The 57,671-nt window shown below is 43.4% G+C and carries 54 protein-coding genes, 1 tRNA gene, 1 pseudogene and 2 riboswitches (2 of these 58 cut by a window edge); of the genes and pseudogenes, 35 read left to right on the forward strand and 21 right to left on the reverse strand.

Annotation, left to right across the window (positions count from 1 at the left end):
- Positions 1-941: the 3' portion of a magnesium-protoporphyrin IX monomethyl ester (oxidative) cyclase gene (acsF, locus tag B1A85_RS20215; RefSeq protein WP_104548533.1), read on the forward strand. Its footprint begins 139 nt before the window's first position; the window shows 941 of its 1,080 coding nt (coding positions 140-1,080); its start codon lies beyond the left edge, outside the window; the stop codon is at positions 939-941.
- A gap of 82 nt (positions 942-1,023) precedes the next feature.
- Entirely contained in the window at positions 1,024-1,713 is a 690-nt protein-coding gene (locus B1A85_RS20220) for a hypothetical protein (RefSeq protein WP_104548534.1), read from the forward strand.
- Between the two features lie 209 nt (positions 1,714-1,922).
- Here the strand turns inward: B1A85_RS20220 and B1A85_RS20225 are convergent, their stop codons facing one another.
- Entirely contained in the window at positions 1,923-3,386 is a 1,464-nt protein-coding gene (locus B1A85_RS20225; protein ID WP_168192447.1) for a sulfatase, read from the reverse strand.
- Between the two features lie 305 nt (positions 3,387-3,691).
- On the opposite strand from B1A85_RS20225, the gene groES reads away from it, so the two are divergent.
- From groES to B1A85_RS20240, 3 genes are all read left to right on the forward strand, one after another.
- On the forward strand, positions 3,692-4,003 hold the full coding sequence (gene groES / locus B1A85_RS20230) for a co-chaperone GroES (RefSeq protein ID WP_104548536.1): 312 nt from the start codon (positions 3,692-3,694) through the stop codon (positions 4,001-4,003).
- An 82-nt stretch (positions 4,004-4,085) separates the two neighbouring features.
- On the forward strand, positions 4,086-5,726 hold the full coding sequence (gene groL / locus B1A85_RS20235; protein ID WP_104548537.1) for a chaperonin GroEL: 1,641 nt from the start codon (positions 4,086-4,088) through the stop codon (positions 5,724-5,726).
- A 485-nt stretch (positions 5,727-6,211) separates the two neighbouring features.
- On the forward strand, positions 6,212-6,997 hold the full coding sequence (locus B1A85_RS20240; RefSeq protein ID WP_104548538.1) for a class I SAM-dependent methyltransferase: 786 nt from the start codon (positions 6,212-6,214) through the stop codon (positions 6,995-6,997).
- A 48-nt stretch (positions 6,998-7,045) separates the two neighbouring features.
- Here the strand turns inward: B1A85_RS20240 and B1A85_RS20245 are convergent, their stop codons facing one another.
- Both B1A85_RS20245 and B1A85_RS20250 read right to left on the reverse strand, forming a co-directional pair.
- Positions 7,046-7,666, reverse strand: a complete 621-nt coding sequence (locus B1A85_RS20245; RefSeq protein WP_104548539.1) for a hypothetical protein — start codon at positions 7,664-7,666, stop codon at positions 7,046-7,048.
- Between the two features lie 124 nt (positions 7,667-7,790).
- Positions 7,791-9,104 (reverse strand): cytochrome P450, encoded by a 1,314-nt coding sequence (locus B1A85_RS20250; protein ID WP_104548540.1) that lies wholly within the window; start codon positions 9,102-9,104, stop codon positions 7,791-7,793.
- A 457-nt stretch (positions 9,105-9,561) separates the two neighbouring features.
- On the opposite strand from B1A85_RS20250, the gene B1A85_RS24920 reads away from it, so the two are divergent.
- Positions 9,562-9,951: a calcium-binding protein gene (locus B1A85_RS24920; RefSeq protein ID WP_246841484.1), complete on the forward strand. Its 390-nt coding sequence runs from the start codon at positions 9,562-9,564 to the stop codon at positions 9,949-9,951.
- A 76-nt stretch (positions 9,952-10,027) separates the two neighbouring features.
- Positions 10,028-10,645 (forward strand): calcium-binding protein, encoded by a 618-nt coding sequence (locus B1A85_RS26325; protein ID WP_371681697.1) that lies wholly within the window; start codon positions 10,028-10,030, stop codon positions 10,643-10,645.
- Between the two features lie 98 nt (positions 10,646-10,743).
- Here B1A85_RS26325 and ilvD read toward each other — a convergent pair whose 3' ends face one another.
- Both ilvD and B1A85_RS20265 read right to left on the reverse strand, forming a co-directional pair.
- Positions 10,744-12,426 (reverse strand): dihydroxy-acid dehydratase, encoded by a 1,683-nt coding sequence (gene ilvD / locus B1A85_RS20260; RefSeq protein WP_104548541.1) that lies wholly within the window; start codon positions 12,424-12,426, stop codon positions 10,744-10,746.
- A gap of 194 nt (positions 12,427-12,620) precedes the next feature.
- Entirely contained in the window at positions 12,621-13,040 is a 420-nt protein-coding gene (locus tag B1A85_RS20265; RefSeq protein WP_104548542.1) for a pentapeptide repeat-containing protein, read from the reverse strand.
- A gap of 156 nt (positions 13,041-13,196) precedes the next feature.
- On the opposite strand from B1A85_RS20265, the gene B1A85_RS20270 reads away from it, so the two are divergent.
- Complete coding sequence (locus B1A85_RS20270; protein WP_104548543.1) at positions 13,197-13,562, forward strand: VOC family protein; 366 nt, start codon at positions 13,197-13,199, stop codon at positions 13,560-13,562.
- Positions 13,563-13,598: 36 nt separating this feature from the next.
- The gene (locus B1A85_RS20275; RefSeq protein ID WP_104548593.1) at positions 13,599-14,879 is read left to right on the forward strand and encodes a recombinase family protein; all 1,281 of its coding nucleotides are present in this window, start codon (positions 13,599-13,601) and stop codon (positions 14,877-14,879) included.
- Here B1A85_RS20275 and B1A85_RS20280 read toward each other — a convergent pair.
- Positions 14,876-16,202, reverse strand: a pseudogene (locus tag B1A85_RS20280) (ABC transporter ATP-binding protein); the annotation flags it as partial. The gene B1A85_RS20275 and the pseudogene B1A85_RS20280 sit on opposite strands and share 4 nt — an antisense overlap.
- Before the next feature lie 1,067 nt (positions 16,203-17,269).
- Between B1A85_RS20280 and B1A85_RS20285 the strand changes: the two are divergent.
- A complete protein-coding gene (locus tag B1A85_RS20285; protein ID WP_104548544.1) occupies positions 17,270-18,877 on the forward strand; it encodes a glycosyltransferase family 39 protein in 1,608 nt (535 codons plus the stop codon).
- An 87-nt stretch (positions 18,878-18,964) separates the two neighbouring features.
- On the opposite strand, the gene B1A85_RS20290 is transcribed toward B1A85_RS20285, so the two are convergent.
- A complete protein-coding gene (locus B1A85_RS20290; protein ID WP_104548545.1) occupies positions 18,965-19,360 on the reverse strand; it encodes a hypothetical protein in 396 nt (131 codons plus the stop codon).
- Between the two features lie 443 nt (positions 19,361-19,803).
- Between B1A85_RS20290 and B1A85_RS20295 the strand changes: the two genes are divergently transcribed.
- The gene (locus B1A85_RS20295) at positions 19,804-21,777 is read left to right on the forward strand and encodes a chloride channel protein (RefSeq protein WP_246841487.1); all 1,974 of its coding nucleotides are present in this window, start codon (positions 19,804-19,806) and stop codon (positions 21,775-21,777) included.
- 93 nt (positions 21,778-21,870) lie between these two features.
- Here the strand turns inward: B1A85_RS20295 and B1A85_RS20300 are convergent, their stop codons facing one another.
- Positions 21,871-22,278, reverse strand: coding sequence for an AbrB family transcriptional regulator (locus B1A85_RS20300; protein WP_104548547.1), 408 nt, complete (start codon positions 22,276-22,278; stop codon positions 21,871-21,873).
- A gap of 868 nt (positions 22,279-23,146) precedes the next feature.
- Here B1A85_RS20300 and B1A85_RS20305 point away from each other — a divergent pair.
- The 4 genes from B1A85_RS20305 to B1A85_RS20320 all read left to right on the forward strand — a co-directional run bounded on the left by B1A85_RS20305 (position 23,147) and on the right by B1A85_RS20320 (position 27,979).
- On the forward strand, positions 23,147-23,590 hold the full coding sequence (locus B1A85_RS20305; protein WP_104548548.1) for an Rrf2 family transcriptional regulator: 444 nt from the start codon (positions 23,147-23,149) through the stop codon (positions 23,588-23,590).
- A 98-nt stretch (positions 23,591-23,688) separates the two neighbouring features.
- The gene (gene cbiB / locus B1A85_RS20310; RefSeq protein WP_246841488.1) at positions 23,689-24,693 is read left to right on the forward strand and encodes an adenosylcobinamide-phosphate synthase CbiB; all 1,005 of its coding nucleotides are present in this window, start codon (positions 23,689-23,691) and stop codon (positions 24,691-24,693) included.
- A gap of 87 nt (positions 24,694-24,780) precedes the next feature.
- A complete protein-coding gene (pyrR, locus tag B1A85_RS20315) occupies positions 24,781-25,317 on the forward strand; it encodes a bifunctional pyr operon transcriptional regulator/uracil phosphoribosyltransferase PyrR (protein WP_104548549.1) in 537 nt (178 codons plus the stop codon).
- A 382-nt stretch (positions 25,318-25,699) separates the two neighbouring features.
- A complete protein-coding gene (locus B1A85_RS20320; RefSeq protein ID WP_104548550.1) occupies positions 25,700-27,979 on the forward strand; it encodes a PAS domain S-box protein in 2,280 nt (759 codons plus the stop codon).
- A gap of 22 nt (positions 27,980-28,001) precedes the next feature.
- On the opposite strand, the gene fni is transcribed toward B1A85_RS20320, so the two are convergent.
- The 4 genes from fni to B1A85_RS20340 all read right to left on the reverse strand — a co-directional run bounded on the left by fni (position 28,002) and on the right by B1A85_RS20340 (position 31,717).
- Positions 28,002-29,048, reverse strand: a complete 1,047-nt coding sequence (gene fni / locus B1A85_RS20325) for a type 2 isopentenyl-diphosphate Delta-isomerase (protein WP_104548551.1) — start codon at positions 29,046-29,048, stop codon at positions 28,002-28,004.
- A gap of 289 nt (positions 29,049-29,337) precedes the next feature.
- Entirely contained in the window at positions 29,338-29,889 is a 552-nt protein-coding gene (gene cysC, locus B1A85_RS20330) for an adenylyl-sulfate kinase (RefSeq protein ID WP_104548552.1), read from the reverse strand.
- Positions 29,890-30,405: 516 nt separating this feature from the next.
- Positions 30,406-30,903, reverse strand: coding sequence for a DUF4385 domain-containing protein (locus B1A85_RS20335; protein WP_104548553.1), 498 nt, complete (start codon positions 30,901-30,903; stop codon positions 30,406-30,408).
- Positions 30,904-30,931: 28 nt separating this feature from the next.
- Positions 30,932-31,717 (reverse strand): ion transporter, encoded by a 786-nt coding sequence (locus B1A85_RS20340; RefSeq protein ID WP_104548554.1) that lies wholly within the window; start codon positions 31,715-31,717, stop codon positions 30,932-30,934.
- Positions 31,718-31,883: 166 nt separating this feature from the next.
- Here B1A85_RS20340 and B1A85_RS20345 point away from each other — a divergent pair, with 166 nt between their 5' ends.
- Positions 31,884-32,312: a nucleoside deaminase gene (locus B1A85_RS20345; protein WP_104548555.1), complete on the forward strand. Its 429-nt coding sequence runs from the start codon at positions 31,884-31,886 to the stop codon at positions 32,310-32,312.
- A gap of 148 nt (positions 32,313-32,460) precedes the next feature.
- Here B1A85_RS20345 and B1A85_RS20350 read toward each other — a convergent pair whose 3' ends face one another.
- Together B1A85_RS20350 and B1A85_RS20355 are read right to left on the reverse strand one after the other, a co-directional pair.
- Entirely contained in the window at positions 32,461-33,117 is a 657-nt protein-coding gene (locus B1A85_RS20350; RefSeq protein WP_104548556.1) for a response regulator transcription factor, read from the reverse strand.
- Positions 33,114-34,319, reverse strand: coding sequence for a sensor histidine kinase (locus tag B1A85_RS20355; RefSeq protein ID WP_104548557.1), 1,206 nt, complete (start codon positions 34,317-34,319; stop codon positions 33,114-33,116). Before B1A85_RS20355 ends, B1A85_RS20350 begins: the two co-directional genes overlap by 4 nt.
- A 216-nt stretch (positions 34,320-34,535) precedes the next feature.
- Between B1A85_RS20355 and B1A85_RS20360 the strand changes: the two genes are divergently transcribed.
- The 5 genes from B1A85_RS20360 (at position 34,536) to B1A85_RS20380 (ending at position 37,929) form a co-directional block, all read left to right on the forward strand.
- Positions 34,536-35,012 (forward strand): P pilus assembly/Cpx signaling pathway, periplasmic inhibitor/zinc-resistance associated protein, encoded by a 477-nt coding sequence (locus B1A85_RS20360; RefSeq protein ID WP_104548558.1) that lies wholly within the window; start codon positions 34,536-34,538, stop codon positions 35,010-35,012.
- 83 nt (positions 35,013-35,095) lie between these two features.
- Positions 35,096-35,319: riboswitch (cobalamin riboswitch) on the forward strand.
- 38 nt (positions 35,320-35,357) lie between these two features.
- Complete coding sequence (locus B1A85_RS20365) at positions 35,358-36,356, forward strand: sirohydrochlorin chelatase (RefSeq protein ID WP_104548559.1); 999 nt, start codon at positions 35,358-35,360, stop codon at positions 36,354-36,356.
- A gap of 70 nt (positions 36,357-36,426) precedes the next feature.
- The gene (sipA, locus tag B1A85_RS20370) at positions 36,427-36,738 is read left to right on the forward strand and encodes a regulatory protein SipA (RefSeq protein ID WP_104548560.1); all 312 of its coding nucleotides are present in this window, start codon (positions 36,427-36,429) and stop codon (positions 36,736-36,738) included.
- A 38-nt stretch (positions 36,739-36,776) separates the two neighbouring features.
- Positions 36,777-37,331: a peroxiredoxin gene (locus tag B1A85_RS20375; RefSeq protein WP_104548561.1), complete on the forward strand. Its 555-nt coding sequence runs from the start codon at positions 36,777-36,779 to the stop codon at positions 37,329-37,331.
- A gap of 109 nt (positions 37,332-37,440) precedes the next feature.
- Entirely contained in the window at positions 37,441-37,929 is a 489-nt protein-coding gene (locus B1A85_RS20380; RefSeq protein ID WP_104548562.1) for a hypothetical protein, read from the forward strand.
- A 265-nt stretch (positions 37,930-38,194) separates the two neighbouring features.
- On the opposite strand, the gene B1A85_RS20385 is transcribed toward B1A85_RS20380, so the two are convergent.
- Together B1A85_RS20385 and B1A85_RS24925 are read right to left on the reverse strand one after the other, a co-directional pair.
- A complete protein-coding gene (locus B1A85_RS20385; protein ID WP_210404617.1) occupies positions 38,195-38,614 on the reverse strand; it encodes a hypothetical protein in 420 nt (139 codons plus the stop codon).
- 481 nt (positions 38,615-39,095) lie between these two features.
- Positions 39,096-39,242, reverse strand: a complete 147-nt coding sequence (locus tag B1A85_RS24925; protein WP_210404618.1) for a hypothetical protein — start codon at positions 39,240-39,242, stop codon at positions 39,096-39,098.
- Positions 39,243-39,289: 47 nt separating this feature from the next.
- On the opposite strand from B1A85_RS24925, the gene B1A85_RS25715 reads away from it, so the two are divergent.
- The 8 genes from B1A85_RS25715 to B1A85_RS20415 all read left to right on the forward strand — a co-directional run bounded on the left by B1A85_RS25715 (position 39,290) and on the right by B1A85_RS20415 (position 45,819).
- Positions 39,290-39,439, forward strand: coding sequence for a DUF5996 family protein (locus tag B1A85_RS25715; RefSeq protein WP_256387484.1), 150 nt, complete (start codon positions 39,290-39,292; stop codon positions 39,437-39,439).
- 54 nt (positions 39,440-39,493) lie between these two features.
- Positions 39,494-39,709, forward strand: a complete 216-nt coding sequence (locus B1A85_RS26330) for a DUF5996 family protein (RefSeq protein ID WP_371681695.1) — start codon at positions 39,494-39,496, stop codon at positions 39,707-39,709.
- Positions 39,645-39,902, forward strand: coding sequence for a DUF5996 family protein (locus B1A85_RS25720; protein ID WP_210404619.1), 258 nt, complete (start codon positions 39,645-39,647; stop codon positions 39,900-39,902). The genes B1A85_RS26330 and B1A85_RS25720 overlap by 65 nt, the downstream gene beginning before the upstream one ends.
- Positions 39,903-40,114: 212 nt before the next feature.
- Complete coding sequence (locus B1A85_RS20395) at positions 40,115-40,825, forward strand: response regulator transcription factor (RefSeq protein ID WP_104548563.1); 711 nt, start codon at positions 40,115-40,117, stop codon at positions 40,823-40,825.
- A 5-nt stretch (positions 40,826-40,830) separates the two neighbouring features.
- Entirely contained in the window at positions 40,831-41,943 is a 1,113-nt protein-coding gene (locus tag B1A85_RS20400; RefSeq protein ID WP_104548564.1) for a cell wall metabolism sensor histidine kinase WalK, read from the forward strand.
- Between the two features lie 248 nt (positions 41,944-42,191).
- Positions 42,192-42,339: riboswitch (cobalamin riboswitch) on the forward strand.
- A 322-nt stretch (positions 42,340-42,661) separates the two neighbouring features.
- A complete protein-coding gene (metE, locus tag B1A85_RS20405) occupies positions 42,662-44,920 on the forward strand; it encodes a 5-methyltetrahydropteroyltriglutamate--homocysteine S-methyltransferase (protein WP_104548565.1) in 2,259 nt (752 codons plus the stop codon).
- Positions 44,904-45,362 (forward strand): hypothetical protein, encoded by a 459-nt coding sequence (locus tag B1A85_RS20410; protein WP_104548566.1) that lies wholly within the window; start codon positions 44,904-44,906, stop codon positions 45,360-45,362. Before metE ends, B1A85_RS20410 begins: the two co-directional genes overlap by 17 nt.
- A complete protein-coding gene (locus tag B1A85_RS20415) occupies positions 45,355-45,819 on the forward strand; it encodes a hypothetical protein (protein WP_104548567.1) in 465 nt (154 codons plus the stop codon). The genes B1A85_RS20410 and B1A85_RS20415 overlap by 8 nt, the downstream gene beginning before the upstream one ends.
- A 207-nt stretch (positions 45,820-46,026) precedes the next feature.
- Here B1A85_RS20415 and queC read toward each other — a convergent pair whose 3' ends face one another.
- Positions 46,027-46,713, reverse strand: coding sequence for a 7-cyano-7-deazaguanine synthase QueC (gene queC, locus B1A85_RS20420; protein WP_104548568.1), 687 nt, complete (start codon positions 46,711-46,713; stop codon positions 46,027-46,029).
- Positions 46,714-47,050: 337 nt separating this feature from the next.
- Between queC and B1A85_RS20425 the strand changes: the two genes are divergently transcribed.
- The 5 genes from B1A85_RS20425 to B1A85_RS20440 all read left to right on the forward strand — a co-directional run bounded on the left by B1A85_RS20425 (position 47,051) and on the right by B1A85_RS20440 (position 53,183).
- Entirely contained in the window at positions 47,051-48,115 is a 1,065-nt protein-coding gene (locus B1A85_RS20425) for a Gfo/Idh/MocA family protein (RefSeq protein ID WP_104548596.1), read from the forward strand.
- 249 nt (positions 48,116-48,364) lie between these two features.
- Positions 48,365-48,502 (forward strand): hypothetical protein, encoded by a 138-nt coding sequence (locus B1A85_RS24075; protein WP_168192448.1) that lies wholly within the window; start codon positions 48,365-48,367, stop codon positions 48,500-48,502.
- A 277-nt stretch (positions 48,503-48,779) separates the two neighbouring features.
- On the forward strand, positions 48,780-51,671 hold the full coding sequence (locus B1A85_RS20430) for a glycerol-3-phosphate acyltransferase (protein WP_104548569.1): 2,892 nt from the start codon (positions 48,780-48,782) through the stop codon (positions 51,669-51,671).
- Between the two features lie 24 nt (positions 51,672-51,695).
- Complete coding sequence (locus tag B1A85_RS20435) at positions 51,696-52,559, forward strand: lipid kinase (protein WP_104548570.1); 864 nt, start codon at positions 51,696-51,698, stop codon at positions 52,557-52,559.
- Positions 52,560-52,583: 24 nt separating this feature from the next.
- On the forward strand, positions 52,584-53,183 hold the full coding sequence (locus B1A85_RS20440) for an exopolysaccharide biosynthesis protein (protein WP_104548571.1): 600 nt from the start codon (positions 52,584-52,586) through the stop codon (positions 53,181-53,183).
- Between the two features lie 171 nt (positions 53,184-53,354).
- Here the strand turns inward: B1A85_RS20440 and B1A85_RS20445 are convergent, their stop codons facing one another.
- Together B1A85_RS20445 and B1A85_RS20450 are read right to left on the reverse strand one after the other, a co-directional pair.
- On the reverse strand, positions 53,355-54,062 hold the full coding sequence (locus B1A85_RS20445; protein WP_104548572.1) for a general stress protein: 708 nt from the start codon (positions 54,060-54,062) through the stop codon (positions 53,355-53,357).
- Positions 54,063-54,384: 322 nt separating this feature from the next.
- Positions 54,385-54,458: transfer RNA gene (locus B1A85_RS20450), tRNA-Val, on the reverse strand.
- 248 nt (positions 54,459-54,706) lie between these two features.
- Here B1A85_RS20450 and B1A85_RS20455 point away from each other — a divergent pair.
- The gene (locus B1A85_RS20455) at positions 54,707-55,564 is read left to right on the forward strand and encodes a sulfotransferase family 2 domain-containing protein (RefSeq protein ID WP_104548573.1); all 858 of its coding nucleotides are present in this window, start codon (positions 54,707-54,709) and stop codon (positions 55,562-55,564) included.
- A gap of 63 nt (positions 55,565-55,627) precedes the next feature.
- Here B1A85_RS20455 and B1A85_RS20460 read toward each other — a convergent pair whose 3' ends face one another.
- Both B1A85_RS20460 and B1A85_RS20465 read right to left on the reverse strand, forming a co-directional pair.
- Positions 55,628-56,056 (reverse strand): universal stress protein, encoded by a 429-nt coding sequence (locus B1A85_RS20460; protein ID WP_104548574.1) that lies wholly within the window; start codon positions 56,054-56,056, stop codon positions 55,628-55,630.
- A 154-nt stretch (positions 56,057-56,210) separates the two neighbouring features.
- On the reverse strand, positions 56,211-57,671 hold the 3' portion of the coding sequence (locus B1A85_RS20465; protein WP_104548575.1) for a sodium:alanine symporter family protein. Its footprint extends 66 nt past the window's final position; 1,461 of the gene's 1,527 nt are visible here — the last part of the coding sequence; the start codon falls outside the window, past its right edge; its stop codon occupies positions 56,211-56,213.

Genomic DNA, 57,671 nt, shown 5'->3' on the forward strand with positions numbered 1-57,671 from the left:
ACGAAGAGGAACTCAAAGCGCTTTTAGAAGAGTTCCGTACCGACTACAATCGCCATCACTTCGTTCGAGACGCGGAGTTTGAGCAATCTTGGGAGCATATCGACGGTGAAACTCGCCGCTTATTTGTCGAATTTTTAGAGCGTTCTTGCACTGCAGAGTTTTCCGGCTTTCTGTTGTACAAAGAACTCAGCCGTCGTCTCAAAGATAAGAACCCTCTCCTTGCTGAATCGTTTGCCTTGATGTCGCGCGATGAAGCACGTCATGCAGGCTTCTTAAATAAAGCGCTGTCAGACTTCAATTTGTCGCTAGATTTGGGCTTTTTGACGAAGAGTCGTAAGTATACGTTCTTCAAACCAAAGTTTATCTTCTATGCGACGTATCTATCTGAAAAAATTGGTTACTGGCGGTACATCACGATCTACCGTCACTTAGCTGCACATCCAGAAAACCGTATCTATCCAATCTTCCGCTTCTTTGAAAACTGGTGTCAAGACGAAAACCGCCATGGCGATTTCTTTGATGCACTGATGCGTAGTCAGCCCCAGTTTCTGAATGATTGGAAAGCGCGGTTGTGGTGTCGCTTCTTCTTGCTATCAGTATTTGCGACAATGTATCTCAACGATATCCAACGTGCTGGATTTTATGCCGCAATTGGTCTGAATGCACGGGATTATGACGTTTACGTCATTCAGAAAACCAACGAAACTGCAGGACGCGTATTCCCAATCATCCTAAACGTCGAGCACCCTGATTTTTATCGCCGACTCGATATCTGTGTTAAGAACAACGAGAAATTGAGTGCGATCGTCAACTCTAAAACACCTAAATTCTTACAATTTTTCCAAAAACTACCGCTATACGTTGCGAATGGCTGGCAATTCTTACGTTTGTACCTGATTAAGCCAATCGATGTAGCAACACAACAAGGTACAGTGCGTTAAAATTTTCAAGTTTTGCTCCGCTGCGGTGGTTCTGCAAAGCGCAGAGCCACTTTTTTTTGTGAACAGTTACAGACGCTAAGAAATGCGCGATCGCTTATTCATCATTTTGAGCTTTCTTTTTTACCTGCAATTATTGACTCCCGCCCACAGTCAACCACAAGTTTCTCCCTCTCCCCGTGCATCTGATTTAGATTTGAGTTCAGACATTGAAGATAGCCCAGTTTTACAGCGCTGGCGCGAGCAAGTACCAAATATATTAGAGGAAATCACGCACGATCCTAGTTTTCGCACGCGTTTCCGCTTAGGTTATGCTTTGTTTCCATCGACGCACGCCACAGGAATCACCCTCGGAGTTGAAGATGTTTTTGTTAGTAACACTCGTTTTACTATAAGTGGCGAATATCACGCAGCTTTTAATCGCGATCGCATCGCATACGGGGCAGATTTGCGCTATTACTTGCGTCCTTTGGGTAGCTACATCAACGTTGCACCAGTTATAGGGTATCGTTACTTAGAAACTGATGCTTATCTTATTGAAGGACTTAATCTTGGCGCGCGACTTCTGTTAGTTCTCTCTCGCAATGGTGCAGCAGATATCTCGCTCACTCAAAGTTGGGTAGCCCTGGGTTCGGATACTGAAGTAGCTTTAACGACACTATCTGTCGGCTATGCTGTCACGCCAAATCTACGTATTTCTACTGATTTTCAAAAACAAACATCTCATCAAAGTAACGATAGCCGCGTTGGAATTGTCTTAGAGTGGATGCCGTAAGATTACAGCAATTCTAAGTTCTAAACGGTTCAGCGAGGTGTAACGTATTGCGCTGTCATGTCGCAGATATTCATAACTCACTCAAGTTGTATTTTGTCATAGCAGGGGTCAGGGTTTTAGCCTGAGTTAGGGGAATCATTAAGGTATTGGGGGGAACTGTTAAGTCATTTATATTTACTACAGTCCCCAAGTTACCCCACTTATTCAATCTACGAATAGTGTGCTTCGACCATAGCTGCTAAGACTGCGGGGTCGAGCAGTGAATCGGCAGTTTGTTGACGCCACTTCAACAGTTCGCTTCTTAAAAAATTCTGAGTGTTTTGATAGCCCAATTTACCAGCTAAATTATTAAATTCGTATGGATCGTCGTGCAGATCGTATAACTCCTCAGCAGGTGGGTTTAAACACGTATCTAGAGCTAATCTGGCTCGATTTCTTGCAGGTAGTTGTCGTGATTCGGCGAAAGCTGGATCTCGATCGACTGTAATATAAGGGTTTTGACGATCGGGCAACAAATTGAGAATGTATTTGAAACGTTTACCTCGAATACTACGACGTGGATAAAAGTGCGTCTTCACGTGGCTCGTGTATTCTGCAAAAATAAAATTGCGCCAGCCTGCTGCGTTTTGCTGGAAAAGTGGAAACAGCGATCGCCCTGACACTTTGGGGATTTTTATTCCGACAGCCTGTAATACTGTAGGCAAGATGTCGATATTAGAAACAAAGGCAGATTCTACTAAATTAGGTGAAATTTTACCAGACCAACGTATGAGTAGCGGAATTCTCAAGCCAGCTTCATAACAGCTTCCTTTAGCCCGTACAAAGCCTGGACCGTGATCTCCCAAAAAGATAACCAATGTATTTCGGTCTAGTCCTTGCCGATTGAGCTGATTGAGCAGTAATCCAATTCCTGCATCCAAGCGAGCTACACCATTGTAATAACCTGCTGTTCTTTCGCGCATCGCTGGAGTATCGACACCTTGCCAAGCAAATGGCGGTACCTCTGTAGAACTATAAGGTTGTTCAGGATAATTTTTGAACTGAGTTTCAAAAGGAGTATGAGGGTCGCTGTAGCTGACTACTAAGAAAAATGGCTGTTGCGGTTGTTGTGCAAAAAATTCTCCTGCGCGTTGCGCTACTAATTGAATGTTGCGCGTGTTAATTTTTGTTGGTGGTATGTTAAGGTCAAAAGGAAATGAGGTCTCTGGATAAACGTGCAGCTTGCCAATAATTCCCGTACGGTACCCTGCAGCTTTCAGCAATTGAGGTAGAGTAACCACTCTAGAAGCCATGGCGTAGCCACTGTTAGGGTAAGCAAGTCCAATTTGTCCAACTGGCTCATTTGGCAATCCACCTGTTTGGTGAGGGTAAAGTCCAGTAAAGAGACTGCTACGTGAGGAACTGCAAGACGCTTGAGTAACGTAGCTATTGAGAAATTGAATACCTTCACTCGCAAGTCGATCGATATTAGGTGTTCGTGCTAGTTTATCCCCGTAACAACCTAGCGTTTGTCCTAAATCGTCAGCTGTAATCAACAAAATATTTGGTCGAGTTGCTGAATGTCCTTTTAAAGAAAAGAGCAATTCACCCAAAGCAGTAGCTGCAGCAGTCGCAACCGAGTAATTGAGAAAATTGCGGCGGGTCAGTTTGTTGTTGAGTTTAGCTTGCTGCATAAACTTATCTAGCCTCATACGTTAGAATGCACCCCGATGTACTCTAAAAAATTTATGTCCTTGCAAGAACGCTAAGGTACTCGGTGAACAGAAGTATTTCACAACCTAACCCTCCACTGTTAGGTGAAAATTACACAACGTTTAATGTAGTCAGGACAACAAAAATTCGGTTCAGTATCTATACGGAAGAGTTGACGATTTTAGAGAAGTTCGGTAAACCGTACCAATGATTTTGTTGCGATTGCGCGCGCTGTTCGCTAAATTAGCACTCAGGAGTTGAGAGTGCTAAAAGCAGAAAATTTTGTATGGCAGCAGTATCTCTAAGTGTTTCCACAGTTAAGCCTTTAGCTGACCGTGTATTTGTTAAAGTCAGCGCATCCGAAGAGAAAACCGCAGGCGGATTATACTTACCCGATACCGCCAAAGAAAAGCCACAGGTCGGAGAAGTTGTCGCGATCGGTCCTGGTAAACGCAACGACGACGGTTCGCGCCAGGAAATGGAAATCAAAGTCGGCGACAAAGTCCTTTACTCGAAGTACGCAGGTACAGACATCAAACTTGGTACGGATGAATATGTGCTGTTGTCCGAAAAAGACATCCTTGCAGTAGTTAGCTAATGGCTAATAGGTAATCGTTAAACCAATTACCAATTACCAGTTACCAATTACCAGTTACCAATTACCAACATCATAGATAACTATGGCAAAGCGCATTATTTACAACGAAAACGCTCGTCGTGCCCTGGAAAAGGGTATGGATATTTTAGCTGAATCTGTTGCTGTCACTCTAGGTCCAAAAGGACGCAACGTAGTGCTCGAGAAGAAGTTTGGCGCACCACAAATTGTCAACGACGGCGTAACAATTGCTAAAGAAATTGAATTAGAAGATCACGTAGAAAATACCGGTGTTTCGCTGATTCGCCAAGCTGCTTCTAAAACTAATGATGCTGCTGGTGACGGTACAACTACCGCAACCGTTTTGGCGCATGCCATGGTTAAAGAAGGCTTACGCAACGTCGCCGCAGGTGCTAACGCGATCGCACTCAAGCGTGGAATTGATAAAGCAACCCATTTCTTAGTAGAAAAAATTGCTGAACACGCGCGTCCAGTAGAAGATTCTAAGGCGATCGCACAAGTTGGTGCCATTAGCGCTGGTAACGACGAAGAAGTCGGTCAGATGATCGCTGATGCGATGGATAAAGTCGGTAAGGAAGGCGTCATTTCCCTCGAAGAAGGAAAGTCGATGACGACTGAACTTGAAATTACCGAAGGGATGCGCTTTGACAAAGGCTACATCTCGCCTTATTTTGCTACCGATCCGGAGCGGATGGAAGCTGTCTTTGATGAGCCTTTTCTCCTGCTGACCGATAAGAAGATTACCTTGGTACAAGATTTAGTACCAGTACTAGAGCAAGTTGCACGTTCGGGTCGTCCGTTAATTATTATCGCAGAGGACATCGAGAAAGAAGCGCTAGCCACTCTCGTTGTTAACCGCTTACGTGGCGTATTAAACGTAGCTGCGGTAAAAGCTCCTGGCTTTGGCGATCGCCGCAAAGCAATGCTCGAAGATATTGCCGTTCTCACCGGTGCTCAAGTGATTACAGAAGACGCTGGTTTGAAGCTAGAAAATACCAAGCTGGATATGCTCGGTAAAGCTCGCCGTGTCACAATTACCAAAGACAACACCACAATCGTTGCGGAAGGTAACGAGCAAGCTGTTAAGGCTCGTTGCGAGCAAATTCGTCGTCAAATGGAAGAAACCGAGTCTTCCTACGACAAAGAGAAACTACAAGAGCGACTAGCGAAACTTGCTGGTGGAGTTGCGGTTGTGAAAGTTGGTGCAGCTACCGAAACCGAAATGAAAGACCGCAAGCTGCGCCTGGAAGATGCGATCAACGCAACTAAAGCCGCTGTAGAAGAAGGTATTGTTCCTGGTGGCGGTACAACTCTAGCTCACTTAGCTCCTGAGTTGGAAACTTGGGCTAGCAGTAATCTTCAAGGCGAAGAATTAATTGGTGCAATGATTGTTTCTCGCGCCTTGTCTGCACCACTCAAGCGGATTGCAGAGAATGCTGGTCAAAATGGTGCTGTGATTGCTGAGCGCGTTAAAGAAAAAGATTTCAATGTTGGCTTCAACGCTGCAACCAATGAGTTTGTTGATATGTTTGAAGCTGGTATCGTTGACCCTGCTAAAGTAACTCGTTCGGCATTACAAAACGCTGCATCGATCGCTGGTATGGTTTTGACTACTGAGTGTATTGTCGTTGATAAGCCAGAACCAAAAGAGAATGCTGCAGCTGGTGCTGGTGCTGGTATGGGCGGCGGAGATTTTGATTACTAATTAGTAATTCTACTTACTGTGGGGCGGGAATTTTGCCTGCTCATTTATAGCAGCTGCTTCCTAAGAGAAGTGGCTGTTTTTTGTTTTTTGTAGACGCGCAGCAAGCATCATGCTGTAGGTCTCGACGATCGCAGCAATTGCTTATATTTCAAATCTTCCCCTTCGTATTTACTTAAGCAAATCATTTACGGGATCAGTAGTTAAAGAAGTCGGTTTACAAATTTGCAGCATCTACTTCTCACTCTGGCAAAAACCATTGCGGACAAAGTTAAATACAGCCTTTTTTGGAAAATTTATATATTCAAGTATCTTGTTTAGGAAATTCAATAATTCTAAAATAATCCCAAATCAGGTGTCAGAACTTCTCCCAAACTTTTTCATCAGTGACTTTGTGGTAACCTACGGCAAGCTGCCATACATCCATGTCGTATTAGAATGCGATAAAATCCAGCAGCAAATGCAGTCGCACTTCTCTACAATCAGTCATGAGCGAATCTATTTCTGATGCCGCACCGTTATACACTTTAAGTCCGCTGACGCGCTTTTCTGATAGAGCCGCTGATTATGCCAAGTATCGCCCTGGTTATCCATCTGAAGCGATTGACGTTATTCTGCAAGGATTAGAGACATCGCAAGTAATAGTAGCAGACATTGGTGCAGGAACAGGTATTTCCTCGCGATTACTAGCCCAACGAGGAGTGCAAGTTATAGCGATTGAACCAAACGCCGCGATGCGAGAAATGGCAGAGTCTCACCAACTCATGGAATTTCGTGACGGAACGGCAGAAGTGACGCATTTACCTAGTAATTTTGTCGATGTAGTCACTTGCTTTCAGGCATTTCATTGGTTTAATCCTGAGCCAAGCTTGCAAGAATTTTACCGCATTTTAAAAAAACCGACAGGACGATTAGCACTTGTCTGGAACGAGCGCGATCGCCAAGATAGTTTTACTGCGGAGTATAGCGAATTATTACGCCAAGCTTCTAGCAATCATCCTGCAGAATCGCGTTTTAAATCGGTAGAACCACTATTTATAAATCCATACTTTGTTAATATTCAACAATACGAGTTTACCTACAAGCAAGAATTAGATTTACCTGGGTTAATAGGTCGAGCTTTAAGTGTTTCTTACATACCCAATGAAGAACTAGCAAAACAGCAACTTATGGCAAGCTTAAAGCACTTATATTATCAGAGTTGCAATGAACGAGGAATAGTTCAACTAAAATACTGCACTAGCGTATATATTGCAGAACCCAAATTAAGTTAAATAAAGTACTTTTTACTAGCAAAATCATGCTGAACTAATTCTTTAAATCTACTTATCCTTTTCACGGAAAAGTACTTTTTCATCGCTTAATAGTTCCATTAATGCTTTTAAAAGTTCATTTTGTTCTTGGTGAAGTGCTTCTAATTTAGTAGAAATTTCAGTAAGTTGTTGATATTTATCTTTAACAACTAAACTACTTTGTTGTAAAGTTAATTGTTCAGTAGGCTTGTTGAGCATTAATCTTCCTAAATTATGCAATGTATGAAAAATAGAGATAGTCCCTACTTGAAGTAATTTTAATGGTGCTTGCCATAAAGATGTTACTAACCGATCGATAAGACGACCAATTGCTTTTATTAAACTCCAGGAGATCGCAACGACAAACAACAATACAATTAGACTAATAATTGGATGCTCAATCCCCCAAATAAAGATTTCTGCCAAGCGTAAAATTGTTGGATGATCTTGTAGCCAATCACTCACAGTCGAGGCGATCGCGCTTTGAATATCAACTGCTTTAATAGCTTTTCCCGTAGTTTGTGTTAGAGTTTCTTTCGCTTGTTGCGTAGCATTTTGTAGACGATCCTGCGCATTGAATAAAACATTTCTTATCTGGTCTAAACTAGTATATATTTTTTGCTGTAGTTCACTATCTACTTGTGTTGTCATATTAAAAGCACCTTAGAAGTGGAAAGATTAAACATTGAGTTAGGTAATAGGTAATGGATAGCAAATAAAAAATACTATTACCTACGACCAGTTACCAATTACCACCTTTAAGTTATACTCTTACTTAGTTTAGTTTTTGAAATTGAACGCGCAATCCATCTTTAGGACGGCTAGTAGGAAATCTGGTGTCTTCTAGATTTTGATTGGGTAACAGCTTCCATTCATAGTTACGCAGTAGATGTGCTGCAATAATTTTCATTTCCATTTTGGCGAATGCGATTCCGATACAAATTCGCGGTCCACCACCAAAACCAATTAAACTGTAGGAACGCTGTTTATGTTCTTGGCGTTGCGGACTAAAACGGTCAGGATCGAAATGCTGTGGTTTAGGGTAAATTTCTGGTAATTGGTGGGTAAGTTTAATCGAATACGATACCATCCATCCTGCTGGTACATAATAACCGTGGAACTCAAATGGCTTGACGACACCACGAAAGCCTCCTGCAACTGGAGGATGCAACCTTTCAACTTCGGCTAAAACTTGGTCAAGATAAGGCATTTTGCCTAATTGTTCTAGCGATAATTCCTGTGAAGCTAACTCAAACTGCTCATCTCTTGCACGTTGTAATACCTCTGGATGAAGCGCTAATTCTAAACACAACCACGTTAGCATTGCAGTTGTTGTTTCGTGACCCGCAAAAAGCAGTAGCATCGCTTGCGCAATTAGTTCGCGATCGCTCATTCGGCTTCCATCTTCATCACGCGCTTGTACGAGTAAACTCAGCGCATCTTTAGTCGGATTTTCCTGGCGTTCTTTCACAACTTGAGTGAGGTAATGCAAAATTTGATTACGCGCAGCGATCGCTTTGCCTAATTTTGTTCCTGGGAAACGTAGCGGATTCACAGCAAATAAGCCATCTGTCAGTGTAGTAAATAACTGACTCAACCGCGCTGCTTCTGCACCTGTATTTGTTCCTAGTAACAGTTGACTAGCTATATCAAACGTCAGGTGTTTAAATTCTTCATACCAAACCAATTCACCTTTCTGTTGCCATTTTTGGAGATATTGTTGCGTCAGGGTCTCCATTGCACCAAAATAACTGTCTAGTGCAGTACCATGCATGGCAGGCATAATTAAACGGCGATTTTTGCGGTGTTCCTCACCATCTTGTACAAACAGCGATTCTCCGAGTAAAAGTTTAAAATTATCGGGCCATCCCTCCCGCCAAGAAAAATGATCCATATGGCTAGAAAGAACAAATTCTACAGCCTCTGAACCAATCATAAACACAGCAGGTCTACCAATAATTTGAGTGCGAAAAATAGAACCATACTGGCAATAGCGCTTCTCGATAAAGTGCGGATCGAAGAGAAATGATAGCGATTCTCCAATTACAGGTAAACCCGTTTGACCAGGAGGAAGGCGATAGTTATTCATTATTATTAGCCTACAGTGTATATAGCTCAGGCTTCTCTCGCAATCAGTATGCAGCAACTGGGCTGAACATTCTGAGCTTATCGAGAGCAAAAATTTTAATTACTTGAAAGTAGCTTAGCTCAAGCTTAATATCATATACATTAAATTACATATTTAAAATAATAATTAAAGTTAAACTTTAAAAAAAGTATTTAATGATTATTTTTAGGAAAAATTAAATTCAGCTTATTAAATACTACATTGTCAATTTGTTTAAGTTTTTTTAAGTTTATTACCTCATAAATAGCTCACAATTATTAGCTACTTTAGGAATAGTTAGTTTTGATTTAACAATTGCGGGGAGCTTTAAAATCGTGTTTTTTAGAGATATTAAAGCACAAGCGAAGAGTCCGCTACCAATTAGCAAAACATAGTTGGAATGCTGGTGATATGCATAGTAACTGAGGTAGAGGGAGATATGGCAATTATTTATGGAACTATAGGCTCAGATTTAATTTATGGAACCTTAGAAAAGGATACCCTCTATGGCTGGGCAAGGGGTGGTAATGCGTTGAGTCCATCTGGTAACGACACTTTATTCGGTCTTGCTAGTAACGACATCCTTTATGGTGGTACGGGAAATGACAGTTTGTTAGGAGGTACAGGTAGTGACTCTCTCTACGGTCACACTGGTAAAGATACCTTGAAGGGTGGAGATGGCAGCGATTATCTTTACGGTGGTAATGGTTTTGACAGGCTTTATGGCAGTGGTGGTAACGATTATCTCAATGGTGGTAATGGTAAGGACAGTTTATATGGCGGGGCTGCCAACGATACTTATGTGCTAGCTGGAACTTATAGTAGGTGAAAATCTAGAAAATCTTTACTATGACGGGTTACTGGCTGTTGGCAATCAACTGAATAACCTCATATCTGGGTATTCTATTAGTAATTCAAATAACATTTTTCATGGTGGTGCGGGGGACGATACTTTAATTGGCTGGGTAGATTATAAAGGAGCTATAAGTTACGGTAACGACACTCTCATAGGTGGAACAGGTAACGATTACTTACATACACTCGATGGAAACGATCTACTCAGAGGCGGAGACGGTAACGATACTTTAAGGAGTGGTAGTGGTGATGATACTCTCTATGGTGGCGCTGGCAACGATTTACTGCAGGCTGGTGGTTACAACAGTATTCTAATAGGAGGCTGGGGTAATGACACGCTTGGTAGTGGAACTCAATTTGTCTTTAACTCTCCTTTAGAGGGAATTGATTACATCACCAACTTCGATATCAATGACAATACAGTTGTTGTCACTAAGAATTTCGGAGGCGGACTTATAGAAGGTACTACGATTACGCCAGCGCAGTTTACTATCGGTACAGCGGCTACCACAACAAGTCATCGATTTATTTACGATCAGCTTGGTACAGGTGCGCTCTACTTTGACGTAGATGGTACAGGTAAAGCTAGGCAAGTACAGTTTGCTACTCTGTCTACTGGTTTAGAATTGACTAACGACAACATTTTCGTTGAATTCGATCGCGCTTGACAAGGGACATCTGAATTTGTCGGGGTAGGTGTCGTGCCTACCCTAAACAGTATATGTTTACCCGCTTAGCATAAAACTCTGCAACTTTACAACACTTACTACAAGTCTAAATCGGTGACAGCACCAACACTGCTAGATGATACCAATTTGGCATATTTCGCTAAAACACCTTTAGTGTAGCGTGGTGGACGCGGTTGCCAATTTTGCCGGCGCGATCGCAATTCTTCATCGGATACGTGCAGTTGTAACAAGCGCTGTGGTGCATCAATCGTGATGATGTCCCCTTCTTGCACAAGTGCGATCGTACCTCCTACTGCTGCTTCTGGCGCAACGTGACCGACGACCATACCATAAGTACCGCCGGAAAACCGTCCATCGGTGATTAATCCTACCGAGTCACCTAACCCCGCACCAATAATTGCACTTGTAGGCGCTAGCATTTCGCGCATTCCAGGACCCCCTTTAGGACCTTCGTAGCGAATGACTACGACATCACCAGCAACGATTTTGCCTGCCAAAATTGCATCTAAACAAGCTTCTTCTGATTCAAAGACACGCGCTGGACCTGTAATCACGGGCTTTTTCACGCCTGTAATTTTTGCAACTGCGCCTTCTGTGGCTAAATTGCCGCGTAAAATTGCTAAGTGTCCTTGGGGATATATTGGTTTATCCCAAGGGTGAATCACAAATTGATCGGGACGTGGTTCGGCGGGAACATCAGCTAAAACTTCCGCAATCGTTTGTCCAGTAATTGTGAGTGCATCGCCGTGCAGTAAATCGTGGACGAGTAGCATTTTCATGACTTGGGGGATTCCACCCGCACGATGCAAATCTGTCGCGACAAATTGTCCGCTGGGTTTTAAGTCACACAATACCGGAACGCGAGCGCGAATTGTTTCAAAGTCATCCAATGTTAACTCTACTCCCGCCGTATGCGCGATCGCAAGTAAATGTAACACAGCATTCGTCGAACCACCCACCGCCATAATGACTGATATGGCATTTTCAAACGCTTTGCGCGTGAGAATTTGTCGAGGTAATAACTGTTTGCGAATGGCTTCTACTAATACAAAGGCAGATTTTTCGGTGCTATCAGCTTTTTCTGCATCTTCAGCTGCCATTGTCGAAGAATAGGGCAAACTCATTCCCATTGCTTCAAACGCGGAAGACATTGTGTTAGCTGTATACATTCCTCCACAGGAACCTGCGCCAGGACACGCTTTGCGCTCGACTTCTAAAAGTTCTTCGTAAGGAATTCTACCTGCGCTGTATTCTCCGACAGCTTCAAACGCACTGACAATCGTTAAATCGCGTCCATTATGATGTCCAGGCTTGATCGTACCACCATAGACAAAAATTGCGGGAATATTCATGCGGGCGATCGCAATCATTGCCCCTGGCATATTTTTATCGCAACCACCGATCGCGAGGACACCATCCATACTTTGTCCGGTACACGCAGTTTCAATCGAATCTGCAATTACTTCGCGCGACACCAAGGAATATTTCATTCCCTCGGTTCCCATCGAGATACCATCGCTGATGGTGATTGTACCGAACATTTGCGGCATTGCTCCGGCAGCGCGGATCCCTGCTTCTGCGCGTTGCGCGAGTTGATTAATTCCCATATTGCAGGGAGTGATTGTGCTGTAACTATTCGCAATTCCAACAATTGCTTTGAGAAAATCGTTATCTCCAAACCCTACCGCGCGTAGCATTGCACGATTAGGCGATCGCTGTACGCCTTGAGTAACAACGTGGCTTCTAAAATTGTCCGGCATCTTCTGATTCCTGATGAGACGCAATGAAAATTGTAGCTACCAGCAAGGGCGAATTACACGGCGACAATGAATTTTTAAGTTACTTGCTAGTATCGCTGTATGTTAGCTACTATTTCTTGATTGTCTCAAATTTTGTAACGCTTGGTAATTGGTAACTAACACAAATACTCTCATTAATAACCACTAGTTACTAATCACTCATGAACTGTACCATCTGGCATGATTGTTCCTTGTAATTTAGCTCCAGTCAGTGTCGCCCCCCAAATACTTGCCCCTTGTAAATCCGCACCACTTAAATCTGCCATCTTCAAGTCTGCCATCTTTAATTCTGCACCACTGAGGTTAGCGCCTTTGAGGTTTGCTGCAAATAAATTTGCCCCATTGAGGATAGCACCACTCAAGTTCGCTGCGCTTAAGTTTGCTTTACTCAAGGAAGCTTCTCTAAAATTAGTTCCCACTAAGTCTGCTTGACTGAGGTCAGCCTCGCTTAACGATGCTTCACGTAACGAAGCACCACTGAGATTTACTTTCACTAAACTCATACCAATCAAATTAATGCCCTTAAAATCGCGTTCTCCAGCAACGTACTGTGCGATTAACTCAGAAACATCCATGGTACCCTCTTAACTGCGTTCGCTTGTATTAAGTTTGCAACAAATAAAAAACGTAAGAAGTAAAAATAAGTACAAGTGATTCAAAATCTAAATATTGCTTTTTTTGGAACTTACAGGGATCTTGCCTGTCCCATTGAACACTAGCTACTAACTACTATGCAAATCACTCAATGTCTCCATGCAGCACTTCTCGTTACCGACTTGCAACGCGCCGAAGAGTTTTATGGCAATGTTTTGGGCTTATCTAAATCAACTGCGCGAAATCTTAATTTCCCAGGAACATGGTATCAAATCGGTGAATTTCAACTGCACCTCATTGTCGCTCCAACAGTTCCTTCACAAATTCAAAATCCCGAAAAATGGGGACGCAACCCTCATATTTCCTTTGCAGTAGACGACTTAGACATCGCCAAACAACGGCTAACAGCCCACAACTACCCCATTCAAACCAGCGCTTCCGGTAGACCTGCGCTCTTCACCAAAGATCCCGACAACAACATCATCGAACTCTCCCAAATCTAAAACTCTGGGCTCTCTGCGTCTAAAGTGGTTCGTTCAGTGAAAATCATCGCCTACACCTACAGCGACCCTCTCATAGAATCTCCACCCGATCCGGCAATTTGGGGTTGGGAAATAGACTCTATCTATCAAGATCTTGGCAAACGCACGCAACTGCAACAACTTATTAAAGACTGCCAAACAGAAGGCGCATATCTCCTCATCCGTAGAATTGAGGAACTGGGCGATTCAGTACAAGAAGTGAGCGATCGCATTACGCAACTCCAAGCACTCAGCATCAAAATTATTACCACCGAACAAACTAACCCTAGTAATCTCCAAGCCGACTTGCTCAAACTGCTGCAAGCAATGCAACGCGAACAACGCAGCCGCCGCATTCGCCAGGGACACGCCCGCAATCGCATTAGCGCCCAACCTCCACCAGGAAAAGCCCCATACGGTTATCGTCGCGGTAAAGACAAATATGCATTAGACCGCAGTGCTTCCCCCATCGTCAAAGATTTTTTTGAACACTTCTTGCTATACGGTTCCTTACGCGGTGCAGTACGCCATTTAGCCCAAAAATACGGTAAAAAAATTTCTGTCACTACCGGGCGACGTTGGTTAACTAATCCTGTATATCGCGGCGATACCGCGTATCAAAATGGTGATGTTGTTGCCAATACGCACGTGCCAATTATCTCTAGAGAAGAAGCCGCACAAGTCGATCGATTATTACGCCGCAATCGACGTTTACCACCACGTACCGCGAGTGCGCCGCGCAGTCTTGCAGGTTTAGTTATCTGTCAAGAATGTCAATCTCCAATGACAGTTGTGCGCGTCACGACGCACCAAAAAAAGAGTGAATATCTTTATTTGCGTCCGACACTTTGCCCAAAACGTCCAAAATGCCGTGCGATCGCGTATGCTGAAGTTCTGAAACGCACAATTGCTACAGTTTGTCAAGACTTGCCCCGTGCAGTTGCTGGTATGAATTTTCCGCAATTAGATGCAGTTAAGGAGTCTTTAAATAGCGCGATCGCATCCAAACAACAAATTCTTGCTCAGTTACCTAATTTAACTACCACAGGAATTTTAGATCCCGAAACCGCACAATTAAGAGACTACAAACTTCGTACTGAAATATCCGCATTACAAACCCAACTTGCCACTTTACCACCAGTCAATTTACGTTCTGTTGCGCAAGCCGTTTCAATTCCGCAATTTTGGTTAGATTTATCTGAAGCCGAACGTCGCTTTTATTTTCGCGAATTTATTCAACAAATTCAGTTAATTCGCGAAGATGAGGAATGGCATCTGCAAGTAATTTTTGTTTTTTAGTCTGACAAAACTCCAGACTGTACGCGCCACAAACCAGCATAGATACCATTGAGTGCTAATAGTTCCTCATGTGTACCCTGTTCGACAACTTCCCCTTGATCCATGACATAGATACAATCGCTGTGCCGAATTGTTGAAAGACGATGCGCGATTACCTACAGTACGCTTCGCGAACGCAATCATTGTCCTATTTTGTGTAATCACAGCTAAAGATTTTTGAATCGCTGCTTCGGTTTCATTATCCACCGCTGAGGTTGCTTCATCCAAAATCAAAATTGGCGGATCTTTGAGAATTGCGCGTGCAATTGCTAATCGCTGTCGTTGTCCGCCAGAAAGTTTTTGACCGCGTTCGCCAACAATCGTATTGTATCCTTGCGGAAGTTGCACTATAAATTCGTGTGCTTCTGCTAACTTGGCAGCATGAACGATATCATCATGAATTGCATCAAAGTTACCATAGGCAATATTTTCGGCGACTGTTCCGTGAAATAGAAACACATCCTGGCTTACCCAACCGATACAACGCCGCAAATCTATTAATTGCAACTCTCGAATATCGATACCATCAATCAAAATTTGCCCAGCTTGGATTTCATAAAAACGCAGCAACAGTTTTACCAGCGTACTTTTACCCGAACCTGTTGCACCAACGATACCAATATTCGCCCCAGCTGGAATATGCAATGAGAGGTTTTTGAGAACATGATTGCGGTCTTTGTATGCAAAAGTAATGTTATCAAGCTGCACTTCACCACGCACCGCTTTTAAAGGTAATGGATGACTACCAGTGGGAATTGCAATCGGAGTATCCAATAGCCGCATCACTCGTCGGATCGAAGCCATGGCGCGTTGATACTCGTCCATTAGTTGGCTTAAAGACACAAAAGGCCATAGCAGTAGTTGGACAATAAATACCAAAAAGCCATAAGTTCCCACTGTGATATTACCATTCGCTACGGCAACACCACCAAAAAACAGTGTGGCAATAAAACCTAAGACAACTATTAAGCGAATCAAGGGGAAAAAGCAGCACTAATGTGCGATCGCTTTTTGGTTACTGCGACGATAAGCTTCACTTTCGTCTATGACACGCGATCGCTCATAGGGTTCAGCGGTAAAGCTTTTAATCGTGGCAATTCCTGAGAGGTTATTAGTTAAACGACTGCTAATCAAACCTGCTTTTTCACGGACATCTGCATAGCGCGGTGCAAGTCGATTTTGAAATACTATGGAACCCCAAAAGATAAAAGGAATCGGTATAATTGCAAACGGAGCCACACTTGGAGCGATAATTGCAAACGAGCCGCCGAATTTAAATACTGATACTTAAATCCTGAACGCAGCTATCTATTTATAAATTTTCGTGTCATTAAATACTTTGTCGCAAACATACTGAATCATCTTAATAGTTTTCGAGACGTTAAGTCTATCCAAAAACGGCATTTTTTTATCCTAAAAAGGTAGTTGACTAACAAAATTTAACTAGTATTTTTTGTTTAGTTAAAATATTCTTTATTTATTTCCCTTGTCTTTACCACTTAACTTAATATTCGCACAAATACATCTCTGTACTATTAATCACAAAATGTGCAAATGTCAGTACTAAAAAGCTAATTAGTTTTGCTCTCAATAATTGAGTATGATGGATACTAAAATGTCCGATATAATAGCTAGAGGAGTTTTAACTTCTGAGTTTCAATGGAGAGGTAGAGAAAACGATGTTTTAATCGCATTCAACATTTCCAAACACAAGAAGAATCTCTCGTCCCTCTAGGTGTTATTCCCAAATATTTAGTAAAACTTCTACTAACTAGTTCTTCCCAGAAATACAGTTGTTAAATCCGAAAAAATATTCCTTCTTCACAGTTCCTCAAGCAACCCTTAAAAACCTGCGCTTGATGTTGAACCGCTAAAGTAAGGGTAAAAAATGCATAATTTAATGCTGAGTGACCGTTCTATTGATAAGGAAATATTATTGCTCCTTATTAGTAGCTATTTTAACAGAGGTGGATAAAGAGAGAATATTGACTACAATTATTACATCTCTTGTTTGAGCAAGATTAATAGTTTCTTGTTCGCCCTACTCTCAACGAATATCAAATTATGTTGAGCAAAAATTACTTTTCGACCTTTCTATTGCTGGTGACTTTAGCCATTTAATTTTGACCTTCATATTTATTTATTAAATATAAGGTCGTTTCTCCATGTTTAATAAAAACAAAAAAATAAAAATATAGTTGTTATATTATTTATTAATTTATTAAAATGTTATTATTTAATATAATAAAGGATACTGGAATTTAAAAATCATAGGCACTAAAAGAAATAAACTTACTATTTATCGTCATTTTAGTGAGCTTATAATTCAGAATTATCAATTATTTTAAAGTATGCGCGATCGCTTACATTGGGATTTTTCAAAATTCGATCACCGCCGCAATAGTAAGATTGATTGGTTTTGGATCTTAGCGTTATTTTTAGCTGCTGTGCTAGTTTACAGCATTAATTTAGGAGGATTACCCCTACGCGATTGGGATGAAGGAACTGTCGCCCAAGTGGCGCGTGAGATTTGGCGATCGCCCATGAATTCATGGCGGTGGTTGCATCCTACATTATGGGGCGCACCTTATTTAAATAAACCGCCGCTAGTCCATTTATTAATAGCTGGGGCGTACTCGCTGGGTGGTGTCAATGAATGGACATCGCGTTTACCGGGAGCAATGCTGAGTGCAATCTCTGTACCTCTACTATATTGCATCGGGCGGGAAATTTTTCCTAGGCGATCGCCTGCAATTTTTTCAGCATTAGTTTATCTTACACTACTACCGATGGTGCGTCATGGGCGACTCGCCATGTTAGATGGCGCGGTAGTGTGTTTTTATCTATTGATGATGCTGTGCGTGTTGCGATCGCGTCGCGATCTACGCTATTGCTTGGGGACTGGAATTGGGCTGGCGCTGATTTTTTTGACGAAAGGAATTATCGGATTATTGCTGCTGGCGATCGCGTTCTTGTTTTTGTTTTGGGATACGCCGCGACTTTTGACTAGCCTTTATCTTTGGCTTGGTATCTTTATTGGTGCTGTACCTATCGTAGGGTGGTATGCAGCGCAATGGTTTGAGTACGGTAATACTTTTACCGATACAGGCATCATGTCACAATCGCTAAGCCGAATTTGGGCAAGTGTAGAAAATCATGCTGGACCACCTTGGTATTACCTTTTAGAAATATTAAAGTACAGCTTTCCTTGGTTAATTTTTTTACCGCAAGGTTTACGCAAAGCATGGGAAAATCGCAACTGGGGTTGGGCAAAGCTGATTCTTGTTTGGAGTGGATTTTATCTTTTAGTGATTTCGGTAATGCAAACTAAGCTTCCTTGGTATGTTTTGCCAATGTATCCCGCTATTGCTTTAGCTGTGGGAGTGCAGTTAGCGGATTATTGGCATTCATCTGAAGCATCCTATCCGCGTTCAATTATTGTAGGTTTGGGAATACTCGCGCTTGTTGCAACGCTGGGAAGTTTCTACTTTAGTCCTTGGAGTTCTGCAAGAGATAGCGCAGTACAAATGATTTTAGCCGCAGTGGCAGGCACAATGATTTTGGCAAACATTTTGGCTCGGCGCGGCGATCGCCAGTTCTTAATCGTTTTAGTTTGGGGAATGTACGTTTCGCTCGTGCTATTTATGACCTCGCGTCATTGGGTTTGGGAACTTGCCGAAGCTTATCCAGTAAAACCTGTTGCGGCGATGATTCAAAATGCTACACCACCAGGACAGATTATTTATACATCTTTTCCTTACAGTCGTCCTTCACTCAATTTTTATAGCGATCGCCAAGTTATTCCTGCTGCGACTAACGAACTTCAGCGTCAGTGGCAACAAAATCCTCAATCCTATTTTCTCTTAGATATCCCAACGCTCAAAACTCTCCAACTTCCATCCGCACAGCAATTAGGAAGCAGCCAAGGTTGGACGCTAGTTACGAAGGGTAAGGAGTGAGTGAAGAGTGATTAGTGTAAGGGTGGCTAGAGGCTAGGAGAAGATCAGTTCTCGTATAAATTATTTTTCCCCTGCACCACAGCTGTCCTACGGAGAATCCTGCGGCGGATCGTCAACAATTATTTCTGGCGATGGCTCTTGAAGTGTTTCTTGCTCTGGTTTGAGTGTTTCTAGCGTGACAACACTGATACCTAAAAGAATCGCACTACCAATCGCAGCGATCGCGGCTGTCTTTTTAATAAAGCTAAAGTCACGTAGAATTCTTGCCCAAGGACGACTTTGACGGCGAAGCACGTGCGTCATCTCGACGGGGTTAGAGCTATGTGGATCGCGGACATAATGACCGCTCCAACTCACGACCAATCGTTCTTGACAGTACGGACACGTAAAAAGTCCATTACACTTTTTAATTTGTTTGAGATTGCCAGTACGCTGACAAATTGGACAGGTTACAGAGTGATGATCAAAGGTGTGAGTGTTCATAGCGCGTCAAACCAGTTCTTTTCTCGCTCTACAGCGGAGTACCCTCAAATTTCTGAGGTGTATTTCCTATAGCCCCAAATCTTAGTCTGCCCATTTTTGTGATAGATAGCCATACTCACAGTACATATATTTATGAACTTTTAAGAAGGGCTAGAAGTTCAGGCGTCTTGCCTGGGGAAGCTACGAAGCTAGCCACTGACTCGTCGCTAGCCACTATAGGTTCTTATCTATCTTTAACTTGTCACAACATTATCGAATAAACCAAGTGTGTAACTCAGCTAAAGGGAGTATAAATGAAATTTTTTGAGCAACTTCGAATTATGAAGCAAACCCTTGTCTATTCAAGCACTAACCTACTTGTCGGCAGACGAGGAGATCCATCAAAATGAAAAGTAAGAAATAAAAATTAAAGTTTTTATCACATTTCCCTACACTATCTCCTAATGACTGCCCTTTCTTCCCAATCTCCAGAGGAAGCACCAAGTTCCTCTGCTGAGTTAAGGAAGGTGATGGTGCCCGCGCTGCCAACACCTTCTATAGGTTTAACTCATTTGCTAAACCGTTTTCAGCTATCTCCGGAAAGCGTTGTGCTGCTTTTAGCTGTACTCATCGGCGGTAGCACTGGTTTAGGTGTCGTTATTTTTCATGTTTTGATCGAGCAGATCCACCGTTTCATGCTACAAGATTTGATGGGCGTGATTTCGCGATGGGGAGCTTGGACGCTAGCGTGCGTCCCCCTGTTAGGTGGGTTAGTTATTGGCTTAATGCGGGGTACCCAGCAGGATTTTGGTCCTGGGCTTTCTTCTTTGATTGCGGCAACACAAGCTAGTCACGCGCAAAACGTCACGCGTAAAGAATTACAACCAATCATTAAGATGCTCGCAGCTGCGGTATCGCTAGGAACAGGGGCTTCCTTAGGACCAGAAGGGCCTAGTGTTGAGATTGGTGCTAACTTCAGTTTACGGTTGGGTCAACTGCTGCAAATGTCGCAAGAAAGACGCCGTTTGTTGTTAGGAGCCGGTGCAGCAGCGGGGTTAGCCGCAGGATTTAATGCTCCAATTGCAGGTGTTTTTTTTGCGCTGGAAGTCGTGTTGGGAACTACGTTTGCAACTTCTGCTGTGAGTGTAGTGCTACTTGCTGCAGTCGTCGCCGCCTTAATTGCCCAAATCGGTTTAGGAGGGCAACCTGCTTTTACATTACCAGTATATGAAGTCCGCAGTCCGCTCGAATTTCCGCTTTATGTTGGTTTGGGTTTGGGTGCGAGTTTAGTTTCCATCACTTATACGCAATCTTTACAGCTATTACGCGCCTGCTTTCAAGGGCAAGTTCCTGGCTTTGCTTGGTTAGCAAAAATTCCCTTGGCAATTCATCCTGTCATTGGCGGTGCTTGTGTTGGTTTGGTTGCATTACAGTACCCGCAAGTTTTGGGGATTGGCTATGAGACTATTGAAGCAATGTTGCAAGATGTGGAGTTTTCTTTGCAACTACTTGTTGTGCTATTGGTAGTCAAATTAGTCGTCACCGCAATCAGTTTGGGAAGTGGTTTAGTTGGCGGTGTTTTCGCTCCAGCAATGTTTCTTGGTGCTTCGTTAGGGGCAGCTTATGCTAAAGTCTTGGCGATTTTTCCAGGTATCAGTCTCTATATGGCTGCGCCTCCTGCCTATGCGATGGTTGGTATGGCAGCGGTGCTGGCAGCGAGTGCGCGCGCGCCTTTGACTGCAATCTTATTATTATTTGAACTGACAAGAGATTACCGAATTGTGTTGCCGTTGATGGCCGCGGTTGGTTTGAGTGTATGGCTTGTTGAGCGCATGAAACCTACTGTCACTTCGGACGCGCATCTACAGCAGTTGAACTTGAATGTCGAAACAAATCGCGAACAAGAAGTTTTACAGCAAATCTCTGTCGCTGAGGCGATGCATCAGTCTCCGCTAATCTTAGCAGCTACGCTTTCAATCTGGGAAGCGGGCGTGTCTATGACGCGCGATCGCCGCCGCAGTGCTTTGGTTATTAATGAAGCTAATCAATTAGTTGGTATCGTCACTTTAGATGATATTTCCCGCGCAATTTCCCTGGGAAAACAGTACGGAATAAGTGCTAGTAACTCAACTTTAACGCATTCCTCAAAGCCAGATGTTAGCAAACATAATTTACCCGCATCTCAACTTATTGATATTTGCACAACTGAGCTACTTTACACTTATCCCGATGAACTTTTATCTGAAGCTTTAGCGCGGATGGCAGCGCGTGGCTTACATCAGTTACCTGTCGTTGAACGAAACAACCACGAACAGATTATTGGCTTACTAGAACGCGATCAGATTGGATTAACTTGCAACCTTGAGTTGATGCGTCAAGCATTGCAACAATTACCAAATGCACCGAAACATGATGAACTGACGCTTACTAGTTTGTAGCAGTCAGCTACCATGATTTGGAAAATTGAAGTCGCGGGAGAATAATGGTCGTTGCCTTGATTCTCCTCGCACAACCACCATTTCTCTGGTTGCTTACGAGGCAACTTCGACGTCTTCTAGTTCGCCATCTTCATCCAGCTGCTTCAACCGAATATGCTTGCGTCCTAGCGTAATTTCAAATTCATCTCCTGGCTTCAAACCCATTTGTTTTGTATAAGCAGAACCTATTAATAAGTTGCCGTTGGACTGCACGCTAATGCGATAACTGGCACTACGTCCACCACGCCCATTAGCGTGTGCTGTACTATCTAACTCAATGCCTTCTGCATCAATTAAGGCATTAAGAAATTTCATCATGTTTACGCGCTCAATGCCATTTTTCGTAACGGTGTAATAACCGCACGCTTTAGCCTTTTCTTCTTTACTTAGGTTTTCTAGCTCCTTAACTTTCTGAAGGAGTTCTTCACCGGTTAGTGGCTCGATTTTTTTCTTTTTACTCATCAACTTAGAACTACAACGAATGAACGAAGTAAATAACTGATTATAATCTTAGCTTACTAAAGCATAATAAGAGTAACGCTTCGATTTATATCAGCTTAACTAAAGTATCTTACACTGAGTTTCATCAATATTTACTGCTATCTAACCACCTTACGGTTAAGTTAATCAGTTGTAAACACTCTTTGTATTCGTGATAACTATCTCACAATTGTTGATACTTAATATATTGATGTTGTTAATAGTCCTGCCAGCTGATTAAAAATCAAGCTAACGCCCCAACTCCAAGCAAGCAAGCAGCAACCTTGGGATAGAACTTAGTAGACAAATAGCTGTAAGTTTAGGGTGCTTGTTGAACGACTCGCTAAGCGAGTTCAAGATACTCCTAAAAGTCAGAAAAGGACAACAATCGCGAGAGAAATCCATATAATAAAACTTAAAATTCTGGGGTAGAGTTTAAGATTTGAGAACTAGGGGTGATAACTTCTGCTTTATGATGTTGATATACACACAAGTTAGGGACTGACACATAAACAGTAGTCGATCGTTGAGCATAGGAATTATCCGGAAGTTGCTTGTTACCATTTCTTGCTTCTTCTTGAAGCAGGTAGAAAGCAAATGACGGCTATGTGTCTAGATGAATGAATTTGAGGAATTCAATCAAGTTGAAAAGTGTTTATTGACTTTTATGAATAAATCAGAAGCTGGAAACCGTCTGGCGGAGCATAGATAACTGACATCTGTCTAAAAGCTAAATATCTTTGATAAATGCTTTTTGCCATCTGTTATGTGGCTTTCTGAGTGAAAAAAATATTTTTTTGTCATTGAAAATAGAAGAAGATTTTGAAATGAGGTCTTACTGAAGCACAGAATGAAGCTAACAACTCGCGGACACTACAGTGTAAAAGCATTGCTCGATTTGAGCTTACAGCCAAAGAATAGACCTGCATCAGTAAAAGCGATCGCCCAGCGTCAAGATATTCCAGCACCCTACTTAGAAAAATTGCTGATCGAAATGCGTCGTGCAGGGTTAGTTGAATCGATGCGTGGCGTTCAAGGTGGATATAAACTAGCGCGATCGCCTGCACAAATATCTTTAGGGCAAATTCTAGAATCGGTTGGCGAAACTATTGAGCCTTTACCACATCACATTCCCGCACCAAATCAAGCCGAAGACTGGGTGACGTTTACATTATGGCAGCGGTTACACCAGAAAGTGAAAGAGGCACTTTACACAATCACGCTTGCAGATCTTTATTATGATGCTCGTAGTTGGCAAGCCGCGCAAGGCGAAGCAACAAGTTTTGTTGTTTAGTGAGTCGAAAACAGAGATCGGGATTCAAGAATCAGGGTTAAAACAAAAGTGTCAGCCTTTAAATTAGGTTTTGTTTGCACTCAACGTAAGCTTAAGTTTTGAAGGACAATTACGACTTTTTCAGTTTCAATTCAATTAATACGCAGTTAGTTGTTTTAATTTTTGCTGCGTTTTTAGATTACCTAATTGGCGATCCGTGGAGTTTTCCGCATCCAGTTCGCGTTATGGGTTGGGTGATATTGCAATTTAATACTATTGTGTGGAAACATTTTGAGCGCCCGCGTACGCAGCGGTTAGCAGGAATTGTTTTGGGTATCGGATTAATTAGTGGTAGTGGTTTCGTCGGATGGTCGATCGTACAAGTGACTGAGTTTATTCATCCTGGCTTTAGAATTGTTGTCGAAAGCCTTCTTTTAGCAAGTTGTTTTGCTGCGAAAAGCCTCAGACAAGCTGCACAAGAAGTTTTACAGCCACTCGGTGAGGGAAAAATTCAACAAGCGCGTGCTAGCCTTAGTAAATATGTTGGTAGAGATACCGAAAATCTCTCTGAAACAGAAATCTTGCGGGCAGTTTTAGAAACTGTAACTGAAAATGCTACCGACGGCGTGATGGCACCTTTATTTTATGCGATCGCTGGTTCTTTTATACCGTTGATTGGGAGTGTTCCGGTTGCATTAGCATACAAAGCTGCAAGTACCTTAGATTCGATGGTAGGTTATCGCGAAGCACCTTACACTTACCTTGGTTGGTTTAGCGCGCGATTAGAAGATGCCTTAACGTGGTTGCCATGTCGCCTAACTGTTCTGACTGTAGCAATGCTATCAGGCAAACCGCGCTTTGTTTGGCGCATTTGTCGTCGAGACGCAGTACAAGATCCTAGCCCAAATTCAGGTTGGAGTGAATGCGCTTATGCAGCAGTACTCGGCGTACAAGTGGGAGGAACAAACTGGTATCGAGGAGTGGCAAAACACAAACCCTTGCTTGGAGACAACATTCATCCAATTACTCCAGGCAAAGTTTACCAAGCACTACAACTGACGCGATATTGCTTCTTAATTTGGCTAGGAGTTGCAGCTTTGCTTTTGTTTAAATTTCAACTGTAATGACACGATATTCACGAAGTTTTAAACTAAGCCTATAGCCTTCGTCACTCCTCACCCCTCGCCCCTCACTTCTCGTCCCTCTTCAATATGCCTGCTAAAGTTGTTGAAATTCTTTCTGCTGAAGAAATCCGTCGTACTATGACGCGTCTTGCTTCCCAAGTTGTCGAAAGATCGCGGGATTTGTCGCAACTTGTCATTTTGGGTATCTATACTAGAGGTGCATTTTTAGCAGAGCTATTAGCACGTCAAATCGAAGTGCTTGAAGGTGTAAATGTTCCTGTAGGAGCGTTAGATATTACATTTTACCGCGACGATTTGGATCAAATTGGCGTACGAACTCCAGCTAAGACAGAAATTCCCTTTGACCTAACAGGTAAAATTGTTCTACTCGTCGATGACGTAATTTACAAAGGACGCACTGTCCGCGCGGCTTTGAATGCTGTTAATGATTATGGTAGACCTGCGGCAATTTGGCTAGCAGTATTAGTCGATCGCGGTCATCGCGAGTTACCGATTCATCCTGATTTTATTGGTAAACAGCTACCTACAGCCAAAGAAGAACAAGTTAAAGTGTATTTACAAGATTTTGACGGACGCGATGCAGTGGAATTAATCGGTAATTAATAACAATTGGCTATTAACTTCTGTTTGATTAAATAGCGTACTCTTAAAGGTTTGGTAGTGAGCGACCAATTATCAGTTACTAACCACCATCCTTCTACTTATGTCTTCACCCCTAGGACAGATGCAGCCTAGAGCGACTAACAGCGATATTCTTGTATTAATATTTTTTATAATTTCTTAATAATTAAAGGTAACTGCGATGAAGATTGTAAAGAAAATTACGACTACAAATTTTCAAATTGAGTAGCGTTATTCGCAACGGGAATTAACAGTCTTTACGCTGAGTGGCATTGAAATATTAGGCTGCGTTGGGCGTAGCCGCATCTCATGGGAAGGCAATCGTTCTTCCTTATACCTGAATACAGGCTTGTATAAAATACTAATGAATCTTTCCTATCCTAGACTAGGGTACAACCTATCCTTACTTGCGATCGCACTCGTTGTGCTCGTCAAACTCACTTTAGAACCAATAACCCAACTCGATTTGGGGTTAGTGTTATTTTTGACAGCACTGACAGTCAATTCTTGGCATAACAATCTCGTGCTAGGGCTAGTAGCGATCGCTTCCGCAGCGATAGTACTCTGGCTACTCAATTATTTTTTGCCTACTAGTCAGGACTTTTGGCAACTAGCGTCACTTGGAGTTATTGCTCTACCGCTGAGCATCGTTAATTTAGCTGTCAACTATTTGGAACGCGAGTCGGCAAAAGTTTCGGAAGCAACGATAACAGGAGTACGCGACATCAACAAGGCATTAGAAATTGCGGTAGAGTGCATCGCGAGGATCGATTCTCAAGGACGCTACATCACCGTGAATGAAGCTTATGCGCGCTTATTAGGCTACGAACCGCAAGACTTAATCGGTAAAGCATGGGAAATTACCGTTCATCCACAAGACGTTGCCAAACTGACTGCTACGTATCAACAAATGTTGACAACAGGGAAAGCAGAAGCCGAAGCACGCGGGATTCGCCAAGATGGCTCGTACTTTTACAAACAGGTTACGCTGATTAAAACCAGCGATCGCCTAAATAGTTTTAGCGGACATTACTGCTTTGTCAAGGATATTACTCAACGCAAGCAAAGCGAAGAACGACTGCGGCTATTAGAATCTGTCGTTGTGAATGCGAATGATGCGATTGTCATTACTGAAGCCGAACCAATTCAAGCTCCAGGTCCGCGCATTCTTTACGTCAACGAAGCTTTTACGCGCATGACGGGTTACACATTGCAAGAAGTTGTCGGTAAAACGCCACGCCTACTTCAAGGAGCAAAAACCGATCGAGAAACGTTAACGCGGATTCGGACAACCTTACAGCAATGGCAATCAGATGTATTTGAACTAATCAACTACCGCAAAGATGGCTCAGAATTTTGGGTAGAACTGAGTATCGTACCAGTTGCTGATGAAACTGGGTGGTACACGCATTGGATTTCTGTACAGCGCGATATTACCCAGCGAAAAGAAGTAGAAGCGATGCTAGCCAAATTATTACTACGCGAACAGCAAGCCCGGATCGCAACCGAAGAAGCAAGTCGGATGAAAGATGAGTTTCTTGCAGTTGTATCGCATGAGTTAAGAACACCACTCAATGCGATGCTTGGTTGGTCGCGATTATTGCAAAGTCGCACACTTAACGAACAAACTACCGCCCGCGCCTTAGCAACGATTGAGCGCAATGCTCAAGCACAAGCGCAACTGATAGAAGATCTTCTGGATATTTCCCGCATGATGCGTGGCAAGCTCAGCTTACAATGTTGCCCTGTCAATCTCAAAAATGTTATTGAAGCGGCGATAGATACAATTCGCCTGGCAGCTGCTGCAAAAGATATTCAAATTCATACTGTATATAAAACTAATAAGTCAATTTCTGGTGACGGCGATCGCCTACAACAAGTCGTCTGGAATTTGCTTTCCAATGCGATTAAATTTTCTCCTCGCGGTGGACGCGTAGAGATAACATTAGCCGAACAAGATACGTATATCGAACTCAATGTCAGCGATAACGGACAAGGTATCGAGCCAGATTTTCTCCCGCATATCTTTGAACAATTTCGTCAAGCTGATAGTAGCAGTAGTCGCAAGCAAGGCGGGTTAGGTTTAGGGTTGGCGATCGTCCGGAATTTGGTAGAACTGCACGGCGGTACAATTAGTGCAACAAGTCAAGGAATCGGCACAGGCGCAACTTTTACTGTCAGATTACCTTTTCCCCGCGAGAGCCAAAACGAGCCGCCTAATATTGCGCCTAATCCAGAATTTCAATCAGAATTAGGAATCAAAGGTTTACAAGTGCTGATTGTTGATGATGAAGCCGACGCGCGCGAACTTCTTCAGATTGTGCTAGAACAGGCGGGTGCAAGTGTTACCGCTGTTGGCTCTGTCAGTGAAGCTTTGAATATCATTGAACAATTACAACCAGATATCCTCTTGAGTGATATAGGAATGCCAGGGGAAGATGGCTACTCCTTGATACAAAAAACCAAAAACCTCAAAACGAAATCAGGAAAGCAACTTCCTGTAGCTGCCATTACGGCTTATGCGCGTGCGGAGGATCGAGTAAGAGCATTACAGGCAGGTTTTCAAACGCATTTACCTAAGCCTATAGATCCAACACAACTTATCGCAGTCGTGACAACGCTTGCAGAACGAACTTTATCTTAAATTTTCTTCTCTGTATTTTTCTTTATACGCGCTGTAATACTTGCGAATGCTTAAACTCCGCTAAATTTGCTGTGCCAGTACAAAACAAAACTGTAGTCATTTCGGCAATTAAGACTTCGACTAACTCGTAAAGCACAGTTTCTGACTCGGCAGCAGCTTGTAAAAAGGGTAATGCTAAACCGGCAAGATCGGCACCAAGCGCGATCGCTTTAGCAACATCTAAGCCATGACGCAAACCACCAGAAGCGATTAACGGAATTTCGGGTGCGATCTCCCGAACGCTTGTAATACACTCTGCTGTTGGTAAACCCCAATTGGCAAATGTCATACCTAAACGACGCTGTAAGCTATTTTCGGCGCGTTCGCTTTCTACTTTTGCCCAAGAAGTGCCGCCTGCACCTGCAACATCGATCGCACTGATACCTGCATCGATCAATTTTTTTGCCATAGCTGCAGAAATGCCATTTCCGACTTCTTTGGCAATGACTGGCACTGGCAACTTACTACACAATTTTTCTATTTTGTCAAGCAAACCGCGAAATTTTGTATCACCTCTAGATTGGATGCATTCTTGTAAGGGGTTGAGGTGCAAAATCAAAGCATCAGCTTGCAGCGCATCAACAACACGCCGACACTCATCTAATCCGTATTTGTAATTAAGTTGCACTGCACCCAAATTGGCAAACAGTAAAATATCTGGTGCAAGCGATCGCACTGCAAAAGTTGTAGCTACTTGTGGTTTTTCGAGCGCCACCCGCTGCGAACCTACGCCCATCGCCATATTATAATGTTGCGCGACTTCGGCAAGCCGACGGTTAATCGTTCCCGCGAATTCTGTCCCGCCTGTCATCGACGAAATTAACAACGGATAAGATAGCGATTTGCCTAAAAACTGAGTACCCAAATCAATTTCATCGCGGTTAATCTCAGGTAAACAACAATGAATAAAGCGGTAACGTTCTAAGCCATTCGTCGTTTGCGAAAACTGGACATCTTCATCGAGACAAATGCGCAAGTGTTCTGCTTTCCGTGTTTGCGTTTGTCCTGACAAGCTTAAAGGAAGGTTCACAGGTTGACTTCAATAAAAGAGGTTTTTATAGCAATTGAAGGGATGCTAAGGACATGGTAGAAGATCAGTTCTATGTTCTTGTAAAGTTTGCTCATTTGACCCTGACCTTTGACCTCTGACCCCTGCTCTCTTATGACTTTACAACTAGTTGTAGTGCCATTAGCAAGCTATTATTCATCAAACTTTACCCAATTCGAAAAAGGATGAGCAAGTGCTACCTTCTTGCACTCAGTCATCCTCGAATTTAGCAGCAGTGACGATCGCATCGTCTTGCGATCGCCGCTAAAAACTAAGCAACCTTCGAGACACTATTATTTACATGAACATATTCATTTAGCTTTGCCATCACTTTTTCAACGCTTTCAGCCAACGTTTCTCGATCTGTGCGACATTCTACCTCAGGATTGAGTGGTGGTTCGTAAGGATCGTCAATTCCTGTAAAACTCTTGATTTCTCCAGCGCGCGCTTTTTTGTACAATCCTTTAACATCGCGTTCTTCACACACAGCTAACGGTGCGTTGACATAAATTTCTACGAAGTTACCAATCTTACCGCGTACTTCGTCACGAATTGCACGATAAGGAGAAATAGCAGAAACGATAACAATTACTCCATTGCGCGTTAGCAATTGAGCCACAAAACCAATACGACGAATATTCTCATCGCGATCGGCTTTGCTAAATCCTAAACCTTTTGTTAGGTTCTCTCGAACAACATCACCATCGAGAACTTCAACTTTGTAACCCTGCTCGCGCAGTCTTGCTTCTACCGCTTTACTAATTGTTGTTTTCCCAGCACCACTCAACCCAGTAAACCACAAAGTCATTCCTTGGTGTTTCATCATTCTGCTACCTTTACCTTTACTGAAACTTAAATCTTCCACACAATCAAGAATATTGAGGTAGAAACCTACTAAACGCGTTCTTTAGTTATCATCACTTCTGCGGCTAGTACAGTCTTTGTAGTAATACAACAATAAATTGAGTTTGATAGCATTACTACCTCTCGCTAGTCGAGTGATTCGCATTGGCTGAATTGTAAACAAAATCTATCAAATTATAAACACAAATTAAAATTTTATTAACTGATAGCAAATAGTAAGTTTCATAAAAAAATAATATATTCCTTGACGTGCATATTAATGCGAGCTACCTGTCAAGATTTATGCAAATAACTTAGCGAAATCTTTACAGTCAGCTGGCTTTTATAAAGTTTGTGTATAGCGCGATCGCGATATAATGTCTATCCTCTCCACGTGACATCGTTGTCACAGTATGCGCTTTCCAGGAGTCGTTATTTAGTTACATAGATAACAGAAAATAGATCGCCTGAAGCGATTCCTGTAAAAATCAGAGTTTTACTTGGTCTGTTCGTACATCTGTCGATGTTTTTCCATGAGCTGCAAATACTTTTCATTCGTTTTTGCTAACATCCATTTTTCCTTAAAAATTGCAGCTGATTGCGCTTTAATAGGATCGACGTCTAAAGGTAATATTTCCTGGCGCGCCTGCTTTTCGGCTTCTGGAGAACCTGCTTTTTGCGGGTTAGCTTTGTATTTTCTACCACTTTTATGATTGGCATAACGACGCGATCGCGTGTAGCCCATTTGCAAAAACTTACGCGCCATATCTGCGCCGACAAAATCATCTTGTTCGAGATAGTTAAGAAACATCTCATAAATTTTTGCGCTCGATTCTTTAGCAATTTCAGGAGTTTTAAAGCGCCAGTAGGGTAAAATTTCTGATTTATAAGGTTCTACTAGCAACACTCCTTGCTCGCCCTTGCCAACACGATACAATTCAGGCGAAGAACGAAAATCAATCCTTTCAAAATCTAAAGAATAATCAAATTTCATACTCTATCGAATCCAATTTAATACGTGCTTATAAATTTTTCTCTAACTTTGTGCCACAAATCTTACAATAGCGAGCATCAGTATCGTGAAGTGATAATTGGCAAGTAGGACAAACTGTTTGTACTTGGCGACTGGTTTTGATAAATTGTTTAATTAAATCGCCAACCTGCCAAGGAATTAATGCTATACCAGTTAAAATCATCAATACCGTTAAAAGACGCCCTAATTGGGAAATTGGAGTGACATCTCCAAAGCCAACGGTTGTCATCGTGACAACCGAAAAATAAAAAGCATCTAAGAAGGTATTAAAAGTATCAGAATTACTTGGATGCTCGACTTGATAAATTAGCCCAGAATAAACAAAAATAATAGCAAATAAAGTAAATAATATTCGAGCAAAAATAACACTATCTTCGCCACTAATCCGTTCAAACAAAACTATTTTTTGAATAAATCTAACTAATCTTAAAATTCTAAACCAACGAAAAATTCGAATAAAGCTGATATCTACTAAGCCTAGAAAAAAAGGTAGAATAGCTAAAAGATCGAGTAGTGAATATAGACTAAAAAAATATTTTATTTTGGACTCAGCACACCAAAACCGCAGGCTATACTCTAAAGCAAAAACCCCGATAATAAGACTATCTAAACGGTCTAATATTATTCTTAATTCTGCAGGAATTGAGTAGGTTTCTGCAACAAAAATAGTAGAAGACAGTAAAACTAAACCTGTGATTGTCAAGTTTAGAAATCTTCCCAGTGGAGTCTCAATATCTTCTAAATAAAACCCAATAACTTTTTTAGCTAGCAACATCATAATTAGCTTGCTAGTTTGAGAAAATAGTTTAAAATATAGGATTCATGCTTGAAATTTTTGCAGTTTTCTAATTCAAATCTAGCACATTCATTTTTATATTACTAAATAATACTATAATTTTTATACTATACTATCAGAGTTTGCTAGGAAACTTCTTACAAAAATGTCTCCAGAGGAGTATATGCGAATTGCCTTAGAAGAGGCAAAACAAGGCGATGCACCCTACGGTGCGGTCATAGTTAAAGATAATCAGGTAGTAGCAGCAGCACACAATACAGTCAAACGCGATAGCGATCCATCTGCTCATGCAGAAATGAATGTTATTCGCAAGCTGACATCTCAAATTAAAAATCCATCGTTAGCAGGATGTACAATTTATACGACAGGTGAACCTTGTCCTATGTGTGCTACAGTTTGCGTTTGGGCTGGTGTAGATGAAATCGTCTACGCAGTCTCTATTGAAGATTTAATGAAGATCGATCAAGCGCAAATTAATATATCTTGTGAGGAAATTATCGCTAAGAGTTCTAGAGATATTAAGGTTACTAAAGGATTACTAAAAGAAGAGTGTTTAGCGTTATTTAATAAGTAGTATCATTAACTTAATATATGGACATTATTAGATATTAAACTTGTTAAGGTTAGGTAATAGGTGACTGGAAGTCGCTTAATATTCTTAACCAATTACCAGTTACCAATGACCGACCTTGTCATTCAGTTTATTGTTACGCACTTAACGGTTAACTTTTGATATCAGGTTCTTGACGGTGTAAAAAAGAGTTAGCAAAAATTGCGGCTTGCGTGCGATCGCGTAAGGACAGTCGATTCAAAATACTCGTGACGTGGTTTTTGACAGTTCCTTCTGAGATATGTAGTGTTTGGGCAATTTCGCGGTTACTTTCGCCAGCTGCAATTAATCGTAACACCTCGCGTTCTCTGGGTGTAAGTTCGCTCCAGCCCGTGGGCGTTATTGCTGAAGGTTCTGGCACTTTCGCAATAATTTTCTCAACCAAGCCAGGTCCAAGTTGAGTATAACCTTTATAAACTGCCCGAATGGCTGCGGCTAACTCTTCTGAAGGTGTATCTTTGAGTAAATAGCCCATCGCTCCATTGCGGAGTGCAGCCGCGACATATTCATCATTATCAAAAGTCGTTAAGACAAGCACCTTTATTTTAGGAAAACGCTGCGTAATTTCGCGGGTGGCAGCGACACCATCCATAACTGGCATTCGCACATCCATAAGGATTACATCAGGTTGTAATATTTGTAACAACTGCATTGCAGCTTGTCCATTTTCTGCTTCGCCCACAACCTGCAAATCTGGCTCTAATTCTAGTAAAGCTTTTAAACCTTGACGAATGAGATGTTGATCGTCAACGAGTACGAGGCGAATCATGCAACTAACCTCGGCAAAGGAATTGTTGCTGAAATACAACAACCAGCACCAGGCGTGCTTTTGATTTGAAATTCTCCTTTTAATGCGAGGACGCGATCGCGCATGCTTTGCAGCCCAAATCCCGTAGTATTCTGATTTAACACAAATCCTTTACCATTATCTTGGATTTTCCAGTGTAATGATTTTGCGGTTGTTTGGATATCAATTCTGACTGCGTTTGCGGCTGCGTGTTTCCAAATATTCGTGAGTGCTTCTTGTGTAATGCGGTACACAGCAGTTTGCACTTCAACAGAAATCGGATGTTGCAGCGATATCTGATAAGTTGGAGAAAATCCTGTAGAACTGCGAAATTCAGCAACTAAAGCCGCGATCGCCGTTTCCAAAGATTGACCGTGCAACGGGTCGGAGCGCATCGCTGATACAGATTGTCGCACCTCGCGTAGCGCTTGCGAACCCAAGTTTTTAGCTTGCGTCAAGAAAGTTTGTGCTTTTGCAGGGTTAGATTGCCATAATTTCAACGCGGTTTCTAGCTGTAAGTTTAAAGCTGTCAAAGAGTGTCCAAGCGAGTCGTGGATGTCGCGTGCAATTCGGTTGCGTTCTTGTAGCGTTGCTTGATCTTCGATCCGCAGTGCATATTGTCGCAGTTGCTCGTTGGCGATCGCCAATTTTTCTCTCATTTGTCGTTCTGCTAGCACAGCATTCATTAACAGCAACACAAATACTAAACTTAATCCAAACGAAAGCGCAAAACTCAACAACGTAAATCGCAAACGCTCTTGTAACACCGGAACATCAGGAACATATTGAAAGCGATGAATTAAAGTAAGGATAAATAAGACAAACGATAAACTTGTTATAACAATTCGTCCTGGTCGTTGAAAGATAAGACAACTACGAATAACAAGAATAATATAAAGAAATGGAAACAGCCGAATTCCTCTTCCGCTAACAATCCCAGTTAAAAGAATCAATAAAATTTCTAACCCGGTATAAAGTATCTTGTGTATTAGTTTTCCTGTAGGCATTCGCAAGCCGAGTAATCCAAAACATACTAAACTAATAATCGTTAAAGACGGCAAGTTATGAAAGCGGCGAAAATGAATTGATAACGCTTCTGTAATTGCAACTGCAAACAAAAGCAGCCACTCTAACAATAATAAAAACGGTAAAGGATGCGTACGAATTTGGATTGGACGACTCATATTGTTGGCTTCGTTTAATAATTTAAAATTAGAAGGAAAATATGTTAATTGTTAGAAAGTTGAATAAAAACTTCTTCATCTGCTACCAATATCCTCGATTAACACTCTAGTAGTGAGTACGTGACTTTAGTCATAGTTAAATTCGTGACTTTTTCCTCATGCTACCCAGGAAGATAACTTTATAAGATCGTGACACCACACATGAGGAAGTCAACAATGGCGTCGCGATCGAAAAAAGTAAAATTCATGTCGCTGTTTGCAGGTGCAGTAGCACTTTCTACCGTTTTCGCACCTTTAGCAGTTAATGCACAACCTGCCGCACCTCAAGTAGGGCAGCGTGCTGGTGCAGGTAGAGGTATGGGCAAAATGGCAGGAATTGAACTTTCTGCAGAACAACAAGCCCAGATGGAACAAATCCGCAACGAAACGCGCGCTCAAATCGAAGCTGTTCTTACCCCTGAACAACGCCAGCAATGGCAAGCAGCAACTCAAAACGGGCAACGACGACGCGGTGCAATGGCTGGCTTAAATCTATCGGAAGCGCAAAGAACTCAAATTCGCCAGATTATGCAATCTTCGAAAGAGCGCGTCACAGCAGTTCTCACTCCCGAACAACGCCAGCAAATTGAGCAAAGAAGGCAGCAGTGGCGTCAACAGCGTCAGCAACGCAATCAGCAACCAACACAACAATAAATGTAAAACTTGTTGAGGGTTCTGTCGGGCGCGATCGCTACTGTTAACCCCTCCGGTAGTATTTTTGAACTGGGGAGAATCAGTTAAGATAACAAGGCACAAGTGATCTGTCACAGTAGAGGGAAACTTCGGTGTAAATCCGAGGCTGTGCCGCAGCTGTAACAAAAAGAGATGAGCGCTGAATGTGTTGAGTGTTGAACAGGTAAGACACTCCTTACCGTATCTGAAGAAAATGAGTTCAAAACTCAAAATTCAAAGCTCAGATCTTTCTGAAGCCAGAATGCCTGACTGTGACTTGCTCACATTATTTCCTGCGTCGCACAGGAACGGAGCACTTAAACAAGGATGCCTACGATTAATACTCTTACTTCCACCCTACCAAAAAACCCAGTTAGTAAAATAGAACTACCCCCTTTACCATTGCGTCGCCCGTTGCTCATGGTTGGTCACGGTACCAGAGATGCAGCAGGGCGACAAAGCGTTTTAGACTTTGCAGCTGCCTATCAAGCGTTAGATACTTCTCGACCTGTTATCCCTTGTTTTTTAGAACTAACAGGTCCAACGATTCAAGAAGGCGTCGATCAGTGTGTTGCGCAAGGGTATACTGAACTTTCTGTCTTACCCATTTTGTTATTTGCGGCGCGGCATAATAAGTTTGATGTTACCAATGAACTTGACCGCGCGCGCCAACGCCATCCCCAGGTGAAATTTCACTACGGACGGCATTTTGGCATTACACCAAGAATTATCGATTTGTGGCGATCGCGTCTAGCTGAAGTTGACGAGCCTCAGTACGATCGCGCCGATACAGTTTTATTATTTGTCGGGCGCGGTTCGAGCGATCCTGATGCTAATGGCGATGTTTATAAACTTGCGCGTATTCTTTGGGAAGGTAGTGGTTATCAAACCGTAGAAACCTGTTTTATTGGTATTACCCATCCACGCCTCGAAGAAGGTTTCCGCCGCGCGCGACTTTACCAACCCAAACGCATTATTGTGCTTCCCTACTTTCTCTTTACGGGATTATTAGTCAAAAAGATCTTCGATATCACCGCACAGCAACAAGCACAATATCCAGAGATCGCTATTACCTGTCTTCCAGAAATGGGACTACATCCGCAGTTATTTTCGATTTTGCGCGATCGCGAAATTGAAACTCAACTAGGCAACGTGCAGATGAACTGCGAAATGTGCAAGTTTCGCCTTGCAGCCCTAAAAAGCTGCGATCGCGAGCACAACCACCATCATCACCATCACCATCACAGTCACGAACACTCACATTCTGAAGTAGATCCTTACGTCGAACTCGAACAATACCACCAAAAAATTTGGCAAGTTCCTTAAGAAAGATTAGTAATGGGCTATCAGCAGCAAAAATAAATATATTCTGTCATGCTGATAGCTGAAACCCACTATGTCTAAAGAATTTGTCATTGGTGAAACTGTACGTGTCGTAGCACTACCACCCTACTTAAAAACAGCCGATCCTATGCCAATGTTACGCCCGCCAGATGTGGTTCAAATTGGTGAAGAGGGCACTGTCGTAGATCGCCACCCAGGTGGGTACTGGAGCGTTCGCTTTACGCGCGGTACTTTTTTGATTGATAGTCAATATATTGAAGCGACTAGCAGTTCAAATGAGCCGCCATCAACTAGCCATTTAGAACAACCGACAACAAGTCAAATTGATACGCCACCCCAAACTAATGAAGATGGCAGTCCTTAATATAAACTTATGTAAAGTAGAGTTGTTATTTGTGTATCATGCTGTCTCGTCGCTGTTTTCTGCGCGCAATTGCCTGCTGGTGTATGGCACTATTTCTTTTGTTTTTTGCTTCACCTAGCTTTGCCATGGGTGGTAAACTTCCTCCACTTGAGCAACCCGCACCAGAATTTACTTTACCAACCAACACTGGAGATGGAGAAATTGCACTTGCTGATTTGCGCGGTAAGTGGGTTGTGTTGTACTTTTACCCTAAAGACTTTACCGCAGGTTGTACTTTAGAAGCGCGACGTTTTCAGCAAGATTTACCAAAATACATGGCGCGAAATGCTCAAATTATCGGTGTCAGCGCCGATTCAGTCGATTCCCATGCTGAGTTTTGTGACTCAGAAGGTTTAAAATTTCCTCTACTTGCGGATACGACAGGCGAAGTTAGTAAAGCCTATGGTTCTTGGCTAGGTAGTGCCTCGGTACGGCATAGTTTCATTATTGACCCAAATGGCATTCTCCGCGCAACTTTTGTCAAAGTCAATCCTGCAATTCACAGTACAGAAGTTCTAAGCCGTTTGACGGAATTACAAGCAACAGTGTTTTAAGAAATGCCTGCGACACGCAAACGCAAGTAAAGCTCAAAACTAAATTACTAGCTACCTCACCACTCACTTCTAGATACAATGTCTCTAAATTGCTTCTTGGAGACTGTTTATGGATTGGGAACCAGACACTCGCGTCACAAAGGCGCGTACTCAAGCTATCCAACCGTACAAGCCTCTTGTAAGATTGCGCAATATAGAAGCTCTACTCCGTCGCCATAGTGTAGCAATACTTATGCTTATTGTGCCGTTGTCAGTAGAATATCGTTTACAGCGAGCATCAAACCTCGCAGAAGAAGCACTAGCTAAGTTGGCAGAAATTGATCTTGAGACAATTAGTGAAACTGAATTGCAACCAGTTCGCATTCGAGTTGGTCTGAGTTTTGTTGGGTTTGGCGCGCTATCTACTGCCTTGTTGCTACTTTACTTGTCTACCTTGCATCCTGAACTTGACTCGATCGCACAAATACGGCGCTATTGGTATCAATACATCTGGTTTGTCTGTCTCGGCGTGGCAGGATTATTTGTACTCGGTAGAGAAGCAATGCGATCGCGCGAGAGCTCTATACCCAGCTTCACTGCAAAAGAGCGCGATGATTAACCAAATGAGAAGTAGCTTCAAAAAAAACGCCCTGCCACTGTGTCGTGGCAAGGCAGTTAGTGGTGTGAGGAGCAGACTTTATGTCTACTTATAAGTTAAGCATAATAGACATGTATGGCAGTTGGGTGGCAACAAGATTGCAATACTGTGACAAAAAAATACGAGTGATTAGAAAAATGGCGATCGCCGTCAGCTGCAAAATGGGTAATCGATAACTCAATTGAGCTTGTCGCACCACGAGCGATATCGCAGTGCGAATATTGATTTAACCTTCAACATCCGATGCTAGAAGTTTTGACACCTCAGCGTGGGCTAATACCGCAGCTGGTTCTTGCTGTAACGCGTGATAATACTTGCGCTCGAAAGCATTACCAAGTTCTGCTGGCATCAGCAATTCACGAACGTCGCGCATCAAATCTTGGAGGTCGTCTTGTGATATTGGTTCATCTGCTGAAAGCATTTCATCAATATGCACAATTAGCTCAGAAATGCGATGTAGCCACGCAAATTGTTCGTGCTCAATCACTAGTTGCAGTAACTCTCCACTTGATACGCGTCCGCGTCTTTGTTCGTAGTTAATGCGCTCTGCTTGCAACAGACAAGCGTGGAGATGCAGCAATTTATTGCGTAAACTGCGTAAATACTGATGTTGCCGTATTCTACGGAAAAGTTGATTGGAAGTCAATGGAATCGATCCTCCTACGATGATAGTCTTCAATAGCTAAATTTAGGTTTACCTGAGAATTCTTATTACGAATACGCCCTAGCGGCTGACTTACTTGTTTGTTGGTGTCCCGACATGAACTTGGTTGCTACTTTTTTCCCATTTCGTGCTAAAGATGAATAACCTATCTCCCACACGCTTCTCGCCTATTCTAAATAAGCCTGCGGTTTTTAGTACATCGGTGAAGTATTTTATGCCACTGTTACAAGCTATCTAATCTTTGCCAAAGTTCGCAATTTTTCAATAAAAGTTGTTCGACAGCGCGATCGCGCTTTTTTCTACTCTCGCTATTCATGTGATTAATCATATAGTAAAATAGTATTGTATGAAAAGTAACAATTATTACTATTAAACGAACTACAAGATTCGGAAAACCGTCTGATGTCGTTAGCAGGCACAATCTTAGATGTTCTACAAAAAGAAGCCATGATGCAGTATGCTCTCAATTAATGTTTCGATCGAAACATTGCGCGTTTGTGGCATCCAGAGCAAGCACAGATTTATAAACTGCTCGATAAGTTGGTAGATAAGCAGTTGAATTACTTGCGACATTGACATACAACGCGATCGCCTGCAGCGCAAAGTACAACAGCGCACAATTTACAGATACAAACAAGTGACGGCATTAGCCAAGCAATACCCCTTGCACCGCGCACAGTAGCAGACTTTTATCAAGAGGTGATGGATATCCTGCACAGAAGTGGAATAGAATTACGCATTTGGACAATGCGCCAAGAAGTTGCTGAGCCAATTTCGTTCGAGCGCGATCGCGCTTCCCGCATCTGACGATCCCCAACGTACAAGCCGACCGTTTAATGAACGGATTTCGCTCGCGCTTTATTGGCACTAGCCCTGTACACTTTTTCTGGGGTAGCTTTACACCTTGCTGTCACGCGCTTTTCTGGACGTGTAGCTCCAGAACATCCAGGGGGAATTTCCCATCTGGTAGATTGGGTGACGCGCGAGGCGTATTCGCACGAAGTGAGTAGCTGTGGCTTTTGGTTTGGTGGTAGTACTAGTCACAGAACCAATTTTTTACTCTTATGCCTATCCTGAACCTGAAAAGTTTCGCGATTATCCAATTCAACCGCAGGAGGCGTTCTACAGTACAGATTTGAAAGAATTTGTTTTGCCTTGTACAGCAGTGCAGCAAGCAGAAGATCCCGATGCGATCGTTCTTGCGTTCTTCCAAAGTACTTACGAAGTAGCAGCGTTAGCTACCTGCGATCGCGCTGCGTTAGAGCGATAATACTGGTTAGCTTTGAGATTAATACGTATTGGCAAGCAGGGGAGTAGAGGAATAGAGGAGCCTGCGCCGTGCAGGGGTTTCCCCCGTTGAGGCGACTGGCGTGGGCAGAAAAGACTATTAACCCAGCACTGTAGATTAGGAGTCATAGAGATTAAGCTGGAAGAATAAACCGCAAGAAACCACTTGGTCAATGTCGCTTACTCTTGGTGGAGATGGATATATTAATTGTTGAGGATGAAGCTGAAATTGCTGGATTGATTCAACTTGCGCTGGAAAAAGAAGGATTTTCTTGTCAAAGTTGCCGTGATGGACTCGCAGCGTTGCGCTTATTTCAAGAGTTACAGCCAGATCTGATTATCCTCGACTTGATGCTTCCAGGTTTGGATGGACTCGAAGTATGTGCCAGAATTCGCCAAAAACCTGGTACTAAAGATCCTTATATTTTGATGCTGACAGCAAGAGGTGAGGAAATTGACCGCGTGATTGGTTTATCTACGGGTGCAGACGATTACCTCGTTAAGCCTTTTAGTCCTAGAGAGTTAGTGGCAAGAGTGCGAGCATTGTTACGGCGGAGTTTGCGCCAAGGAGGACAACATCAAATTCATCGCACGCAACACTTTATCGTAGACGTAGAACAACGCTCCGCTAGTCGTCAAGTGAGTAGCGATCGCGCGGAAGAGTTAGACCTGACAACGTTGGAATTTAATTTACTCAGCACCTTTGTCAGCAATCCTGGTCGAGTGTGGAACCGCACGCAGTTAATCGATAAACTTTGGGGTAGTGACTTTTTTGGGGACGAACGCGTTGTCGATACTCACGTTGCGCGATTGCGAAAAAAAATCGAACCCGACCCTGCAAATCCTACATTTATCAAAACTGTTGTTGGTGTGGGATACAAATTTGAAGACGCCGCAACGTCATAAAAACCATGGCGAAAGTAAATTTACGTAAGCGAAACTTACCACTTGCATCGCGCCTTTTCTTATCACACTTATTGGTAATGATGGTCGCGGTAATGAGCCTTGTGATTATTGGCAAAGTGTCTTCACCGCGCTTTTTTGTTGTCCGCCTCGAAGAACTCGAAGGGACAGGATTTCGGCTACGCTTTGCGCGGACTGAACTGATTCACGGCTTTGAAAGTGCCTGGTTTCGCGGTACAGTTTGGTCAGTTGTCGTCAGTACAACCGCAGCAGGCGGACTCAGCTACTGGGTATCCAAACGGATTATGCAACGACTGACAGAGATGGAACAAATTACCCAAAAATTTGCAGCCGGTCAACTCGATGCACGTCTACCTGCAAGTGATATACCAGAATTGCAACGCTTAGGTGTGAGTTTCAACCGCATGGCGGCGAGTTTGGAAGATGTAGAACAACGGCGACGCGAACTGATTAGCGATTTGACACACGAACTGCGAACGCCCTTAACCGTTGTGCGCGGCTATTTAGAAGAACTTGCAGATGGCGAAGTCGAACCGTCGACCGAAATTTACATGCGCCTAGCAAGAGAAACGCGCCGTTTAGAACGCTTGGTGAACGATTTGCAAGAACTTTCCAAAGCTGAGGCGGGTTACTTACCGATCAATTTACAACCTGTTAATCTTTACCCGCTACTGGAGGCTTTGGTAGAAAAGTTTTCGGATCAGATCTTAGAAGATGGTCCTGTCTTGCGACTCAAGTGTTCGCCTCAGCTACCACCTGTATTAGCAGACATTGACCGTGTCGAGCAAGTTCTTGTGAATTTATTGGGTAATGCAATTCGTTATACGAGTCGAGGCGCGATTACCATTCAGGCTTGGACCCAATCGCGTAAACTATGGATCGCGGTAAGCGACACGGGAATTGGTATTGCCAAACAAAACTTACCGCACGTGTTTGAACGCTTCTGGCGTGCCGATCGCTCGCGCGATCGCCATTCGGGTGGGACTGGCATTGGTTTGGCAATTTCTCGTCGCTTAGTTGAACTTCAAGGCGGTCAAATCTTCGTGGAAAGCGAACTTGGTAAAGGTAGCACTTTTTCCTTTTTCTTGCCTTTAGCTTGATTGAGCGATACAAATCAAAAATACTATGGCAGAGTTCAGCGGTCAAAAATCAAAGTTACAAGCTAGCTTGTTAATTCCTTGCAGTTATTTTGCTTTGGTAGCGATCGCTCATTACTTTCGTAATTCAGGGTTGTGCAAGTGTTAAGGAAGAATCGCTTTACAGCTTAGTGGAGCAAGCTCAATATAGATCGCAATGTGCTGTAGCAAATTGCCAGCGAGTCTATGCCTCACGTTGTTCTAACTATGTTATAGTTTACGCAGCTATCGGTTTTGATGGGGATCAGCCATCAAACGTAAGGGGGAAAGTTCGGTGTAAATCCGGCACTGTCCCGCAACTGTGATGAGAGCATTGTTGCTTTCTTAGTCAGGATGCCCGCCGATGTGTCTCCTATGGAGAGAAGCAAACCTGTCGTTTTTCATCTGCGAGGTACGGATGATGGTCAATGTAGCTTTCAAACAATTCATTGCGCTTAGGGCATTTCTTGAGTTGAGTTTGTAGCGTCCTCATTTGAAATTGCCGTTTTGTAGAAGATTAGCCGTATCCAAGTAATAGCTAGTTTGAAGTCATTCCTTAGAGGTGGCTTTAATTAGTCTTACCTAAAGATCGCTGAACTCTACTGGACAAATTTTCTGTTGCTCTCGATTGGTTCACTTTGCTTGTTTATGGCGAAGATGAGCAGCTTTTGATGACTATTTTTAGCACTATGACGCTACAACCATGACTCTTCAAACAAGACTGCAAACTGCAACCCTAGGCTATCCCCACATTGGTAAAAATCGCGAAGTAAAAAAGGCATTGGAAGCCTTTTGGAGCGGTAAATCCGACGCAGAGACTTTACTGCAAATCGTGCAGGAGGTGGAGTGCAAGAACTGGCAAACTCAATTAGAAGCAGGCATTGCTCGCATCGGTATTGGCGATGCGACACTCTACGATCGCGTCTTGGATTGGAGCATCCGACTAGGCATTATTCCAGAGCGATATCGAACCTTGACAGGACTGGAGCAGTACTTTGCAATGGCACGCGGCAAAGATGGTATTCCAGCGCTCGCAATGACCAAATGGTTTGATACCAACTATCACTATCTGGTGCCCGAAATTACCCAGTCTTTGCAGCCAGCGGATTTCAGTGATTTCCTAGCAACAGTGCATCGCGCTCAAGCATTGTTGGGCGATCGCGCCGTTCCCATTGTCATAGGTCCCATTACCCTGCTGCGGCTCAGTCGGCTGGAGTCAAACCCAGAAAAAATCATCTTTGATTTGCGCGATCGCTATCTCGTCTTACTCCGCGAACTGAAAAATCTGGGTGTAGTCGAGGTTCAAATACACGAACCGGCTTTGGTATTGGGAGACGCTCCCAACTTCAAAGAACTTTATCAGTCAACTTACGATTCTTTCAGTCGAGTCGGCTTGCCGATTCACCTTGTTACCTACTTTGATGATTTAGGAGCGGCGTATCCCTGGGTAATGAAATTGCCAGTGGCTGGCATCAGTTTGGACTTCACCCGCGGTCGCAACCTGGAGTTATTGCAACAGCACGGATTTCCATCGGATAAACAGTTGGGTGTAGGAATTGTCGATGCGCGCAACATTTGGAAGATTCGTCCTGAAGCGGTGTTATCTACGCTAGAAACCATCCAAAGCATCACATTGAACATCCGACTACATCCCTCGTCATCGCTGCAATTTGTTCCCTATGATGCTACGAGAGAAACCAAACTGCCGGAACCACTGCGCAATGTGTTGAGTTTCGCACAACAAAAGCTGGACGAGGTAGCGCTCCTGGCACAAACGCTCGCTGGGGGCGATCCGAGCGACAAATTAGCCGCAGTGCAAATGCATTGGAAAGCCTTTGAGCAATTCAGTCCGGCAAATCCAGCGGTACAAGAGCGGCTGCGCAATCTGACCGTCCAGGATTTGGAACGTGCTGTTCCCTATGAGCAACGCAAAACACTCCAGCCAACGCTACCGCCCTTTCCCACTACCACAATTGGTTCTTTTCCGCAAACCTCAGAGGTACGGCAACTGCGGGTGAAGCTGAAGCGGGGTGAAATTACGCCAGCCGAGTACGAAGCGGCGATCGACGCTGAAATTGCTAAGTGCATCCAAATTCAAGAAGAAGCTGGGCTAGATGTGTTGGTGCATGGCGAATTTGAACGCACTGACATGGTGGAATTCTTTGGACAGCAGCTCTCTGGATTTGCCTTTACCGAACACGGTTGGGTGCAAAGCTATGGCAGTCGCTGTGTACGTCCGCCGATTATTTACGGAGATGTCGCCCGAACCCAACCCATGACCCTTCGGGAGTTTAAGGTAGCGCAATCCCTCACCAATAAAATCGTGAAGGGAATGCTGACTGGACCTGTGACGATGATTAACTGGTCGTTTACCCGTATCGATATTCCTCGCAGCGAACAGGCGATGCAGATTGCTTTGGCACTGCGGGAGGAAGTCGCAGATTTAGAAGCGGCTGGGGCGAAGATGGTGCAGATTGATGAACCCGCTCTGCGGGAGGGATTACCTCTGAAGCCAGAACGCTGGAATGAGTACCTATCCTGGGCAGTCGATGCGTTCCGTTTGGCTGCTGGAGTTGCCAAGCCAGAAACCCAAATTCACACGCATATGTGCTACTCCGAATTCGGCGACATCATTCAGCACATTGAACGTTTGGATGCAGATGTGTTGTCAATCGAGAATAGCCGCAGCAACAATGAAACCCTGTTTGAAATTACCAATGCGGGCTATAAACATCAAGTCGGTAACGGCGTGTACGATGTCCACAGTCCAGCCATACCCAGTACTGAACAGATGGTGCAGCAGCTAAAAATGGGAGTCGCTAATCTACCAAACGAACAAATCTGGGTCAATCCCGATTGCGGTCTCAAAACACGGCGCTGGGAAGAGGTAATCCCGTCGCTGAAAAACATGGTAGAAGCTGCAAAAATCATCAGGGAGGAAGTGAATGCGACCAAGAAATGAACTCTGGCAGGGATGCTCTGGCTACTGGCAGAATTACTTCATCGAGCAGAACTTGCTCCTGCTCGGATATGCTGCTTGGAATGGTTATCTGAATCGCGGACGGGGTATTCTGATTTGTGAGGTGACGGATGTGATTCCTGCTGCCATCGATTGGCAGGTTGAACGAGTTGGGTTTAGTCAGCAGTTTGTCCCGCAGGGTCAAATTGCATCCTATTTACAGGAAACTGAGCTAGAGCAAGCCGTAATTCAGCGCTTGGTGCAAACTATTGCGACCTACGATTTTAACCGTGAAATGGTCATCCTGATTCGGAGCAGTGGAACCATTGATATCAACCTTTTGCAACCAAAGATCGCTCCACTGAGTTGCTATGAACAGGTAAAGCACCGTTGGGCAGAGTTTCAGTCAGACTTTTTACTGCCACCAGGGAGGTCTTGTGTCTGAAACATCTAAAGTAACAAATCAGCTAATAGACTGGCAGCAAGAGTTTATTGCCAAGAATCTACTGGTACTTGGCTACAATGCTTGGGTTGGGTATCTCAATGGCGAGCGGGGTGCTGTTATTTGCAGTATGAATGCGCCAAAGATAGGAGTGACTGGAGAGAGTTGCCAAACTTACTTTGTACAGCGATCGCGTTTGGCAGCATTTCTGAATGCTTGGCTTGCTGCTCCCGACACGGTGATTTTGCGTCACCACTTTATGAACGCGCATATTCTGGAAGCCGTGGATACATACAATCCCGCCACAGAGTTAGTGTTTCTTTTGGAATCGTTCAATCAAGTAACATTCTTCTACCTGAAAAATCTCCCGATGACGCCGCCTCAGTGTTACGAGCAGGTCTGCAAAAGCTGGGAAGAATTTCAGCCTACTGGTAGCTTGCGATCGAAGCCGAGTCATTAGTGAGTCTATGAGTGAATGGTACGCGCCTGATAAAGGCGCAAGAGGTGTTGGCACGTGCAGTCTGTGGCATTTGCTGCACCCAACAAACTCACCTTTCTCTTGAGTCAACTTTCCCCGCTCGCGGAAAATTCATGTAGTCTTGCCACTTTTGTCCACTCACTCTTAACAAAAGCCGAGGTCGTGCGATCGCAGCATAATTAAGGCTTTCTATGACGTTCGCGTCCGGTAGGGCATGGGATCTTCTAATCCCAACTCGGCAAAAGCCGCGAGACGCAATCGACAAGCATCGCAAACCCCACACGCGATCGCACCTCCTGCATAGCAAGACCAAGTTTTTTCCCAAGGAACACCTAGCTGATTGCCTAATTGAATAATTTCTGTTTTCTTCAAGTTAATCAATGGTGTCTCGATCGTTATCGGTTGTCCTTCGCGTCCTTGCTTCGTACCGAGGCGAAACACCTCCTGCATCGCTTGAATATAGTCGGGACGACAATCAGGATATCCAGAGTAATCAAGCGCGTTCACGCCGATGTAAACGCGCTGTGCTGCGATCGTTTCGGCATAAGCTAAAGCAAAGCTTAAAAAAATTGTATTGCGCGCTGGAACATATGTCACAGGCACATTTTGAGCCATCTCTGACACCGCGCGATTGCTTGGTAATTCAATACTGGTATCCGTTAATGCTGAACCACCCCACGACCGCAGATCGAAATCGATCACTTTGTGAACGAGAACTTGCGTCGATTGCGCGATCGCGATCGCTGCTTTTAACTCGCGCTGATGTCGCTGTTGATAATCAAACGAAATTGCATAGCACTTGTAACCATCAGCCACTGCTTGGTACAGTACCGTAGAAGAATCTAATCCCCCAGACAATAAAATGACGGCTTTCATCAACCAACCTCTCAACTCAATAATCTTGTTTATTTCTCATTTTCCTGACCCCTGACCTCTGACCCTCGATCTTTTAACATAGGGACAGGTAAGAAACTGACACATGATGCCAACGCTGCGCACATCAGCAAAATCACAATGAGTGAAGCTTAGCTTGGTGATAAACGTGACAATCATCGGAACATATAAGTAATTTTGAAATTCTTCATAAATAGAGTCACTATGCTACCATCTGGATGATTTAAGAACTTTAATCCAGTTAGGATTGCGTATTGGCGCTGTTACAGATGCGTCTTTACATTTTGGTGGTGGAGGAGAAGACAGAGGAGTGCAAAGCATGACAGTGGGACAACCCATCCCTCATTTACAGCGCAATCAACCGCAACCAATCCGTGTTGGCGTGATTGGAGTAGGCAACATGGGACAACACCATACCCGTGTTCTGAGTTTACTCAAAGATGTAGAACTCGTTGGTGTTGCCGATATCAACGTCGAGCGGGGACTAGATATTGCTAGCAAGTACCGCATCCGTTTTTTTGAAGACTATCGCGATCTGCTGCCGCATGTCGAGGCAGTTTGCATTGCTGTTCCCACCCGCTTGCATCACGCTGTCGGGATGACCTGTCTCCAGGCGGGAATTCATGTTTTGATCGAAAAGCCCATCGCTGCTAGTATCGCTGAAGCTGAATCTTTAGTGAATGCCGCAGCCGAATCACAGTGTATTTTACAAGTCGGTCATATTGAGCGCTTTAATCCTGCATTCCAAGAACTCAGCAAAGTCCTGAAAACAGAGGAATTGCTGGCTTTAGAAGCGCATCGCATGAGTCCTTATTCGCAACGCGCCAACGATGTTTCGGTAGTTTTAGATTTAATGATTCATGACATCGACTTACTACTTGAGTTAGCTGGCGCACCGATCGTTAAGTTAACTGCCAGTGGTAGCCGCGCGGCGGGTTCTGGTTACTTAGACTATGTGACTGCGATTCTTGGCTTCGCGAACGGCATTGTCGCAACACTCACCGCGAGTAAAGTTACCCATCGCAAAATTCGGCGAATTGCAGCGCATTGTAAAAACTCGCTGACAGAAGCAGATTTTCTGAATAACGAAATTTTGATTCACCGTCAGACAACCGCTAACTATATGACAGATTACGGTCAAGTACTTTATCGTCAAGATGGTTTGATTGAGAAAGTTTACACGAGTAATATCGAACCCTTACACGCCGAATTAGAACACTTTGTCTCGTGCGTGCGTGGCGGCAATCAACCTTCAGTAGGCGGCGAACAAGCACTCAAAGCTTTGCGTTTAGCGAGTTCAATTGAACAGATGGCTTTAGATGGAAAAGCTTGGAAAGAAGAGGTAGACCTTTATCAACGTAATGGTTCTGCTGTCGCTATTTAAGCAATATATCTATTGCGCAAGCCCAATTCTGATCCCAGATGAGGGCTTTTTCTTTATTGTCAAGATAACTAGGAAATGACAGCGGCTAAGAATCATTGCCGTTACTCTCTTTTAATTCCCTAACCGCTGACCCCTTCTTCTCTAGCATAAAAAAGATTCTTTTAACCATAAGTTTTACAAACTAGCGAGTAAAAATATTAAAATCGAAAACGAATAAGATCGGAATTTTGACGCTAGAGGAGAGCATGTATGTCTGACTTAGACCGTGGCATCATGAAGTTTAAGGGAGCCGACTCCCCAAAAGCTGTTGCGATTTCAACAATGCTAATCTTAGGTTCAATTGTGGTTCTCATTTTATGGGCGCTGCAAGTAGCCTATACTCAGTAGCTCGTCAGTGAAAAGTAGGTAATTCGAGAAGTCGGGGAGTCAGTAAAAAATTAAGCAATAAACACTTTGCGCTCGCGTCGCAAAGAATTTCAGTATCAATCTTTTTCTTTTCTACATCCAAATTGTATACAAAACTCTACGTTCTGATACCTGACCTCTTTTTTGCAATGCACCGCGATAGTACTTTAAAGTAAAACGCAAATCATTAGAATAATCTGCCACAATTGCGTTAATCTAACTAATCAGAAGTCCCTCAACCCTAGTTTCTCACTCTAAAATGCTGCAAGTCTGGGGTGCGATCGCGATTTTTTTGATCTGTCCCCTCATTGGTGGATTGCCATTAATTGCCTGGATAACATCGGCGCTGACGCGGCGCAACCTAGCAAATATCGGCACAGGAAATATCAGTGTCTCTGCAGCTTTTTATCACGGCGGTAAACTTGCAGGTATTCTTGCGGTTTTATCTGAAGCTTTCAAAGGCATTGCGGCGGTGCTGCTAGCGCGAGCGTTCTTTCCCCAAGCGCCAGAGTGGGAGTTAATCGCCTTAATCGCCCTGGTAATGGGACGTTATTGGATAGCTAAAGGTGCGGGAACGACAAATGTTGTTTGGGGCTTTCTCGTTCACGATCCTGTTGTTGCAGGTTTAGTATTTCTTATTGGGGGAATTAGTTTTACTGTCTTACGCGAACGGCAATTAGGCAAATTTGGCATTTTGATCTTATTTCCGTTGCTCACTGCGTTGCTGCGCCCCCACGACTCAGCCCGCATTATCGCGGCGATCGCGCTGGCGGTTTTACTAGGATGGATTTATCAAAAAATTCCTGATGATTTAAACTTAACAGCAGATGCAGGACATGCGGAGTCGCAAAAAGTGTTTCGCTTTTTTCGTGGCGATAAGGCCATAGTTTCCTTAAGTGAAGAATTGACAGCGGCTCAAGTCGGGCAAAAAGCTGCTACGCTATCGCAATTACTCCGCTGGGGCTACCCAGTCCCCAAGGGTTGGGTACTTCCTCCTGGGGACGATTCAGAACCTTTAGTCAATTATCTGCCAACTTCGGAAAAGTCTCCTTTGGTTGTTCGTTCTTCCGCGATCGGTGAAGATTCGCAGCAAGCCTCAGCCGCAGGACAATATAAAACGGTCTTAGGCGTAACAAGTCAAGCACAATTACGACAAGCGATCGCCTCGGTTTTAGCTTCCTACGACAATCCAGCCGCAATCGAGTATCGTAAAGGGCGCGGTTTGCCAGAAGCAGCAATGGCGGTACTCATTCAAACACAGGTAGAAGGTGTCTTTTCGGGAGTGGCATTTAGCCGCGATCCGATGATGCAGCAAGGCGATGCTGTAGTCATTGAGGCTTTACCAGGAAATGCGAGCAAAGTCGTTTCTGGACAAGTGACACCAGAGCAATATCGCGTTACTGTGTCACAAGCTGACTTAGAACACAGCCAAAACTGGGTTTTACCGGAAAATATCACACTACCTGTTGAAGGCGAAGGTGACATTCCTCCGCGCCTAATTCAACAAGTTGCTTTTTTAGCCCGACATTTAGAATCTCGCTATCACGGTATTCCGCAAGATATTGAGTGGAGTTATGATGGCAAAACTTTGTGGTTGTTACAAGCACGCCCGATTACAACGCTACTTCCAATTTGGACGCGAAAGATCGCTGCGGAAGTTATTCCTGGATTAATTCGTCCGCTCACTTGGTCGATTAATCGTCCTTTGACTTGTGGGGTCTGGGGAGAAATTTTCACGATCGTTTTAGGAAGTCGCGCGCGGGGTTTAGATTTTAATCAAACTGCAACACTACATTACTCGCGGGCTTATTTTAATGCCTCTTTGCTAGGGCGGATTTTTTTACGCATGGGTTTACCGCCGGAGAGTTTGGAGTTTTTGACGCGGGGTGCAAAGTTTAGTAAGCCTCCGTTACGCTCGACGCTACGCAATACCCCAGGTTTATTGCGGTTACTCAATCGCGAGTTGAATTTAGTTAGAGATTTTCATAGAGACGATCGCCAACACTTTCAGCCAGCATTAGCTGCGTTGCATGACTTGGGCAATCGCGATCCAGCGCAACTCCTAGCACAAATCGACTCGATTTTAGTGTTGTTGAAAAGGGCGACTTATTACAGTATTTTGGCACCTTTGAGTGCCGCTTTACGGCAGGTGATTTTTAGGACGAAAGATACAGAGATTGATAACAGTCTGACTCCTGAAGTTGCGGCGCTGCGATCGCTTGCCCAACTTGCGAATGATGCGCGTCGCGTTTTACCTACGTCGCTAGAATCTACAAAATCAGTGTTTGCACAGTTGGCGGCAACAGATCGCGGTAGGGAAATTCTACAACGGTTTGACGAATTGTTGGCGCGTTATGGCTATCTCAGTGAAGTGGGGACTGATATTGCAATTCCAACTTGGCGGGAGCAACCGGAGTATGTGCGCAAGTTGTTTGTGCAGTTTGTGGAAAATGAGGATTTAGAAAGGAACGAACCACAAAGACGCAAAGGAAAGAAAGGTTTGGTGCAAGCGCGTGTTGATTTGAAGGGGAGGGTAACGGAGGTTTATAGTCAGTTGTTGGCGCATTTGCGTTGGCGGTTTGTGGCGTTGGAGCAAGTTTGGATTGCGTCAGGATTGTTGGAATCTCAGGGGGATATTTTCTTTTTGGAATTTGAGGAAGTGCGACAGGCGATCGCGGGTACTGACTCTCAGAAGTTAAGTTCACAGTTGAAGGATTTAGTAGCACAGCGGCGATCGCAGTTGGAAAAAGACCGTGATTTAGATGCGCCTTTTCTCGTTTATGGCAAATTTCCCCCCGCCCCTTTAGCTTCTTCTGCTTCCTCTACACCTCTACTAAAGGGTATTGGTGCTAGTCCTGGTAGGGTAACAGGATGTGTTAAGGTGTTACGCAATTTGCAAGGAGCTGCTGCGCTTGACCGCGAGACAATTCTGGTAGTACCTTATACCGACTCAGGCTGGGCACCACTGTTGGCGAGAGCGGGTGGGTTAATTGCGGAAGTAGGAGGACGTCTTTCTCATGGCGCTATTGTGGCGCGCGAGTACGGATTACCCGCTGTTATGGATATTCATAATGCGACGGTTATTCTAAAAGATGGGCAAAAAGTAGAAATCGATGGTCAGCTAGGAACCGTGCAAATTCTTTCCGATTAAATTTAGCAAACATCTACCATAAATATGACCCGTCGCGCATTGCTACTCGTCAATCGTCACGCGCGTCAAGGACGCAATCTTACATACGCGATCGCGCAATTAGAAAACTTAGGGATAGAGTTGATTCCAGAAATAACTGAAGATGCGCGATATTTGCCAGAAATTATCCGCAGCTATCAAAATAAGGTTGATTTAGCGATCGTGGGTGGTGGCGATGGAACTTTGAATGCTGTCGTTGATAGTTTGGTCAATTCTCAGTTACCTTTAGGGATTTTGCCCTTGGGAACCGCTAACGACCTAGCTCGCACGCTGGGAATTTCGAATCTCGCCATAGCTTGCCAAGTGATTGCTCGTGGTAATGTTCAATACATTGATTTAGGCTGGGTTAATGGCAAGTATTTTTTTAATGTTGCAAGTCTGGGACTAAGCGTACAAATTACCCAAAAGCTGACAAAAGAAGCCAAGCGCCGCTGGGGAGTTTTGGCCTATGCTATAACGGCAATTGAAGCAATGTGGCAAGCGCATCCATTTTACGCAGAAATTCGGCGCAATGGACAGACAATTCGCGTGAAAACAGTTCAAATTGCGGTTGGCAACGGTCGTTACTACGGAGGTGGCATGGCGATTGTACACGATGCCAAGATTAATGACCAAAGGTTAGATGTATATAGCTTAGAAATCCAGCACTGGTGGCAGATATTAACTTTATTTCCAGCACTGCGAAGCGGAAAGTATACAACATTATCGGGTGTTCGAGCTTTTCACGGTCAGGAAATTGAAGTATATACGCGCAAACCACTGCCAATAAATACTGATGGAGAAATTACAACCTATACACCTGCGCATTTTCGTGTTATTCCTCATGCTTTAGCAGTTTTGACGCCTTAGCTGTTTTAATAAAGACAACACCCGATGCTTAGATTTTCTCAGGATATTAAACTACTGCTAGAAAAGCTAGCTTCTCAACCGTTAACAATTGGTGAGATCCTCGCCGAAACATCGGAAAGGGGTTTTAGTTTGGTCATTGCGTTGCTCGTTTTGCCTTTTTTGTTTCCAATGCCACCAGGGTTCACAGGACCGTTGGGTTCAGGGTGTTTGTTACTTTCGCTACAAATGGCTGTAGGACGGCGATCGCCTTGGTTACCTAAAAAAGTGGCGCAATTTCGATTTTCCCGCCATTTTACTGTACAAATTCTCCAAAATTTAAGACGTGTCACGCGCGTAGTTGAAAAAATTGCGCGTCCTCGCTGGACAGCCCTTGCCGAAAGTCGTATTACTTGGCAACTTAATGGGTTGTGTATTTCTTGGCTAACAATATTATTAATTTCTCCAATTCCCTTCACTAACCCGATTCCGACGGTAGGAATCTTGCTATTTGCTGTGGCTACCCTAGAATCAGACGGTTTATTAATGTGTGTTAGTTATGTGCTGACAGCTTTGATTACTTTGATAGTCGTATCCATTGGTTACACGCTTTGGCAAGCTCCCAATTTTTTGCCGAGTATCTTTTGAGTCGTTTGTCAGGGAGAAACTCCGAGAGGGTGAGCCCCCCAAATCCCCCATCAATTGGAGGATTTTGAAATTTTTGAAATAATTCTATCGAGGAGACTACCCGCTTAATCGGTAATACGCAAGCAGTAGCTTTTTACTCTCGGAGTCAATTGGATGAACGCAGTCGTGCTCTTACCGCGTTTCTTGTCGCTTGTCAACAATTTTTACATTGGGTTCAGCAGTTGTGCTGTTGACAGTACGTTCATTACGAACTTCGCTGCTTGTATATTGTGGAGTACTTTGCTCGACGGTTTCGACTTGCGTTGGAGTAGCTTTAGTGCGGCTTTGGTCAGCATGCATATCGTATACTGCCCATTGATTAATACCTCGACTACTTAAAACTGAGCCAGCACGGTCAATGTCTGCTGCAGTACCTTCTACGAAGACTAAGTAGTCGCCTTGCGAGACGCGATCGCTATAGACTTGTGCTTCTTCTTCAGGAATTCCTAATCCCGTTAGCGCTCCTACAATACTTCCTGCTGCTGCACCAATACCAGCACCAGCCAAGGTTGTAGCAATTGTTCCACCCGCAAGAAAAGGTCCTACTCCAGGAATGAGTAAGGCTTCCAAACCTACTAATAAACCGCCGGCACCTCCTAGAACAGTACCGGTAGTTGCACCAATACCTGCACCTTCTTGTGCCTCGTTGTCACCCCGTCGATTTACTTGGTCGCGATCTTGTACATCTACCCCTGCAACCTGCTCGTCGCGGTTTGTGTCTTTAGCCAAAACTGAAACTTTATCCATAGAGAAACCAGAATCTCTCAAGGCATTGAGAGCTGATTCTGCCTCTGTCCGGCTGGAAAATGTACCAACTGCACGCTTAAGTTGAGTTGCCATTATTCCCTCCATACTTAACTACAAAAGTACTAATGCATAAAGCACCAATACTTACTGATTTCCTAGTCTCTCTAATCGAACCAGTTACTTCATCGGTCTGTGGTTTTACATTAGGTAGCTACACATATCTATCAGAAGAGGGGGTCAGTATTACTTGATACTCCCTAAACGATAGAAGGTTATCCTCTTGCTTCTATTACTGTGGTAACTAAAGTACGAGTAAGGCGATCGTGACTCGATTCTTAAACGCCTACACTAGTTCGTTGGAACCGAGCGCGTGGTTTAAATTTGTAAGCTGTTACTCTCTATCAGCAAAATTAAATGGACGTAACTGGACTCGAACCAGTGACCTCTACGATGTCAACGTAGCGCTCTAACCAACTGAGCTATACGTCCTTTGGATTATCAAGTGTAACACAACCTCTGCTTTATAGTAAAGACTATCAAAAAAATATTCTTCTTGATTTGTTTGTCTTTCAAGTTTTCACTTGTAGAGTAGAAAAAACTGAGAGATATGAAGAGGCTTTATTACTTCAAATCTTAAAAAAAACTAACTATAGCTTCAGCGATCTTGAAAAGCTATAAACTACGCATTTAACTGTATATTATAATTGCCATAAACAAGGAACTACTGAGCACTTATAATGTCAACTTTATCCAAAGATTTACAACAAGAACAAGCAATAATTTTTCTACATCTACCGAAAGCTGCGGGCAGCACGCTACACCGTATAATAGAGCGGCAGTATCCAGCTAATGTTATTTACTCTATTGACGGCTTAAAGGTAGCTGAATCGATCGAGGAATTTAAGAACTTACCAATAGCACGCAGACAAGAAATCAAAATGTTGAAGGGGCATATGAATTTTGGATTACATGAATATTTACCTCGCCCATCAACTTACATCACAATGCTACGCGAACCAGTAGAAAGAGTAATTTCACTGTATTACTATATAATACGCAACCCTAAACATTGGTTACATGCTGAGGTAAAAGGAAAAAATTTAAGTCTACAAGAGTACGTTAGCAGTGGCATAGCTACAGCAGCTAATAATGGTCAAACCAGATTGATAGCAGCGGTAGATGAATCGAAAGTCGGCTTCGATCAAATGTCTGAAGAACATTTAGCCATTGCTAAACAACGATTACAAGATTATTTTACAGTTGTAGGAATCACTGAAAAATTTGATGAAACACTAATTTTACTAAAAAATAAATTTGGTTGGAAAATGCCACTATACGTTAAAGAAAATGTAACCAAGAATCGGCAATCTAAAGCAAGTGTTCCACCACAAACTCTTGAAACTGTAGAGTATTATAATCAGCTAGATATTCAACTCTACCAGTACGCAAAACAGCTATTTGAACAGCAAATTTCTCAAAATTTAGACATTTTTGAAAGAGAATTTAAGTCTTTCAAGCTAATAAATCAGCAGTATGGAAACGTGTATCCTATCTATAAATATATTGCTCGTAAATTAAATGTTTTTAAGAAATAAAGTTCGAGTTTATGTAGCGGCATGGCATTAAGGTTTTGAATAACTGTTATATAAAGCCTTGATTTATTTTCTCAAAACAACTACGGGGCAGTGTGCAAATCGAACGACTCGCTCAGCAACAGAACCTAGAAAGAAACGACTCAGACCAGTACGTCCGTGAGATGGTATAACTATCAAATCAGCGTTGATTTCTTGAGCGTAATCAATAATTTTAGAACTAGGATCGCCAACTAAAACGCTAATTTGAACTCCTTGAAACTCTGAATCTTTAAGGCGTTCTCGTAGTGCTTCTTGAACGTGTTTTTTACGTGTTTCGTCATCTATTGCTTCCCACACAACTCCTGGCTCAGCAGGATGGAGATGAGAAAGAACATGTAATACATACAGTTGAGAGGAATCTTTGACAAATTCTCGTGCAGGCTTTAGTGCGGCAAACGATTCTTCTGAAAAATCGATTGGGACTAAAACACGATTTCTTTGTAACCAACTCATAACATTTTCCTTAGCAGCGTCGCGCTTGTTAAGTTGGTAGGTAATCGGTAATGAGTGAATACTCTTTAAATGAGCAATTACGAGCTACTAATTACCTACCGTTGATTATTTATATTTGGGCACTCATTGACTTGTAACTACTTGCTTGGATCGATTATCTATAAACTGGCATTTGTCCAGTATTTAATCGTTTCATATAGCTTTCTAAATCCGCTGCTACTTTCCCAGATAATAAATAGCAACCCAAGATATTAGGAAAAGCCATAGCCAAAATCATCATATCACTGAAGTCAAGAACCGCGCCTAGGTTAACAACAGAACCAACGAAGACAAAAATGACGAAGATGACTTTGTAAATCATTGTAGAGCGATCGCCAAACAAGTAAGCCCAACAACGTTCGCCGTAGTAACTCCAAGAAATCATTGTTGAGAAGGCAAACAAAAATACTGCAAGTGACAGAATTACTGGAAACCAACTGATGACTGAGGCAAATGCCGTATTTGTTAGCTGTACCCCACTATCATTTTGATCGGTGTATACACCAGTAATGATCACAACCAGCGCTGTCATGTTGCAAATGACTACAGTGTCAATGAATGGTTCTAACAAAGCAACAATTCCTTCACGAATCGGCTCTTCTGTACGGGCTGCGGAATGGGCGATCGCTGCTGAACCGACACCAGCTTCATTAGAAAAAGAGGCGCGTCTAAACCCTTGGACGAGTACTCCTATGAATCCCCCTGTCACGGCTTGCGGCACAAACGCTTCGCTCACAATTGTGGCAAACGCGCCAGGTACCTGCGGTAAATTAGTCAAGATAATCCACAGCGCCGCTAAAACATAAATTAAGCACATCGCGGGAACAAGCTTCTCTGCAACTCCACCGATGCGACGAATACCACCAATAATCACTAAAGCGACCATGGCGCCTAAAATGAGTCCATAAAGCCAGCTGCGTCCCACAAATAAGGGAACCACTCCAGCGATCGCCGAGTAAGATTGGTTGGCTTGAAACATATTTCCGCCACCAAACGAGCCGCCAATGCATAACACTGCAAACAAGCCAGCTAGCAACTTTCCTAGAGGGCGCAATCCGAGTTCTCCTAGACCGCGTGCGAGATACCGCATTGGACCGCCGGAAACTGTACCATCAGGCGATACTAAGCGATATTTTTGACCAAGCGTACACTCGACAAATTTACTAGACATTCCTAGTAATCCAGCAATCGTCATCCAAAACATGGCACCAGGACCGCCCAATTGAATCGCGATCGCCACCCCTGCAATATTTCCTAATCCTACCGTTGCTGAAAGCGCTGCCGATAAAGCTTGAAAGTGAGTGACTTCTCCAGTTTCTGCCGGATTATCGTAATGTCCCTGAACAACAGAGATTGCGTGACCAAAAGCCCGAAAATTGACAAATTTCATGCGCAGTGTAAAAAAGACTGCGCCGACAATTAACCACAAGACAATGAACGGTAGACCTGCAACACTGAAAAACAGTACCTGCGATAGTGCATCTACCAACCTTGAAAAAACCGCATCAATTCCAGCAAGAAATCCATTGTCCGCCGCCGTTGTTTCTTCGGCTGCTAAAGCCGTTCCTGATATAAC

Origin of the sequence: Chroococcidiopsis sp. TS-821 (assembly GCF_002939305.1) — a bacterium.
Lineage (GTDB): Bacteria > Cyanobacteriota > Cyanobacteriia > Cyanobacteriales > Chroococcidiopsidaceae > Chroogloeocystis.

Coding starts and splice junctions, on each gene's coding strand:
- cysC (WP_104548552.1), bottom strand. CDS start 29,889: ATGAAACACCAAGGAATGACTTTGTGGTTTACTGGGTTGAGTGGTGCT.
- B1A85_RS20250 (WP_104548540.1), bottom strand. CDS start 9,104: ATGAATAACTATCGCCTTCCTCCTGGTCAAACGGGTTTACCTGTAATT.
- metE (WP_104548565.1), top strand. CDS start 42,662: ATGACTCTTCAAACAAGACTGCAAACTGCAACCCTAGGCTATCCCCAC.
- groL (WP_104548537.1), top strand. CDS start 4,086: ATGGCAAAGCGCATTATTTACAACGAAAACGCTCGTCGTGCCCTGGAA.
- B1A85_RS20380 (WP_104548562.1), top strand. CDS start 37,441: ATGGATTGGGAACCAGACACTCGCGTCACAAAGGCGCGTACTCAAGCT.
- B1A85_RS20345 (WP_104548555.1), top strand. CDS start 31,884: ATGTCTCCAGAGGAGTATATGCGAATTGCCTTAGAAGAGGCAAAACAA.
- B1A85_RS20445 (WP_104548572.1), bottom strand. CDS start 54,062: ATGGCAACTCAACTTAAGCGTGCAGTTGGTACATTTTCCAGCCGGACA.
- B1A85_RS20435 (WP_104548570.1), top strand. CDS start 51,696: ATGACCCGTCGCGCATTGCTACTCGTCAATCGTCACGCGCGTCAAGGA.
- B1A85_RS20455 (WP_104548573.1), top strand. CDS start 54,707: ATGTCAACTTTATCCAAAGATTTACAACAAGAACAAGCAATAATTTTT.
- pyrR (WP_104548549.1), top strand. CDS start 24,781: ATGCCTGCTAAAGTTGTTGAAATTCTTTCTGCTGAAGAAATCCGTCGT.
- B1A85_RS20320 (WP_104548550.1), top strand. CDS start 25,700: ATGAATCTTTCCTATCCTAGACTAGGGTACAACCTATCCTTACTTGCG.
- B1A85_RS24075 (WP_168192448.1), top strand. CDS start 48,365: ATGTCTGACTTAGACCGTGGCATCATGAAGTTTAAGGGAGCCGACTCC.
- B1A85_RS20400 (WP_104548564.1), top strand. CDS start 40,831: ATGGCGAAAGTAAATTTACGTAAGCGAAACTTACCACTTGCATCGCGC.
- B1A85_RS20410 (WP_104548566.1), top strand. CDS start 44,904: ATGCGACCAAGAAATGAACTCTGGCAGGGATGCTCTGGCTACTGGCAG.
- queC (WP_104548568.1), bottom strand. CDS start 46,713: ATGAAAGCCGTCATTTTATTGTCTGGGGGATTAGATTCTTCTACGGTA.
- B1A85_RS20430 (WP_104548569.1), top strand. CDS start 48,780: ATGCTGCAAGTCTGGGGTGCGATCGCGATTTTTTTGATCTGTCCCCTC.
- B1A85_RS20265 (WP_104548542.1), bottom strand. CDS start 13,040: ATGGATGTTTCTGAGTTAATCGCACAGTACGTTGCTGGAGAACGCGAT.
- groES (WP_104548536.1), top strand. CDS start 3,692: ATGGCAGCAGTATCTCTAAGTGTTTCCACAGTTAAGCCTTTAGCTGAC.
- B1A85_RS20360 (WP_104548558.1), top strand. CDS start 34,536: ATGGCGTCGCGATCGAAAAAAGTAAAATTCATGTCGCTGTTTGCAGGT.
- B1A85_RS20460 (WP_104548574.1), bottom strand. CDS start 56,056: ATGAGTTGGTTACAAAGAAATCGTGTTTTAGTCCCAATCGATTTTTCA.
- B1A85_RS20295 (WP_246841487.1), top strand. CDS start 19,804: ATGACTGCCCTTTCTTCCCAATCTCCAGAGGAAGCACCAAGTTCCTCT.
- B1A85_RS20355 (WP_104548557.1), bottom strand. CDS start 34,319: ATGAGTCGTCCAATCCAAATTCGTACGCATCCTTTACCGTTTTTATTA.
- B1A85_RS20340 (WP_104548554.1), bottom strand. CDS start 31,717: ATGTTGCTAGCTAAAAAAGTTATTGGGTTTTATTTAGAAGATATTGAG.
- B1A85_RS20350 (WP_104548556.1), bottom strand. CDS start 33,117: ATGATTCGCCTCGTACTCGTTGACGATCAACATCTCATTCGTCAAGGT.
- B1A85_RS24920 (WP_246841484.1), top strand. CDS start 9,562: ATGGCAATTATTTATGGAACTATAGGCTCAGATTTAATTTATGGAACC.
- B1A85_RS20440 (WP_104548571.1), top strand. CDS start 52,584: ATGCTTAGATTTTCTCAGGATATTAAACTACTGCTAGAAAAGCTAGCT.
- B1A85_RS20425 (WP_104548596.1), top strand. CDS start 47,051: ATGACAGTGGGACAACCCATCCCTCATTTACAGCGCAATCAACCGCAA.
- B1A85_RS20290 (WP_104548545.1), bottom strand. CDS start 19,360: ATGAACACTCACACCTTTGATCATCACTCTGTAACCTGTCCAATTTGT.
- B1A85_RS20225 (WP_168192447.1), bottom strand. CDS start 3,386: ATGCAGCAAGCTAAACTCAACAACAAACTGACCCGCCGCAATTTTCTC.
- B1A85_RS20365 (WP_104548559.1), top strand. CDS start 35,358: ATGCCTACGATTAATACTCTTACTTCCACCCTACCAAAAAACCCAGTT.
- B1A85_RS20335 (WP_104548553.1), bottom strand. CDS start 30,903: ATGAAATTTGATTATTCTTTAGATTTTGAAAGGATTGATTTTCGTTCT.
- B1A85_RS20270 (WP_104548543.1), top strand. CDS start 13,197: ATGCAAATCACTCAATGTCTCCATGCAGCACTTCTCGTTACCGACTTG.
- B1A85_RS20395 (WP_104548563.1), top strand. CDS start 40,115: ATGGATATATTAATTGTTGAGGATGAAGCTGAAATTGCTGGATTGATT.
- B1A85_RS20375 (WP_104548561.1), top strand. CDS start 36,777: ATGCTGTCTCGTCGCTGTTTTCTGCGCGCAATTGCCTGCTGGTGTATG.
- B1A85_RS20245 (WP_104548539.1), bottom strand. CDS start 7,666: ATGACAACACAAGTAGATAGTGAACTACAGCAAAAAATATATACTAGT.
- B1A85_RS20220 (WP_104548534.1), top strand. CDS start 1,024: ATGCGCGATCGCTTATTCATCATTTTGAGCTTTCTTTTTTACCTGCAA.
- B1A85_RS20240 (WP_104548538.1), top strand. CDS start 6,212: ATGAGCGAATCTATTTCTGATGCCGCACCGTTATACACTTTAAGTCCG.
- B1A85_RS20285 (WP_104548544.1), top strand. CDS start 17,270: ATGCGCGATCGCTTACATTGGGATTTTTCAAAATTCGATCACCGCCGC.
- sipA (WP_104548560.1), top strand. CDS start 36,427: ATGTCTAAAGAATTTGTCATTGGTGAAACTGTACGTGTCGTAGCACTA.
- B1A85_RS20305 (WP_104548548.1), top strand. CDS start 23,147: ATGAAGCTAACAACTCGCGGACACTACAGTGTAAAAGCATTGCTCGAT.
- ilvD (WP_104548541.1), bottom strand. CDS start 12,426: ATGCCGGACAATTTTAGAAGCCACGTTGTTACTCAAGGCGTACAGCGA.
- B1A85_RS20300 (WP_104548547.1), bottom strand. CDS start 22,278: ATGAGTAAAAAGAAAAAAATCGAGCCACTAACCGGTGAAGAACTCCTT.